This is a genomic window from Cellulomonas sp. P2_B4 (assembly GCF_056404795.1).
The window spans coordinates 219,358-276,809 of sequence record NZ_JBFUDI010000004.1 but is presented as its reverse complement, the minus strand read 5'-3'; the positions used below and the strand labels follow the sequence as shown (position 1 = coordinate 276,809).

Annotated in this window: 49 protein-coding genes and 1 tRNA gene (2 of these 50 only partly in view); 26 read left to right on the top strand and 24 right to left on the bottom strand. The window is 72.4% G+C overall.

The window, feature by feature from the left end; all coding sequences use genetic code 11:
• Window positions 1-1,574, bottom strand: the 5' portion of a protein-coding gene (locus AC1DZC_RS09205) for an MMPL family transporter (protein ID WP_477043038.1). It extends 607 nt beyond the left edge of the window; 1,574 of the gene's 2,181 nt are visible here — the first part of the coding sequence; it begins with the start codon at window positions 1,572-1,574; its stop codon lies off the left edge, out of view.
• A gap of 69 nt (window positions 1,575-1,643) precedes the next feature.
• Window positions 1,644-2,180, bottom strand: coding sequence for a TetR/AcrR family transcriptional regulator (locus tag AC1DZC_RS09200; RefSeq protein ID WP_477043037.1), 537 nt, complete (start codon window positions 2,178-2,180; stop codon window positions 1,644-1,646).
• A gap of 135 nt (window positions 2,181-2,315) precedes the next feature.
• Here AC1DZC_RS09200 and AC1DZC_RS09195 point away from each other — a divergent pair, with 135 nt between their 5' ends.
• Both AC1DZC_RS09195 and AC1DZC_RS09190 read left to right on the top strand, forming a co-directional pair.
• On the top strand, window positions 2,316-2,969 hold the full coding sequence (locus AC1DZC_RS09195; protein WP_477043036.1) for a TMEM175 family protein: 654 nt from the start codon (window positions 2,316-2,318) through the stop codon (window positions 2,967-2,969).
• 49 nt (window positions 2,970-3,018) lie between these two features.
• Complete coding sequence (locus AC1DZC_RS09190; RefSeq protein ID WP_477038279.1) at window positions 3,019-4,074, top strand: DNA glycosylase AlkZ-like family protein; 1,056 nt, start codon at window positions 3,019-3,021, stop codon at window positions 4,072-4,074.
• On the opposite strand, the gene AC1DZC_RS09185 is transcribed toward AC1DZC_RS09190, so the two are convergent.
• A complete protein-coding gene (locus tag AC1DZC_RS09185) occupies window positions 4,062-4,991 on the bottom strand; it encodes an SDR family oxidoreductase (RefSeq protein WP_477043035.1) in 930 nt (309 codons plus the stop codon). The genes AC1DZC_RS09190 and AC1DZC_RS09185 overlap by 13 nt on opposite strands.
• Before the next feature lie 49 nt (window positions 4,992-5,040).
• Between AC1DZC_RS09185 and AC1DZC_RS09180 the strand changes: the two genes are divergently transcribed.
• Window positions 5,041-5,604, top strand: a complete 564-nt coding sequence (locus AC1DZC_RS09180; RefSeq protein ID WP_477043034.1) for a TetR/AcrR family transcriptional regulator — start codon at window positions 5,041-5,043, stop codon at window positions 5,602-5,604.
• Here AC1DZC_RS09180 and AC1DZC_RS09175 read toward each other — a convergent pair.
• A complete protein-coding gene (locus tag AC1DZC_RS09175) occupies window positions 5,558-7,009 on the bottom strand; it encodes a GH1 family beta-glucosidase (RefSeq protein WP_477043033.1) in 1,452 nt (483 codons plus the stop codon). The two genes, AC1DZC_RS09180 and AC1DZC_RS09175, sit on opposite strands and share 47 nt — an antisense overlap.
• A gap of 150 nt (window positions 7,010-7,159) precedes the next feature.
• Here AC1DZC_RS09175 and AC1DZC_RS09170 point away from each other — a divergent pair, with 150 nt between their 5' ends.
• The 4 genes from AC1DZC_RS09170 to AC1DZC_RS09155 all read left to right on the top strand — a co-directional run bounded on the left by AC1DZC_RS09170 (window position 7,160) and on the right by AC1DZC_RS09155 (window position 10,881).
• Window positions 7,160-7,777, top strand: a complete 618-nt coding sequence (locus AC1DZC_RS09170; protein WP_477043032.1) for a DUF2510 domain-containing protein — start codon at window positions 7,160-7,162, stop codon at window positions 7,775-7,777.
• A 157-nt stretch (window positions 7,778-7,934) separates the two neighbouring features.
• Window positions 7,935-9,749, top strand: coding sequence for a ribonucleoside triphosphate reductase (locus AC1DZC_RS09165; RefSeq protein ID WP_477043031.1), 1,815 nt, complete (start codon window positions 7,935-7,937; stop codon window positions 9,747-9,749).
• The gene (locus AC1DZC_RS09160; RefSeq protein ID WP_477043030.1) at window positions 9,746-10,375 is read left to right on the top strand and encodes an anaerobic ribonucleoside-triphosphate reductase activating protein; all 630 of its coding nucleotides are present in this window, start codon (window positions 9,746-9,748) and stop codon (window positions 10,373-10,375) included. Before AC1DZC_RS09165 ends, AC1DZC_RS09160 begins: the two co-directional genes overlap by 4 nt.
• A gap of 17 nt (window positions 10,376-10,392) precedes the next feature.
• Window positions 10,393-10,881 carry a GNAT family N-acetyltransferase gene (locus tag AC1DZC_RS09155; protein WP_477043029.1) on the top strand — a complete coding sequence of 163 codons (489 nt, stop codon included), beginning with the start codon at window positions 10,393-10,395 and terminating at the stop codon, window positions 10,879-10,881.
• Window positions 10,882-10,890: 9 nt separating this feature from the next.
• On the opposite strand, the gene AC1DZC_RS09150 is transcribed toward AC1DZC_RS09155, so the two are convergent.
• The 5 genes from AC1DZC_RS09150 to AC1DZC_RS09130 form a co-directional block, all read right to left on the bottom strand.
• Window positions 10,891-11,583 (bottom strand): ABC transporter ATP-binding protein, encoded by a 693-nt coding sequence (locus AC1DZC_RS09150; RefSeq protein ID WP_477038286.1) that lies wholly within the window; start codon window positions 11,581-11,583, stop codon window positions 10,891-10,893.
• Window positions 11,580-12,536 (bottom strand): ABC transporter ATP-binding protein, encoded by a 957-nt coding sequence (locus AC1DZC_RS09145; protein WP_477038287.1) that lies wholly within the window; start codon window positions 12,534-12,536, stop codon window positions 11,580-11,582. The genes AC1DZC_RS09150 and AC1DZC_RS09145 overlap by 4 nt, the downstream gene beginning before the upstream one ends.
• Before the next feature lie 31 nt (window positions 12,537-12,567).
• Window positions 12,568-15,324 (bottom strand): hypothetical protein, encoded by a 2,757-nt coding sequence (locus tag AC1DZC_RS09140; protein WP_477043028.1) that lies wholly within the window; start codon window positions 15,322-15,324, stop codon window positions 12,568-12,570.
• A complete protein-coding gene (locus tag AC1DZC_RS09135) occupies window positions 15,321-18,569 on the bottom strand; it encodes an FtsX-like permease family protein (protein WP_477043027.1) in 3,249 nt (1,082 codons plus the stop codon). The genes AC1DZC_RS09140 and AC1DZC_RS09135 overlap by 4 nt, the downstream gene beginning before the upstream one ends.
• Window positions 18,570-18,752: 183 nt before the next feature.
• Entirely contained in the window at window positions 18,753-18,989 is a 237-nt protein-coding gene (locus tag AC1DZC_RS09130; protein WP_477043026.1) for a hypothetical protein, read from the bottom strand.
• A gap of 165 nt (window positions 18,990-19,154) precedes the next feature.
• Here AC1DZC_RS09130 and AC1DZC_RS09125 point away from each other — a divergent pair, with 165 nt between their 5' ends.
• Window positions 19,155-19,352: a chemotaxis protein CheW gene (locus AC1DZC_RS09125; protein WP_477038291.1), complete on the top strand. Its 198-nt coding sequence runs from the start codon at window positions 19,155-19,157 to the stop codon at window positions 19,350-19,352.
• Here AC1DZC_RS09125 and AC1DZC_RS09120 read toward each other — a convergent pair.
• From AC1DZC_RS09120 to AC1DZC_RS09100, 5 genes are all read right to left on the bottom strand, one after another.
• Window positions 19,349-20,797 (bottom strand): FAD-dependent monooxygenase, encoded by a 1,449-nt coding sequence (locus AC1DZC_RS09120; protein ID WP_477043025.1) that lies wholly within the window; start codon window positions 20,795-20,797, stop codon window positions 19,349-19,351. The genes AC1DZC_RS09125 and AC1DZC_RS09120 overlap by 4 nt on opposite strands.
• 119 nt (window positions 20,798-20,916) lie before the next feature.
• Window positions 20,917-21,486 (bottom strand): dihydrofolate reductase family protein, encoded by a 570-nt coding sequence (locus AC1DZC_RS09115; RefSeq protein ID WP_477038293.1) that lies wholly within the window; start codon window positions 21,484-21,486, stop codon window positions 20,917-20,919.
• 61 nt (window positions 21,487-21,547) lie between these two features.
• Window positions 21,548-21,880, bottom strand: coding sequence for a YnfA family protein (locus AC1DZC_RS09110; RefSeq protein ID WP_477038294.1), 333 nt, complete (start codon window positions 21,878-21,880; stop codon window positions 21,548-21,550).
• Window positions 21,881-21,935: 55 nt separating this feature from the next.
• Window positions 21,936-22,181 carry a hypothetical protein gene (locus AC1DZC_RS09105; protein ID WP_477038295.1) on the bottom strand — a complete coding sequence of 82 codons (246 nt, stop codon included), beginning with the start codon at window positions 22,179-22,181 and terminating at the stop codon, window positions 21,936-21,938.
• A gap of 104 nt (window positions 22,182-22,285) precedes the next feature.
• Entirely contained in the window at window positions 22,286-23,095 is an 810-nt protein-coding gene (locus AC1DZC_RS09100; protein ID WP_477043024.1) for an IclR family transcriptional regulator domain-containing protein, read from the bottom strand.
• Between the two features lie 182 nt (window positions 23,096-23,277).
• Between AC1DZC_RS09100 and AC1DZC_RS09095 the strand changes: the two genes are divergently transcribed.
• Window positions 23,278-24,123 carry an inositol monophosphatase family protein gene (locus AC1DZC_RS09095; RefSeq protein ID WP_477043023.1) on the top strand — a complete coding sequence of 282 codons (846 nt, stop codon included), beginning with the start codon at window positions 23,278-23,280 and terminating at the stop codon, window positions 24,121-24,123.
• Between the two features lie 36 nt (window positions 24,124-24,159).
• On the opposite strand, the gene AC1DZC_RS09090 is transcribed toward AC1DZC_RS09095, so the two are convergent.
• Window positions 24,160-24,594, bottom strand: coding sequence for a hypothetical protein (locus tag AC1DZC_RS09090; protein ID WP_477043022.1), 435 nt, complete (start codon window positions 24,592-24,594; stop codon window positions 24,160-24,162).
• Between the two features lie 104 nt (window positions 24,595-24,698).
• Here AC1DZC_RS09090 and AC1DZC_RS09085 point away from each other — a divergent pair, with 104 nt between their 5' ends.
• Both AC1DZC_RS09085 and AC1DZC_RS09080 read left to right on the top strand, forming a co-directional pair.
• Window positions 24,699-28,973: an nSTAND1 domain-containing NTPase gene (locus AC1DZC_RS09085; protein ID WP_477043021.1), complete on the top strand. Its 4,275-nt coding sequence runs from the start codon at window positions 24,699-24,701 to the stop codon at window positions 28,971-28,973.
• Window positions 28,974-29,050: 77 nt separating this feature from the next.
• Complete coding sequence (locus AC1DZC_RS09080; protein ID WP_477043057.1) at window positions 29,051-29,617, top strand: NADPH-dependent FMN reductase; 567 nt, start codon at window positions 29,051-29,053, stop codon at window positions 29,615-29,617.
• Window positions 29,618-29,666: 49 nt separating this feature from the next.
• Here AC1DZC_RS09080 and AC1DZC_RS09075 read toward each other — a convergent pair whose 3' ends face one another.
• From AC1DZC_RS09075 to AC1DZC_RS09060, 4 genes are all read right to left on the bottom strand, one after another.
• A complete protein-coding gene (locus AC1DZC_RS09075; RefSeq protein WP_477043020.1) occupies window positions 29,667-31,208 on the bottom strand; it encodes an outer membrane protein assembly factor BamB family protein in 1,542 nt (513 codons plus the stop codon).
• A 169-nt stretch (window positions 31,209-31,377) separates the two neighbouring features.
• Complete coding sequence (locus AC1DZC_RS09070; protein ID WP_477043019.1) at window positions 31,378-32,481, bottom strand: sensor histidine kinase; 1,104 nt, start codon at window positions 32,479-32,481, stop codon at window positions 31,378-31,380.
• A gap of 5 nt (window positions 32,482-32,486) precedes the next feature.
• Window positions 32,487-33,665, bottom strand: a complete 1,179-nt coding sequence (locus AC1DZC_RS09065; RefSeq protein ID WP_477043018.1) for a sensor histidine kinase — start codon at window positions 33,663-33,665, stop codon at window positions 32,487-32,489.
• Window positions 33,666-33,694: 29 nt separating this feature from the next.
• A complete protein-coding gene (locus AC1DZC_RS09060; protein WP_477038303.1) occupies window positions 33,695-34,237 on the bottom strand; it encodes a hypothetical protein in 543 nt (180 codons plus the stop codon).
• A gap of 181 nt (window positions 34,238-34,418) precedes the next feature.
• Between AC1DZC_RS09060 and AC1DZC_RS09055 the strand changes: the two genes are divergently transcribed.
• From AC1DZC_RS09055 to AC1DZC_RS09040, 4 genes are all read left to right on the top strand, one after another.
• Window positions 34,419-35,072 (top strand): response regulator transcription factor, encoded by a 654-nt coding sequence (locus AC1DZC_RS09055; protein WP_477043017.1) that lies wholly within the window; start codon window positions 34,419-34,421, stop codon window positions 35,070-35,072.
• Window positions 35,073-35,375: 303 nt separating this feature from the next.
• On the top strand, window positions 35,376-37,001 hold the full coding sequence (locus AC1DZC_RS09050; protein ID WP_477043016.1) for a DUF5597 domain-containing protein: 1,626 nt from the start codon (window positions 35,376-35,378) through the stop codon (window positions 36,999-37,001).
• 696 nt (window positions 37,002-37,697) lie between these two features.
• Window positions 37,698-38,186, top strand: a complete 489-nt coding sequence (locus tag AC1DZC_RS09045) for a hypothetical protein (RefSeq protein ID WP_477043015.1) — start codon at window positions 37,698-37,700, stop codon at window positions 38,184-38,186.
• A gap of 455 nt (window positions 38,187-38,641) precedes the next feature.
• A complete protein-coding gene (locus tag AC1DZC_RS09040) occupies window positions 38,642-39,724 on the top strand; it encodes a restriction endonuclease (RefSeq protein WP_477043014.1) in 1,083 nt (360 codons plus the stop codon).
• Between the two features lie 350 nt (window positions 39,725-40,074).
• Here the strand turns inward: AC1DZC_RS09040 and AC1DZC_RS09035 are convergent, their stop codons facing one another.
• Window positions 40,075-40,584, bottom strand: coding sequence for a hypothetical protein (locus tag AC1DZC_RS09035; RefSeq protein WP_477043013.1), 510 nt, complete (start codon window positions 40,582-40,584; stop codon window positions 40,075-40,077).
• A gap of 457 nt (window positions 40,585-41,041) precedes the next feature.
• Here AC1DZC_RS09035 and AC1DZC_RS09030 point away from each other — a divergent pair.
• Window positions 41,042-41,114: transfer RNA gene (locus AC1DZC_RS09030), tRNA-Lys, on the top strand.
• A gap of 59 nt (window positions 41,115-41,173) precedes the next feature.
• Here AC1DZC_RS09030 and AC1DZC_RS09025 read toward each other — a convergent pair.
• Both AC1DZC_RS09025 and AC1DZC_RS09020 read right to left on the bottom strand, forming a co-directional pair.
• Window positions 41,174-41,809: a cysteine hydrolase family protein gene (locus AC1DZC_RS09025; protein WP_477043012.1), complete on the bottom strand. Its 636-nt coding sequence runs from the start codon at window positions 41,807-41,809 to the stop codon at window positions 41,174-41,176.
• Between the two features lie 49 nt (window positions 41,810-41,858).
• On the bottom strand, window positions 41,859-44,639 hold the full coding sequence (locus tag AC1DZC_RS09020) for an FAD-binding and (Fe-S)-binding domain-containing protein (protein WP_477043011.1): 2,781 nt from the start codon (window positions 44,637-44,639) through the stop codon (window positions 41,859-41,861).
• Between the two features lie 100 nt (window positions 44,640-44,739).
• Here AC1DZC_RS09020 and AC1DZC_RS09015 point away from each other — a divergent pair, with 100 nt between their 5' ends.
• The 7 genes from AC1DZC_RS09015 (at window position 44,740) to AC1DZC_RS08985 (ending at window position 51,111) form a co-directional block, all read left to right on the top strand.
• Window positions 44,740-45,432, top strand: coding sequence for a GntR family transcriptional regulator (locus AC1DZC_RS09015; RefSeq protein ID WP_477043010.1), 693 nt, complete (start codon window positions 44,740-44,742; stop codon window positions 45,430-45,432).
• Between the two features lie 79 nt (window positions 45,433-45,511).
• Entirely contained in the window at window positions 45,512-47,302 is a 1,791-nt protein-coding gene (locus AC1DZC_RS09010; protein WP_477043009.1) for a bifunctional metallophosphatase/5'-nucleotidase, read from the top strand.
• Between the two features lie 146 nt (window positions 47,303-47,448).
• Window positions 47,449-48,282, top strand: a complete 834-nt coding sequence (locus AC1DZC_RS09005) for a hypothetical protein (protein ID WP_477043008.1) — start codon at window positions 47,449-47,451, stop codon at window positions 48,280-48,282.
• Window positions 48,279-49,727 carry a hypothetical protein gene (locus AC1DZC_RS09000; RefSeq protein WP_477038311.1) on the top strand — a complete coding sequence of 483 codons (1,449 nt, stop codon included), beginning with the start codon at window positions 48,279-48,281 and terminating at the stop codon, window positions 49,725-49,727. Before AC1DZC_RS09005 ends, AC1DZC_RS09000 begins: the two co-directional genes overlap by 4 nt.
• 9 nt (window positions 49,728-49,736) lie before the next feature.
• Window positions 49,737-50,015, top strand: a complete 279-nt coding sequence (locus tag AC1DZC_RS08995) for a hypothetical protein (protein WP_477038312.1) — start codon at window positions 49,737-49,739, stop codon at window positions 50,013-50,015.
• Entirely contained in the window at window positions 50,012-50,641 is a 630-nt protein-coding gene (locus tag AC1DZC_RS08990) for a hypothetical protein (RefSeq protein WP_477043007.1), read from the top strand. Before AC1DZC_RS08995 ends, AC1DZC_RS08990 begins: the two co-directional genes overlap by 4 nt.
• A 23-nt stretch (window positions 50,642-50,664) precedes the next feature.
• On the top strand, window positions 50,665-51,111 hold the full coding sequence (locus tag AC1DZC_RS08985; protein ID WP_477043006.1) for a DUF3093 family protein: 447 nt from the start codon (window positions 50,665-50,667) through the stop codon (window positions 51,109-51,111).
• 21 nt (window positions 51,112-51,132) lie between these two features.
• Here the strand turns inward: AC1DZC_RS08985 and AC1DZC_RS08980 are convergent, their stop codons facing one another.
• Window positions 51,133-55,716, bottom strand: coding sequence for an FtsK/SpoIIIE domain-containing protein (locus AC1DZC_RS08980; protein WP_477043005.1), 4,584 nt, complete (start codon window positions 55,714-55,716; stop codon window positions 51,133-51,135).
• Between the two features lie 71 nt (window positions 55,717-55,787).
• Window positions 55,788-56,060: a WXG100 family type VII secretion target gene (locus tag AC1DZC_RS08975; RefSeq protein ID WP_477038316.1), complete on the bottom strand. Its 273-nt coding sequence runs from the start codon at window positions 56,058-56,060 to the stop codon at window positions 55,788-55,790.
• Between the two features lie 143 nt (window positions 56,061-56,203).
• On the opposite strand from AC1DZC_RS08975, the gene AC1DZC_RS08970 reads away from it, so the two are divergent.
• The 3 genes from AC1DZC_RS08970 to AC1DZC_RS08960 all read left to right on the top strand — a co-directional run.
• Entirely contained in the window at window positions 56,204-56,650 is a 447-nt protein-coding gene (locus tag AC1DZC_RS08970) for a GNAT family N-acetyltransferase (RefSeq protein WP_477043004.1), read from the top strand.
• A complete protein-coding gene (locus tag AC1DZC_RS08965) occupies window positions 56,620-56,772 on the top strand; it encodes a hypothetical protein (protein ID WP_477043003.1) in 153 nt (50 codons plus the stop codon). The genes AC1DZC_RS08970 and AC1DZC_RS08965 overlap by 31 nt, the downstream gene beginning before the upstream one ends.
• A gap of 168 nt (window positions 56,773-56,940) precedes the next feature.
• Window positions 56,941-57,452, top strand: partial view of a hypothetical protein gene (locus AC1DZC_RS08960; RefSeq protein ID WP_477043002.1) — the beginning only. The gene runs 1,063 nt beyond the window's last position; only the first 512 of its 1,575 coding nucleotides appear in the window; it begins with the start codon at window positions 56,941-56,943; its stop codon lies beyond the right edge, outside the window.

The window sequence follows — 57,452 nt, the reverse complement described above, 5'->3', positions numbered from 1 at the left end:
GCGAGGCCGATCACCACGGCGAGGTAGATCGGGAGCGCGGCCGCCAGCTTGGCGGACACGTCGACCCCGATGGCCGTCATGCCCGTGACGGCGACGCTCTCGTCAGAGCCTTCGGTCATCGGCGCGACCGTGTCGCGGATGGTCGTGACCAGCTGCGCGGTCTCCTCGCTGCTCGGCCCGCTCTTCGGGATCACGGTGAGGAGCTGCGTCTGGCCCGACTCGCTGACCTGGCCGGGCTGCACGGCGACGACGTCGTCGAGACCCTGGACGCCGTCCGTGACGCTCTGCGCGAGGGCCGCGGTGGACTCGGCCGAGTCGCCCTTCACGACGACGACCAGCGGGCCGTTCACGCCCGGCCCGAACGCCCCGGCGGTCAGGTCGTACGCGATGCGCTGGTGGCTGTCGGCCGGGGCGGTGCCACCGTCGGGGAGCGCGAGGTGCATGTTCATCATGGGCAGGGCGAGCAGACCCAGGCCGACCACACCGACCGCGACGAACGGCACGCGGAACCGGGTGACGATGCGGGCCCAGCGGAAGCCGGCCCCGTCCTCGTTGTTCGGGGTGATCGTGCCCGTGCGCTGCTTGCGCGGCAGGATCCTGGTGCCCACGAAGCCGAGCAGCGCGGGCAGGAGCGTGAGTGCGACGACCACCGCGGTGAGGACCGTGCCGGCGGCGGCCAGGCCCATGACCGACAGGAACGGGATGCCGGCGATCGACAGGCCCGCGAGCGCGATGACGACCGTCGCGCCGGCGAACGTCACGGCGGAGCCTGCGGTCGCGACGGCGCGGGCGACCGACTCCTCCGGCTCGAGCCCGTCGGCGAGGTTGTTGCGGTGCCGGGCGCTGATGAACAGCGCGTAGTCGATGCCGACCGCCAGGCCGAGCATGAGCGCGAGGATCGGTGCCGTCGAGGTGATGTCGACGACCGACGTGAGGATGAGCAGGCTGGACATGCCCACGCCCAGGCCGACGAGCGCTGTCAGCAGCGTCATGCCGGCGGCGATCAGCGACCCGAACGTGACGACGAGGACGATGGCCGCGACGACGACGCCGATGCCCTCGGTCGCGCCGACCTCGGGCGGTGCCTGCGAGAGCTCACCGCCGGAGACGACGCGCAGGCCTTCGGTCGTGGCCGACTCGCCGAACTCGTCGAACGCGTCCTTGGCCTCCTGCGAGATGCCCTCGAGCGGCGTGCCGTAGACGACGGTCACCAGGCCGGTGCGTCCGTCCTGGCTGATCGCCTGGGACTGCGTCGGGTCGACCACGGCGACGACCTCGGGCAGCGTCGCGGCGTCCGCGAGCACCGGCGCGAGCGCGGCCTCGTCGAGCTGCTCACCCTCGGGGACCTGGACGATCAGGGTCGCGGTGGCGCCGGAGGCCGCCGGGAAGTCCGTCTCGAGGTCGTCGAGCGCCTGCTGAGCCTCGGTGCCGGGGATCGTCAGGCTGCTGGTGGTCGAGCCGGCCAGCGTGGCCACGCCGACGCCGAGCAGGATGAGGATCACGCCCCAGATCGCGACGACGCGACCGCGTCGGCGGTACGAGAACCGTCCCAGTCGGTAGAGGAGCTGTGCCATGGTCTTCCGTTTCGATCGGTGTGGCGGGGGTGTCGGTCTGCGCCACGTCGTCGGGGCACGTGCTGCTGCTCAGAGGAGCAGACGTCTCATGCAGGTCTGCAGGAGGGCCCGGAGGCTCTCGTCGGAGTGCCGGTGGTCGCGGATCTCGGCGATCACGCCGTTGAGCGCGAAGCCGGCGATGCTCACCTGCTCGGGGTCGTTGCCGCCGGCGAGCAGCGCGGGCAGGGCGAGGCAGGAGTCGGCCACAGCCATGAACGACGGCACCTCCGCGAGGAGCTGAGGGCCGTCGAGCACCACCGCGAGGCTGCGGTACTGCAGGACGACCTCGATGAACTCGTCGATCGCGCGCTCCTGCCCGTCCGGGCCGGGGTGGCTCGCGAGCTCCTTGACCAGGCTGTCGAGCTGGAGCGCTGCCGGCTCGAGGACCTCGGAGACGATCGCGGCCTTGTTGGCGAAGTGGTACAGCACGGTCGCCTTCGAGCATCCCACCGCGGCGGCGATGTCGGCCAGGGACGTGTCGTGGTAGCCGTGCTCCACGAACAGCTCCAGCGCGTGGTCGAGGATCTCTCGACGCGTGCGCTCGCGCACCGGGACGGTCGTGGTCATCCTGGGAGCGTACCTGACCGATCGGTCAGTGGCCGACCGGTCGGTCAGGTTCACCCGGGAGGACGCACACGGGCCGTAGTGTCGCGAGGGTGACCGAACGCTTCGTCCGAGACTGCTCCCGCTGAGATGGCCCGCGTGCACAGCGGGCGCGGGGTCGACCGCCTGGTCAATTTCTCGGACGCGACCGTCGCCATCGCCATCACGTTGCTGGTCCTGCCGCTCGTCGATGTGGCCGCACAGTTCGGCGATGGCGAGGAGCCGGCGGCGATCCTGCGCGAGAACTCGGCTGCCTTCCTCGCCTTCGCGATCTCCTTCGCGGTGATCGGCCGGCTCTGGATCAGCCACCACGGGGTGTTCGAGAGGGTCGATGACTACAGCCCCGCGCTGATCCGCGTGAACTTCGTCTGGCTCGCGAGCATCGTGTTCCTTCCGTTCGCCACCAACGCGCTCGCCGCGGTCTCGGGAGAGCACAAGGACGTCGTCTACGGCCTCTACATCGGCACGATCCTCGTGAGCTGCCTCGCCCTCGTCCTGATCGAGCGCACGCTCCAGCGCGATCCGGCGCTCGCGCCCGACCGCGGGGACGACCCCATCGACCTGACCGACGGCCTGGTCACCGCCGCGCTCCTGCTCGCCGCTCTGGTCGTCGCGGTCACGGTGCCCGCGATCGGCATCTGGGCGCTGCTGCTCCTGCTCGCGTCCGCACCGATCACCCGGTTCGTCTCGTCCCGCCGCGCCCGACGCCGCGTGCCCGCGGTCCCCGGCCCCGGTGTCGGTGGGGCGTCCTAGGCTCGCTCGCGTGCACCGGTTGTCACGCGCAGACGCTCGTCGGGTTGCTGTGCGCGCACAGCTGCTCACGGCCGATCGCCCCAAGGACGTCCACGAGACGGTGCGCCGGCTCTCGCTGGTCCAGCTGAACCCGACCGCCCCGATCGCCCCGAGCGCGGACCTGGTGCTGTGGAGCCGGATCGGCCCGGCGTACGACCCGTCGGAGCTGCAGGAGGCGTTGGACCAGCAGACGATCCTCGACTACCGGATGACGCTGCGCGTCGCCGAGGACCTGGCGCTCTACCGCGCGGAGATGGCCGAGTGGCCGGGCACGGGCGACGACGTCAAGGGCTGGAAGAAGGCCAACCGGCAGTGGGTCGACGACAACGAGGGCTGTCGGCAGGACATCCTGGCCCTGCTGCGCACGGACGGGCCGCTGACCGCGAGCGAGCTCCCGGACACGTGCGTGCGGCCGTGGCGGTCGTCCGGCTGGAACAACAACCGCAACATCACCATGATGCTTGACCAGCTCGTGCTCATGGGCGACGTCGCGGCCGCCGGCGGGACCGGCAAGGACCGGCTGTGGGACCTGGCAGAGCGCGTGTACCCGGGCGGTCCCCGGATCCCGCTCGAGGAGGCCCAGGTGCTGCGCGACGGGCGGAGGCTGAGCGCGCTCGGCATCGCCCGGTCCCGCGGGCCCGAGTGCCCGGTCGAGCCGCTGGACGTCGGGACCGCCGGTGAGCCGGCAGTCGTCGAGGGAGTCCGTGGTGAGTGGCGGGTGGACCCGGCCTTGCTCGACGCCCCGTTCGAGGGTCGCGCCGCGCTGCTCTCCCCGTTCGACCGGCTGCTGCACGACCGCAAGCGGATGACCGAGATCTTCGAGTTCGAGTACGCGCTCGAGATGTTCAAGCCGGCCGCAGTCCGCCGCTGGGGGTACTACGCGCTGCCCGTGCTGGTGGGCGACCGGCTGGTCGGCAAGCTGGACGCCACCGCGCAGGCCCGGGTCCTGCAGGTGCACGCGCTGCACCTGGACGTGCCCCTCTCGTCGTCCGAGCAGGACGCCGTCGACCAGGAGATCGAGGACCTGGCGCGGTGGCTGGAGCTCGACCTCGCCTACGACGTGTAGTAGCCCGCGGCGAGGTCGTCCAGCAGGCCCGGGTGGGTCGGCGTCCAGCCGAGGAGCTCGCGGGTGAGCGCGCTCGACGCGGGGGTGTCGAGTGCGAAGAACCGGCCGATCCAGCCGAAGTGCTCGGCGGCCCGCTCGGGGTCGATCGACGCGCTCAGGATGCCGAGGCCGCGGCCGATCGCCTCGGCGATGTCGCGGGTCGCGATCCCCTCCTCGCCGACGGCGTGCACGACGGATCCGGCGGGGGCCGCCTCGAGCGCGAGCCGGACCAGGTGGGCGGCGTCGAGCACGTGCACCGCGGGCCACCGGTTGGCGCCGTCGCCGACGTAGCCGGAGACGCCCTTCGCCCGGGCGATGCCGGCCAGGTGCGCGACGAAGCCGTGGTCGCCCTGGCCGTGCACGGTCGGGGCGAAGCGCAGGCCGACCGACCGCACGCCGCGGTCTGCGTACGAGAGGGCGAGGTGCTCGGCGCCGCCGCGCATCGAGTCCGGCCCTTGATGGGGCGAGGCGTCACGCTCGGTCGAGACGCGGCCCTGCGTGAGGCCTGCGACGCCCGAGGCCAGCAGCAGCGCGCGGTCGGAGTCCGCCAGGGTCTCGACGAACGTCTCGACGGCGGCGCGCTCGGTGCGCCAGGCGCCGGCCATGTCCCCGAAGTCGTGGTTGAAGCCCAGGTGGACGACGGCGTCGGCCTTGTCGGCGCTGGTCCGCAGGACGTCGAGGTCGTCGAGGTCGCCGCTCACGGGCGCCGCGCCCGCGGACTCGATGCGTGCGGCGCTCGCCTCCGAGCGCGCGAGACCGACGACCTCATGGTCGGCGGCGAGAAGCTCGGCGACGACGGCGGAACCGATCCAGCCGGATGCCCCGGTGACGAACACGCGCATGATGCGCTCCTTCAAGGTGATGTCAGCAACTGTCATCACCACTGTACGTCCGATGTCAGCGTCTGTCATCACTACACTCGTCGCCATGGGTCGATGGGAGCCGGACGCGCGCGGACGACTGGCGCGCGTGGCGCTGGAGCTCTACGCCGAGCGCGGGTTCGAGCAGACGACGGTCGGGGACATCGCCGAGCGTGCCGGCGTCACCGAGCGCACCTACTTCCGGCACTTCGCCGACAAGCGCGAGGTGCTGTTCGACGGGTCGGACGCCCTGCGGACCCACATCGTCGACGCGATCCGCGACGCCCCGGCCGGTCAGACGCCGATCGAGGTCGTCGGCGAGGCCTTCGCGAGCGCCGGGACGATCCTCGAGGAGCGGCGCGACCACGCTCAGCGGCGTGCCGGTGTCATCGCGGCGAACCCGAGCCTGCAGGAGCGCGAGCTGTTCAAGATGGCGACGCTCACGGGCGCGGCGACGCAGGCCCTGCGCGCACGCGGCGTGCCGGGTCCGACCGCGGCGCTGGCCGCGTCGGCGGGGGTGACGGCGTTCTCGGTCGGGTTCGAGACGTGGGTCGCGGACCCCGCCCCGGCCGACCTGCCGGCGATCATCCGCCAGACGTTGGACGACCTGCGCGTGGTGACGCAGCCCTGATCTGGTCCGCGTACCAGGAGGCGCTGTCCTTCGGGGTGCGCTCCTGGGTGTCGAAGTCGACGTCCACGAGCCCCCAGCGCTGGCGCAGCCCGCGCGCCCACTCGAAGTTGTCGAGGAACGACCACGCGTAGTAGCCACGCAGGTCGACGCCGTCGCCGATCGCCCGCGCGGCCTGCTCGAGGTGCGTGCGCAGGTACTCGATCCGGGCGTCGTCGTGCGGTCCGGGGTACGTCTCGTCGTCGGGGATGCCGTTCTCGGTGATGTGCATCGGCGGCAGGCTCGGGTAGTCGTCACGGAGCCGGGTGAGCAGGTCGTACAGACCCTCGGCGTGGATCTGCTGCCAGCCCGCGGCCGACGTCGGGTAGACGTTCCGGTAGTTGCCACCCTCGTCGATCATCGCGACGCCGTAGTAGTTCACGCCGAGGACGTCGCACGGCGTGCCGATGAGGTCGAGGTCGCCGGCCTGGACGAGCGCCGCGAACCGGTCGGGGTCCGCGTGCATCTGGCCGCTGCGGTCGCCGATCGCGTCGTCGGGGTAGGCGCCGGCGAGCAGCGGGTCCAGGAACATGCGGTTCTCGACGGCGTCGACGCGCAGGGCGGCCTTGTCCGACGAGCCCACCGAGTACACGGGTAGGAGGTTGAGCGCGATGCCGACCTGGCCGTCGGCCCCGGAGTCCCGGAAGGCCTGGACCGCCAGGCCGTGCGCGAGCAGCTGGTGGTGGACCGCGGCCACGCCGGCGTCCTGGTCGCCGAGGCCCGGCGCGTGCTCGGTGCCCGCGTAGCCGACGTAGGCCGTCGTCTTCGGCTCGTTGATCGTCAGCCACGTCGCGTCGACGTCGCCGAGGGCGTCGAACACGATCGCGGCGTAGTCGGCGAACCGTTGCGCGGTGTCGCGGGACGCCCAGCCGCCGACGTCCTGGAGCGGCTGCGGCAGGTCCCAGTGGTAGAGCGTGATCGCGGGGTGGAGCCCGCGCTCCAGGAGGCCGTCGACGAGCCGTCGGTAGAAGTCGACGCCCTGGGGGTTCGTCGCGCCCGAGCCGGTCGGCTGCACGCGCGGCCACGCGACCGAGAACCGGTACGCCGGGATGCCCAGCTCGACGAGCAGGTCGAGGTCCGACGACCACCGGCGGTAGTGGTCGGCGGCCGGGTCGCCGGTCGCTCCCCCGTCGATGTTCCCCGGCTTCGCGGCGAACGTGTCCCAGATCGACGGGCCCCGGCCGTCGACCGTCGTCGAACCCTCGACCTGGAACGCCGACGTCGCGACGCCCCAGGTGAACGCCTCGGGGAACGTGGGACCCGAGGAGGTCGGGGTGGGGGTCTCTCGACCCGACGGCGTGCAGGCCGCCAGCAGCAGCGCCGCGCTGCCGCCGAGCAGGACGGTCCGGCGGTCGATCGGGTGGGTCATGCGTCGGCTCCTCGTCGAGCGGTCGCGGGTGTGGGATCGCTCCCACAGTCAAGGATACTGGCCCGTCGGCTCCGCGACGAGGACCGCAGCATCCGGGTGAATCGCCCACGATCGCGACCCCGGGTGAGCGACGGCTGGCACCATCGCCCGATGAGTTCGCTGCCGGGGGCCGGTTGGTACGACGACGGAACGACGGTCGGCGCTGTGCGCTGGTTCGACGGCACGGGCTGGACCGAGCACACGAGGCCGCTCGCGGCGCCGGCTGCGGTCCCGGTCCAGGCGCAGTCGCCCATCGCCGCCGTCCCCCAGTCGTTCGGCGCGCAGCCGTCGTCGTTCGGCACGCAGCCCTCGTCGTTCGGCGCGCAGACCTCCGGGTTCGCCAGCACCGTGCCGACGCGGCTCGGGCAGTCGGCCAACCTCGCCGAGAGCGTGTCGCAGGGCGCCGCCTACCAGCAGAACCGTCTCGACGACGCGCTGGGCCTGCGCCGCCGCGGGTTCTGGATGTTCGGCGGAGCCATCGCGATCCTGCTGGTCACGGGCCTGATCGGCCTGGTGACGGGTGCGTCGGGGACGCTCTGGTACCTCAGCGCCGGTGGCGCGGTGTTCCTGCTGGTCAGGGCGTGGCGCGACTACCAGAACGCCACGTTCCGCGATGCGCCGACGCTCCCCGTCCTGGCGTGGGTCGGGGCCGGGGCCGTGCTCGCGGCGGCGGTCGCGTTCTTCGTCGTCGGGCCCGTCGTCGGCGCCATCGGCACGATGGGGACCTAGCCCGTCCGGATCGCGGGCGAGCCCGACTCGCCGAGCGGTCCTGCGCGGGGTCGCACCTGCACCGGGTCTACGGTCGTGACCACGAATCGAGCTCCACCCCCGCACGGGCGGCGCCGGTCCCAGTCACCCCACGGTTTCGACCCGACGAGGACCAGCCATGAGCACCACTCCCGTGCGCCCATCTCCTGCCCGCCCCCACACCATCGACGTCGCCTCGACGATCGACGAGTACCTGGACCGCTCCGACTGGCGGGTGAACGCCAACGCCAACCAGGGCTACTCGCTCGGCGGTCTGATCCTGCAGACCGCGGGCAAGGTGACCGCCAACTACTGGCTCTCGCAGGTGTACCCCGCCGCCGTCGGCAACGCGCACCGCGAGGGCGACCTGCACATCCACGACCTCGACCTGCTGAGCGGCTACTGCGCCGGCTGGTCGCTGCGCATGCTGCTGAGCGAGGGGTTCAACGGGGTCCCCGGGACCATCGAGTCGCGGCCGGCGCGGCACTTCTCCTCGGCCGTCGGCCAGATCGTGAACTTCTTGGGCACCCTGCAGAACGAGTGGGCGGGTGCGCAGGCGTTCAGCTCGTTCGACACGTACATGGCGCCGTTCGTGCGGACGGACGCGCTCTCGTACGACGAGGTCCGTCAGCTCGTGCAGGAGCTCGTGCACAACCTCAACGTGCCGTCGCGCTGGGGCACGCAGACCCCGTTCACCAACCTGACCTTCGACTGGACCTGCCCGGACGACCTGCGCGACGAGGTCCCGCTCGTCGGCGGCGAGCCCGTCGACTTCACGTACGGCGACCTCACCGACGAGATGGCGATGATCAACCGCGCGTACATCGAGGTGATGACCGAGGGCGACGCGTCGGGCCGCGTGTTCACGTTCCCGATCCCCACCTACAACATCACCTCCGACTTCGACTGGGACTCCCCCAACGCCGACCGGCTCTTCGCGATGACCGCCAAGTACGGCCTGCCGTACTTCCAGAACTTCCTGAACTCCGACCTGGAGCCCGGGCAGATCCGGTCGATGTGCTGCCGGCTGCAGCTGGACCTGCGCGAGCTGCTCAAGCGCGGCAACGGGCTGTTCGGCTCGGCCGAGCAGACGGGGTCGCTGGGCGTCGTCACCGTGAACTGCGCGCGCCTCGGCTACCTGCACCGCGACAACTGGCCGGGCCTGCTGCGGGCCCTCGACCACCTGCTCGACCTCGCGCGCGACTCCCTCGAGCTCAAGCGCGAGGTGATCGACGGCTACATCGAGGACGGCCTGTTCCCGTACACGAAGCGCTACCTCGCCGGCGGCCTGGCCAACCACTTCTCGACCATCGGCGTCAACGGCGTGAACGAGATGGTGCGCAACTTCACCGGCGACGCGCACGACATCACGTCGCAGGAGGGCCACGCCTACGCCGTCGCGCTCCTCGACCACGTGCGGGCGCGGATGGTCGAGTTCCAGGAGGCGACCGGGCACCTGTACAACCTCGAGGCCACGCCGGCGGAGGGCACGACCTACCGGTTCGCCAAGGAGGACCGCCTGCGGTTCCCGTCGATCCTGCAGGCCGGCACCGTCGCCCACCCGTACTACACCAACTCCTCGCAGCTGCCCGTGGGCTTCACCGACGACCCGTTCGAGGCCCTGGACCGCCAGGACGAGCTGCAGACCAAGTACACGGGTGGCACGGTGCTGCACCTCTACATGTCCGAGCGCCTCTCGACGCCTGAGGCCTGCCGCAAGCTGGTGCAGCGCGCGCTCGAGAACCACCGGCTGCCGTACATCACGGTGACGCCGACGTTCTCCATCTGCGCGTCGCACGGGTACCTGGCGGGCGAGGTCCTCCAGTGCCCGACGTGCGGCGGCGGGACCGAGGTGTGGACGCGGGTCATGGGGTACCACCGGCCGGTGTCGTCGTTCAACGTGGGCAAGAAGGGCGAGCACGCCGAGCGCGTGCACTTCGTGGAGCAGCGATGACCAGCCTGGCCGTCGCAGGTCTGACTCCCCTGTCGACCTGCGACTGGCCGGGCCGGCTCGTTGCGACGGTGTTCCTGCAGGGCTGCCCGCTGGCCTGCACGTACTGCCACAACCCGTTGCTGATCGACCCGCGGACGCCGGGCTCGGTGCCGTGGGCGTCCGTCGTGGACCTCCTGTCCCGGAGGCGCGGCCTGCTCGACGGGGTCGTGTTCTCCGGCGGGGAGCCCACCCGGCAGCACGGTCTGCGCGACGCGATGACCGAGGTCCGCGGGCTCGGGTTCGGGGTCGGGCTGCACACCGCAGGGACCTTTCCGACGAGGCTCGCGCAGGTGCTCGACCTCGTCGACTGGGTGGGCCTCGACATCAAGTCGGTGCCGCGCCTGTACGCCGCCCAGACCGGGGTCGACGCGTGGGCGAAGGCCCTCGCGTCCCTCCGGCTGGTCCAGCGCGCAGGCGTCGAGGTCCAGGTCCGCACGACCGTCGACCCGACGGTCCAGTCGCCCGACGACGTCGCCGAGCTCACCGCGCTGCTCTCGTCGCTCGGCGTCGACGAGCACGTGCTGCAGGAGGTCCGGCCGGACGGGACGACCGCCCAGTACCGGGAGGCGCTCACGTCGGCGCGGTGAGAGGTACGGTCGCCGACATGCTCTCTCCGGTCCCCGCGACGCCTGACGACATCGACGCGATCCACGCCCTGCGCCGGTCGCTCGAGGACTGGATGGCCGCCAACGGGACCGTGCAGTGGCCGCAGGGATCGCTCCCGCACGAGCGCATCGCCCGCCAGGTCGCGGCCGGCGAGTGGTACGTCGTCCGGGATGCCGCGGGGCTCGTCGGGACGCTGCGTCTGCTCTGGACCGACCCGGACTTCTGGGGGGCCGACCAGACGCCCGCGGTCTACGTCCACGGCCTCATGGTCGACCGCCGGCACACCGGCGAGGGCGTCGGCACGGCGCTGCTCGACTGGGCGCGGCAGCGCGGGGTCGACGCGGGCGTGGACATGCTCCGGCTCGACTGCCGCACGACGAACCCCGTGCTCTACGACTACTACGGCGCGTACGGGCTCACGGTGGTCGGCCAGAAGGACTTCGCCGACTTCTCGTGCGCGCTGCTCGAGGTCTCGCTCGACGGCTGACCGACGCGGCTACTGCTCGACCAGGCGACCGTCCGCGAGCCGCAGCACCCGGTCGGCGAGGGAGATCATCAGGGGGTCGTGCGTCGAGACGATGGCCGTCATGCCCTCGGCCTCGACGATGGCCCGCAGCAGCGCCATGACCGCCGTGCCGGTCTCGGTGTCGAGCTGTCCGGTGGGCTCGTCGGCCACGAGCAGGCGGGGCGAGTTGGCCAGTGCACGTGCGATCGCCACCCGCTGCTGCTGACCGCCGGACATCTCGGCGGGGCGCTGCTGGGCGTGCGCACCGAGGCCGACGAGATCGAGCAGCAGCTCCACGCGCGCCTCACGGTCCGCAACCGGCACCTTGCGCAGCCGCAGCGGCACGCCGACGTTCTCGGCCGCGGTCAGCACGGGCACCAGCCCGAAGGTCTGGAAGACGAACGACACGACGTCGCGGCGCAGCTCGACCAGGCCGGACTCGTCGAGCGAGGAGACCTCGCGGCCGTCGACGAGCACGCGCCCCTCGTCGGGACGGTCCAGCCCACCGACGCAGTTCAGCAGCGTCGTCTTGCCGGACCCGGAGCGCCCGACGAGCGCGACGAGCTCGCCCGGCGCCACCGTGAAGGACACGTCGTCGACCGCCCGGACCGCGGTCGGGCCCGTCCCGTACGTCCGGCTGACGCCCTCGACGAGGACGACCGGCCTGGTCGTCGTGATGCTCATCGCTGCTCCTCGTCGGGGGTCGCGGGCCGTGACCCGCCCGGCCAGACGGACACGTGAGACTCCTCGAGCAGGAGCCGCACCCGGCCGACGAGGTCGAGCGCGTCCCGGTACTCGCGCGGCAGCTGCAGGCGACCGGCGCGGTCCAGCACGGCGAACTCCTCGGCGACCACGTGCTCGCTGCCGTCCTCGTGGGTGTCCGTGCGGCGCACGACCTCCGACGACGTGCGCCCGTCCCGGATCGACACCGTCCGACGGACGTGCTCCGAGACCGCCAGGTCGTGCGTCACGACGACGACGGTGGTTCCCAGCTCGCGGTTCGACGTGCGCAGGCACTCGAGCACCTCGTGCGACGTCGCACTGTCGAGCTCGCCGGTCGGCTCGTCGGCGAACAGGACCTGCGGGTCGTTGGCGAGCCCGACCGCGATCGCGACGCGCTGCTGCTCGCCTCCGGACATCTCGCCCGGACGCCGGTCGGCGCAGTACCCGACGCCGAGCATGTCGAGCAGCTCGTCCGCCCGGCGGGCCCGCTCCTTGCGCGGGCGGCCGGCCAGCGCGAGCGGCAGCGCGGCGTTCTCGGCCGACGTCAGGTACGGGACCAGGTTGCGGGCGGTCTGCTGCCAGACGAAGCCGACCATCGATCGCCGGTACTCGATCCGCTGCCGCGCGGACATGGCCATCAGGTCCCACGGCCCGACGCGCACGCGTCCCGCCGTCGGGACGTCCAGCCCGGAGAGCACGGACAGCAGGGTCGACTTGCCGGACCCGGACGCGCCGACGACCGCCACGAGCTCCCCCGGCTCGATGAGCAGATCGAGGCCTTGCAGGGCCTGCACCTCGACGCCTTCCGACTGGTAGATGCGCACGAGCGAGTCGCAGACGATCAGCGCGTCCGCACCGAAGTCCCTGGGGCGCGTTCGTGCCCGCTCCTCGAGCGAGTCGAGCGTTGTCGTCATCGTGCGTCCTCCTCGTCGGTCCCTGACCTCGTCATCGCTCTCCCACCCGCAGCACGTCACCGAGCCGGTCGCGTCGCCGCATCGCACCCTCAGCGACCACCGCCGCGACGAGAGCGCCACCCACCGTCACGCACGCCGCCACGACCGGCCACCAGCCGACGACGAGCGGCGGTGCGTGCGACCCGCCGGTGGCGACGTCGAGCCCCAGCGCCCCGCCGAGCAACCACGGCACGACCAGCCCGATCGCGACCCCGGCGAGGAGCGCGGCGCCGACCAAGGGGGACAGCTCGGCAAGCGTCAGTGCACGGCCGGTGCGGACGTCGAGCCCGAGGGTGCGCAGCGCCGACAGCGTCCGGCCGCGCTCGCGCGAGGTCGCCACCACGAGAAGGACCAGGGCGAGCGCGGCGTACAGCGCCAGCACCCCTGCCGCCGCCGACAGCAGCACGACGAGCCCGCGGTTGAGGGGAACCGCCGCCCACGCGCTCAGCCAGCCGGCACGGCTGGTGACGCTCACCGCCGGGCGGTCGCCCAGGTGGACCGCGGCGACGGCTGCGGCGGCGCCGGGGCCGTCCACCAGCACGGTCGTCAGCGGTGTCGTCTCGTTCTGCGCCGCGTCGAACGTCGCGCGGTCCACCACGACGCGGGGACGGGCGGGAGACCCCGAGACGGGTACGCCGACGCGCGATCCGGCGCGAACCGTCCCCACGACGTCCAGGGCCACCTTCTCGGACGCGCCCAGCACCTGCGGGGGTACCAGCCGGACGACCTGGACGAGCCCCGGGTCGACCAGCGCGGGCACCGCACCCGCGGACGAGCCGACCAGCGCACGGCCGTCCTCGCCCCCGGTGACCGCGCCGAGCGCCTCGGCGTCGACCAGGACGAGGTCGACCCTCGTCCCCGATCCTGATCCGAGGTCACGCGCGGGCAGCACCGCGACGCCGGCGACGGCCGTGACCCCGGGAGCCTCCCGCAGCGCCTCGATGTCGGCCGGGGTGACCGGCCCGTCCACGCGCACGTCCGCGCCGACGCGTTCACCCGCCGCGGTCGCCTGCCCCGCGCGGACCATCACGGTCGTCGTGCCGCAGAAGACCACCATCGCGATGGCCATGGTCAACGCCGTCATCGGGACGACGGCCCCGTGCACAGCGCCCGCACGGGCCGTCGCGACGAGCGGGACGAGTCCTCGGCTCCGGCGGGCGATGCGCGCCACGGCGCGCAGCAGAGGCGGCATCGCGTGCACCACGACGATCGTCACGGCGGCCGCGGCCAGCAACGGTGCGGCCGCGAGCAGGAGATCGACGTCCCGGCCTCCCGGTGGGAGCAGGCCGCGGCGGCGGACGGAGACGAACGCGCCCAGGGCGAGCACGCCCACCGCGACCTCAGCGACGATCCGGCGAGACCTGCGCCGCCGCTCCAGGCGGTCCCGGTCGGCACGGTTTGCCGGCTGCCGGCGCCCGGACCACGCGGCGCGCGACCGGCCGACCGCGATCGCGGGCGGCGCGAGCGCGGCGACCGCGACGAGGCACACGGCAACTCCCGGAGACCGGACCGGACCCCGCGCGGCGAGCATCGCGACGAGGGCACCGACCGCTCCGGCGACGACGGCCACCGGGACGGACTCCACCAGCGCCCGGGACGCGATCGCGGCGAGCGACGCACCCCGCGCCCGCTCCCCGAGCAGGAAGGTCTCGCGGCGACCCACGAGGAGCCGCGCGGCGAGGACCAGGACGAGGGCGCCGACCCCGGCCAGGCCGACGACCACCAGCGACTGCTGGGCTCGGGCGGCGGCGAGCCGGGCCGCGATCGCCGTGAGCACGGACCCGAGGTCCGTCGACACCGTCGGGACGCGGCCGTCGCTCTGGTGCAGGATGTCCGGGTCCCCCTGCACGCGCGTGAGCTCGGCGAGGACCCCCGGCGCCATGGCCGCGTCCACGGCGCTCGCCTCGGTCGGGTACCGGTACGAGGTCGTGGCCGCACGCCGCAGGACGACCAGCTCCAGGTCCGGCAGGGACTCGTCGGTGACGAGGAGACCCACCCGAGCGCGCTGCTCCTCCCCCGGGGGCGCGTCCTGCACCGCCAGCAGGTCGCGCGAGTCCGCCCAGGCGTGGTCGCCGGGGTCGATCGCGGTGTACAGGCCGGTGATGACGATGTCGGCCTTCCCCCGCGTCGGCAGGGAGCCGCGCACGTGGTCGCCGGCGCGCACCCCGAGCGCCGTTGCGACGTCGGCCTGCATCCCGACCTGGATCTGGTGCACCGACGTCGGGTTGTCGCTGCCCGCCCCGGGCAGGACCGAGAGCGCGGGCGCCGTACCGTCCACCCACCGCACGAGCGCCTCGTCGTCGGGCGAACCGACGTAGACCAGCCGCGTGGCGAGCGAGACGTCGCCCGCGACCGCGAGCCGGACGCCGGTCGCGACCGTGACCGTGCCCGGGCCGGTGACCGAGCGCAGTCCGACCGGCAGCGCCTGCCGGACGCTCACCGCCGAGTCCCGCAGCTCGGCGGCGATGTTGGGATCGCGGTCCGTGCTCGTCGTCGGCGCCTGCGGCCTGCCGATGCCGGCGACGAGGTCGGCGGACGGGCCGGCGTCGCGGACCGCCTCCTGCACGGCGTCGTCGGCGGCGATCGCGACGAGACGCGGGACGACGAGCGCGAGCGCGACGCTGATCGCCAGGACCACCGCCGTGAAGGTCACGAGGGCGATGTCGGCCCGCGCGCGACGGCGCCCCACGAGCACCACGTCTGCGGTCGCCGCGCGGACGCCGGTCCGGACCGCCGCGAACGCGCTCACTGGTCGTCCCCCAGCCGCAGCAGCTCGCCCGACGCACGCTTGAGCAGCACGTTCGTCACGACGGCCACGACGGCCACCGTCGAGGCCAGCAGCATCCCCAGCAGGACGAGCTGAGCGGACCAGCCGGCGTGCACCACCACGCCAGGCACCGGCGTGCCGCCTGTCGAGGAGACCGTGACCAACGGTGCGACGGCCCGGGCCAGGAACGCCCCGATCGCGACACCGGCTGCCAGCCCGAGGGTGGCGACGACGACATGCTCGAGGAGCAGCGACCGCACCAGGGACGTCCGGGCCACACCCAGCGCCTGGAGCCGGGCGAGCTCGAGCCGCCGGGCCCGCACGGAGACCGTCGCGCTCATCGCGATGCCGGCGACGGCGAGCACCACGGCGGCGGCCACGACGACCCAGAGGGCCGCCTGGACGCCGACCCGCAGAGGCCCGTCGGTCGCGTCGGTCCGCGCCGCCACCCGGGTGTGCGCGACGCCGCCGCCTGTCGTCTCGATCGTCGAGGCCACCGCCGCGGCGCGCGCGTCCTGCACGGAGAGCCACCACTCGTCGGTCGGCGGCGGCTCGCCGGCCGCCACCATCGCGGCTCGGCCCAGGAGGTCGGAGTCGACGAGGACACCGCTGCCCGCCGGATGTCCCGGCAGGTACGGCACGGTCCCGACGATCTGGAGGTCCACGGGAGCACCCGTGACCGTGAGCCGCAGCGAGCGCCCGACGTCCGTCGACAGCGCGTCGAGCAGGTCGGGCGTCACCAGCGCCGGGATCCGGAGGCCGTCGGCGCCTGGGTCGGCAAAGGTCGTCCCCGCGAGCGCGACGGGCGCGCCGTAGTCGATCCCCGAGAGCACGGTCGACTCGAGGTGCAGGACGTCTGCGTCGACGGTCGTCCGGTGGGCCGTGTCCCATCGTCCGTCGGTCAGCGAGACGGCACTGACACCAGCGAGCTCGGCCACCGGCGGCACCTGCCCGTCGGCGGGGAGCGGGGGACCGGTGGCGACCCGCAGGTGCGCCACCTCGAGCGTCATCGCCACGTCTGCGGCGGGCGGGGCGTCCGTCGTCGACGGCGTCCCGCGCGCGACGACGCCGACCAGGCTCGTCCCGGCGACCGCCGACACAGGCACGACGACGTCCGTCCACGAGTCCTCGAGCTCCAGGGTCCGGAGCGCGACCGTCGAGCGCTCACCGGTCGGGTCCTGCAGGACGGCCCAGACACGCACGGACCCGACGACGGGTGCGGACAGCGTCGTGCGCAGGTCGACGACGAGATACCGCGGCACGCCCGGCAACGGCACGCCCTCGACCGGCGTCGTCGGTCGCAGGTGGCGGRTCCGCGACTCCCACCCGCCGGCGACCCGGCCACGCAGGAGGGCTCCGGCCTGCGTGGTGTCCACGGCCAGGACGGTGGTCGTCAGGGTCGTGTCACCCGACGAGCTCGCGATACCGACGGATGCGTCGCGCAGCGTCACAGGCGCGACGTGCTCGACGCCGGGCAGGCCGGCGGCTGACGCCGCTGCCGCCAGCTCGTCGGCTGGGACCACGCGAACGTCGGTGCCGGTCGCGAGGTCGGCCTGGTCCTGCTGCGACGACCGCCACGTCGACAGGAACGAGAGCGAGAACGTGCCGACACCGATCGCGAGCGTCAGCAGGAGGACCGAGGCAGACGCCCGGCCCGGGCGACGCCCGAGCTCCCAGGCGGCCAAGGGAGAGGCAAGGCCTCGGCTGCGGGAGGCGAGCCGCTCCCCCGCGCGCGTCAGCACGGGCAGCAGGCGAAGGGTCAGTACGGCACCCGCGAGCAGCACCAGCGCGGGCGCCAGGACGAGCACCGGGTCGGCGGAACCCGCCGACCCGATCGGGTTCTGGTACGTGCTCAGCTGGCGGAACGCCACGACCGCGAGGACGACGAGCGCGATGTCGGCCCCGGAGCGCGCGAGCGCCCCGGTGCGGTCCGCCCGGCCCGCGCCGGTCGCGGTGCGCAGCCGGACCGCGGGAGCGAGCAGGACCCCCGCGAGCACGAGCGCGCACACAGAGCACACCAGCCACAGCTCAGCCGGTCGGCCGGGATCGACGTGCAGGCCGCCGTCCCGGACAGGGCCTGAGGCGGTGAGCACGTGGTACAGACCGCCCGCGAGCCAGGGCGCGAGCGCGGCAGTGACCACGGCGACGCCGAGCGCCTCGAGCCCGGCGACGCCGGTGAGCTGGCCCGCCGACGCACCGCGCGACGAGAGCAGCCGCTGCTCGGGTGCCCGCCGCTCGGCAAGCAGACGAGCGGCACCCAGCAGCACGGTGATCGCGAGCACGACCAGGAGGAGGGCGACCACCACGACGGTGACCTGGGTGACCCGCAGGCTGGCCGCGGCCGCGTCGATCGTGTCGGCGAGGTAGGACTCGATCCGCGCGTCCCCGCCGTCGACGGTCAGCGCGGCGAGCCGACGCTCCGCGTCGTCCAGCCGGGACCGCAGGGCTGCCACCTCGTCGCCGCCGGCCTGCCCCAGGTCGGGGTGGGCGACCAGGTGCGCGGTGCCCAGCTGCACCGTCCCGTCCGTCAGGACGTCCGGACCTGCGGTGACGAGCGGTCCCCACGCTCTCGTCGTCAGGAACCCGGCCGATCCAAGCACCGGGTACGCCGCATCCTCCTCCGCCCCGGCCAGCGGGTCCCGGTGCCACGAGGAAGCCGGTCCGGTCAGCCGGAACGTCCCGGTGACGACGAGCGTCGCCCGATCGCTCCGCCCTCCGACGGCGACGTCCACCACGGTCCCGACCTGCCAGCCGTACGCCTCGGCCGCCACCTGGGGAACCGCGACGAGAACGCGCCCGGACTCGTCGACGGCTGCAGTCGGAAAGGCGCCGCTGAGGAGCACGCTGCTTCGGGCGATCTCCGGCTCGGAGCCGAGGTACACATAGGGCTGGACCGCGTCAGCGGTGCCGCGCACGGTGTACATCGCCGAGGCCAGCCACGTCTCCCGCGTGGCGGGGACCGTGCCAAGGGTGTCCGTCACGAGCTGGTCGGCGCCGTCCAGCAATGTGCGGTCCCCGGCCCGTGGCCTGACGACAACGTCGAGCTCTCGGTCCTCCGCGCGCGTGCGGTCGAGAGCGACCCCGACCATGCGGTCCTGGCTCGCGGTCAGCAGGAGAGTGAAGGTGCCGAGCAGCGACGTGGCCAGCAACGCCACGCCCGCCACGACGGCGAGCAGGGCCGACTGAGCGCGCGCGCGGCGCATCAGCAACCGCGCGTACCAGCCCACGCGTTCCCCCTGTCGTCGTCGACGGTGCGCACTCACGAGGCCGCGCGAGCCGATCATAGAAATCGGTGGCCCACTTGTGGGAGCGATTCCACGTATCGATACGGTCTCGACTTCTCGGGGTCCGTCAGAGGACCTGGCCCGCGCTGGCCTGCGCCCGCGGATCCTGGTGGAGCGGCGGGTGCGTCAGCGCCGCCGGATCGCGGGCGGCGCGGCGCTGAGCCCGGACTCGACCCAGGTGGCCGACGCCCAGACCGCCGAGAGGTCGATCGTCAGCTCGACCCGCTGGCCATTGAGGACGACGAGCTGGTGCTCCGTGCCCTGCGCGGCGCGCAACCGCATCGCGAGCTGGTTGAGCGCCTTCGCGTCCTTCTGCGGTCCGAGGTCGTACGTGACGCCGTTGATGTGCATGAAGCCGTTCATGGGCGACAGGGTGCCACGGCGCTCGGCTCCCGATGTGACGGGCGTCGCCCGCCGTTCGTCGCGAAGAGGGCCGAAGGGCCCGGGTCCGGGGGGTGCACGGGTGGGACCATGGAGGGGTCGGCAATCCCGGCACCCCTTCTGCACGCACCCACAAGGAGCACTCCCATGGCCAGCCCGACCGCCCCGCTGACGACCCGCCTCTCCGAGGTCGCCGACACCGTCCGTTGGGCGCCCGCGCCGCGGTGGGGCAGCTCCGCGGCCGAGCACGGCAAGTACGTCGGCTACCTCGGCGGCAGCATGCTCGCGTGGACGCTCATCGGCGTGCTGTCCGCCGCCGCGTTCGGCTGGGTCCTCTCGCTCTAGGCGCCGAACCACGTGGCGAGCGCCCGTGGCAGCTCCGCGTCCGTGAGGTCTCCCGCCCAGGCCACGTAGCCGTCGGGACGGATCAGCACCGCCGCGGGTGCGTCCACCTCACCCACGACCGGCAGTTCCCACGCGCCGTCGTACCCCGCGTCGACGACGCGCACCCGACCCTCGTCGTCGATCCCGCCGGGCTGACCGAGCCGGAGCAGCACGGGACGCGCGGGGTGCAGGAGCTCGAAGACGCGTGTCGGGCCGTCGGCGGTCTGCAGGTCGAGGTCCGGCATGCGCCGGCCGAGAAGCGGGTGGCCCTCGCCGAGGTCGTAGCGGACGTCGAGCCCGGAGAGCATCCCGGCGATCCGACGACGCGGCTCGTCCATGCCGAGCAGCTCCCTCATCGTGTCGCGCAGCGCGTCGTGCCGGTCGTCGGGGGTGCTGAGGGCGACCTGCGCCATGGTGTTCTGCAGGACCTGCGCGCCGACCGGGTGGCGCTCGGCGTGGTAGCTGTCGAGCAGCGTGTCGGGCGAGTCCCCGTGCACCACCTGGGCCAGCTTCCAGCCGAGGTTGACGGCGTCCTGCACGCCGATGTTGAGGCCCTGTCCGCCCTGCGGCGGGTGCACGTGGGCCGAGTCCCCAGCGAGCAGCACCCGGCCCGCTCGGTAGGCGACCGCCTGCCGGGTGGCGTCGGTGAAGCGGGAGACCCACGTCGGGCTGTGCACGCCGTAGTCGGTGCCGTAGGCGGCGGTCAGCGCCTCCCGGACGTCCTGCAGCGTCGGGTCGTCACGGTTCTCGACGACGTCCCGCTCCATCAGCACGACGCGGTAGCGCGACTCGCCCTCGTCCCGGCTCGCCGGACCGATCCCCCCGCCCTCGCGACGCATCCCGACCTGCGGCGGCTCGGTCGTCTCGACCTCGGCGATCAGGTAGCTCGTCGTCGGCTCCCAGCCGACGAAGTCGATCCCGGCGGCCTTGCGGACCACGCTGCGGCCGCCGTCGCAGCCGACGAGGTACTGCGCGCGCAGCACGGTGCCGTTGGACAGCTCGACGTCGACGCCGGTCTCGTCCTGGGTCAGCCCGGAGACGGACCGCTCGCGCAGGAATGGCACGCCCAGCTCGTCGACCCACTCGGCCAGCAGCCGCTCGATGTGGCTCTGCCAGAGCGCGAGCCCGTAGGGATGGCGGGTCGGGAAGTCGCTGATGTCCATGGAGATGCCGACGAAGCCGGTGATCTGCATCGTCTTGCCCTCGGTCAGGAACCGGTCGACGATGCCCCGCTGGTCGAGCACCTCGATCGTGCGCGCGTGCAGGCCGCCGGCGCGCGACCCGTCGACGTCCTGGGTGGCCCGTCGTTCGACGACGGCGACGTCGACGCCCGCGAGCGCGAGCTCGGCCGCGAGCATCAGCCCGGTCGGGCCCGCGCCCGCGATCACCACGGCGTGGTCGGTCATGTCGCTGCTCCTCGCGTCGGCTCCAGCCTGTCCCGGGTGGCCCCGACGCACCAGTGCCGCCAGACGTCCGTCGTCGGCTCGTCGGCGATCCGACGGGCGGCCGCGTACGTGCCGCAGGGTCAGCCGGCGGCGCCCGGCGGTCCGGTCAGGACGGTCGGCACGTACTCGAGCAGCTGCAGCCGGCCGTCGAACGTCCGGGACGCGGTCATCTCGAGGCGGACGTCCGGGTACTCGTCGTAGATCCGCTCCTGCCCGGTGGCACCGGTGATCACGGGGAACACGACCACGCGGAACCGGTCGACGAGGCCCGCCTCCAGCAGCGACCGGCACAGGGTGAGGCTGCCGAGCGTGCGCAGGTTCGCGCCGTCCGCCTTCATCGCGCGGACGGCCTCGACCGGGTCGTCGCGGACCAGGTGCGTGTTGGCCCACTCGAGCGGCTTTGTCAGGGTCGAGGAGAACACCACCTTGGGCAGGTCGGCGAGCGACTCCGTGCCCTCCTCCCCGGCGGCCGAGAACTGCGACATCAGGCGGTACGTCGTCGCTCCCATGAGGATCGTGTGGTCGCGCTCGGGCGACGCCTCGAGCCAGGCCAGGTACTCCGGCCCCTCCAGACCCCAGAACCCGGGCCACCCCTCCGCGGACGCGTAGCCGTCGAGCGACGTGATGAAGTCCACCAGCAGCTCTGCCATGGATCCACCGTGCTCGGGAGCCGGACGGCCCGCAACTCAGGCGGAGCCGGGCCACTCGAGGTCAGGTCCTGGGTGCGTACATGATGACGGCCACGCCGAGCAGGCAGATCGCCGCGCCGATGATGTCCCAGCGGTCGGGCGCGAACTTGTCGACGACCACGCCCCACGCCAACGACCCCGCCACGAAGATGCCGCCGTACGCGGCCAGGATCCGCCCGAAGCTGGCGTCGGGCTGCAGGGTCGCGACGAACCCGTAGGCACCGAGGGCGACGACGCCCGCCCCGATCCAGAGGGCACCGCGATGCTCCCGCACGCCCTGCCAGATCAGCCACGCACCGCCGATCTCCGCGAGCGCGGCGAGGGCGAACAGCGAGATCGAGCGCAGGACCGTCATGGGCAGCGAGTCTGCCGTCTCGGGCCTGCGGTCCACCCCCTAGGCGCCCGTGCGGCTAAGGCGATCCCATGCGCTGTACCTCGAAGACCGGATCACCGGCGGGAGGCTCGGACGAGGTCGAGATTCCCGCGCCGAGGGTGGCGAGCACGGCCAGGGCCAGGGCTCCGCCGACGGCAGCGGCGACAGCGCGCACACGTGCGGCACGGGCAGTCAGCGGTCGTGGGGTCGTCGGGTCCAGGTCCATCTCGAACTCGATGACCGTCTGGAGGTGAGCCGTGCGGCTCACGGTCGTGTCCGGCATGGCACGGTCCTCGGTGCGCAGGGGCGAGCGCTCACCGTGAGGGTGGCAGCGCGCGGCGACGAGCTCGCTGGTGGTGGGCCGCTCAGTGACCCGAACCGCGAGGTTCAGGAGGTCTGGTGCCGCTCGATCGCGCGTTGCGCTTCCGGGAGCGCCAAGGGGATCGCGGAGGACAGCGCGTCCGTGGCCCGGGTGATCGGGCGGTGCAGACGCTGGGGTTCCCACGTCCCGGAGCGCCCGATGACACCGACCACGCCGACGACATGGTCGTCGTGGTCACGGATCCCCGAGGCGATGCACGACCATCCGGGCGTGTGCTCCTCGCGTTCGACGGCGGTGCCGTCCTCGAGGGTCGCGCTGATGGCGGCGAGCAGGACACGGCGGGTCGGCGGCGAGTACCGGGTGCGGCGGCGGATGCCGGCGGCGAGGAGCGCGTCGACGCGGTCGGGGTGCTCGGCGTAGGCGATGCGGCCGGCCGCCTTGAACAGGATGGCGGGCTCCGCAGGTTCGACGGTGGGCCAGCCGTCGAGGGTGACGTCGACGGCGGCGGCACGGCTGTGGCCGTAGGCGACGTGGAGGGTGACCATCGTCAGGTCCGGCTCGACCGTCTGGACGAACGCGACCTCCCCGGTTCGGGCGAGAAGGTCCTGCACGTGGGGTGCGGTCGCAGCGCGGAACGGGTGCCTGGCGAGTGCGGCGGCGCCGAGGGAGACCAGTCGCGGGCCGAGCTCGTACCCGTCGGGGCACCGGGCCAGCAGACCGCGCGCGATGAGGTCCGCGGCGATCCGTCGGACGGTCGGCTTCGGCAGGCCGGCGTCGCGGGCGAGGTCGGCCTGCTTGATGCAGCCGGCCGCTTCGACGATCTCGAGCAGGAGCGTCGCGCGCCCCACCACGGTTCCGTCGTCCACGGTCCCCACGTGTCCAGCGTCCTCCGTCGGTGCTGATCAGGGAATCAGCGGCACCACTCGAGTTCCGGGTGAACCTGAGGTGGTTCCTCCGTTCTAGGTCCGGCACCCGAGCGGCCGCTGCGAGCCGCGGACGACGACCGCCCGCTCCCCGCGTTCATGTGCCGGTCACCCCGAGCGGTGATGCTGGCGGCATGACGACGACCACCGACCTGCCTCTCGTCCCCGCCGACCTCGCCCAGGACGTCGACCTCGCCATGCGCGCTGTGACGGTCGGGCTGGCCGTCGCCCGAGGTGACGGCGACCGTGGCGTGCTTCGGCTCAAGGGCCCGAACGACCTCGTCACCGCGGTCGACCTCGCCACCGAGGCGGCGATCGTCGGTGCGCTGGCCGCGGGCTCGTCGCTGCCCGTACAGGGCGAGGAGGGCAGCCCCGGCGAGTCGGCTCCCGATCGCTGGGTCGTCGACCCGATCGACGGCACCGCGAACTTCGTCGCCGGACTGCCACTGGTCGCGTGCACGCTCGCCCGGCTCGCGGGCGGCGACCCGGTCGTCGGGGTGACCGCGGATGTCACGACCGGCGAGACCGTGTGGGCCGCGCGCGGTGCCGGCACCTGGCTCCGTGCGACGGGCGCAACGAATGACGTCCGCGTCACCACACGCTCCGCCTCGATCGACTCCCTGACGGTGACCGTCGGCGATCTGTCCTGGACCTCGGTGGCGCCGTGGCCGCTCGACGTCCGGGCCGCGGTCCTGCGCGAAGCCGCGGGGACGTTCGGCAGGCTGCGGGTGGTCGGCACGTCCGCCACCGAGCTCTCCTGGGTGGCGACCGGTCGCACGTCGGCGTCGCTGGCGTTCGGCAACGCGGCCTGGGACGTCGTCGCCGGGGTGGTGCTCGTCCGCGAGGCCGGCGGAGTCGTGCTCGACGGTCGTGGGGAGCCGTGGTCGCTCGCGTCGGACTCGATCCTGGCGGCGGCGACGCCCGAGATCGCCGAGGCGATGGTGGCCGCGGTCAGGCGAGCCGGGGTCGGATCACGCTGACGAAGCCATCAGCGTTGTCGTCCCGCGGGCTGCCGGTCATGGGTGGCCCCCGTGCGGCGTGTAAGGGGGATTTCTCGCCGCATCGTCGCGGCAGACGGCCTCGGCGCTCGGGGCCGCGACGATCTCGCACGGATCTACCTTCACGGGGGCGGAAGCAGGTCCGCACAGGGCAGGCATCACCGCCGTGAACCCCTGCCACTGGCAGACGCCGCGGCGCTCTGCTGAGCCGTGCTCGACCTCGCAGACGGGGGAGGCCGGACACCCGGTCGTCGCGTCGCCCTGCCTCCCGTCGAACGTGCCGACGCTGGTCCCGACCGCCGCTGCGACCAGCGCGACGACGAGCAGCAGACCGCCGGGCACCTGGATCGGACTCCGGTCGACGGTCTCGCGTGGTTGCCCGTCGTCCTCGACGAGCTCGACCTCCACGAGGCGGGGTCGACGTCGGGCTGCTCGGGTAGTGGTGAGAGGCATGCCACGGACCGTGCCCCGGGTGGGTATCGGGGCGGCCCGGACCCGGTATCCATCCGGTATTCGGCATCTTGACCGGGATCTGCGCAGACCGGATCATCCCGGTCATGGGCAGCATCCAGGTGCTCGGACCTGCTCGGGTCGACGGCAACGGCGACCTGGGCCCCCGTGAGCGGACGGTCCTCGCAGCCCTGGTGCTGCTCCAGGGCCACCCTGTGAGCCCTGACCAGCTTGCGGACGCCGTCTGGGGAGACGCCCTGCCGGCGACGTGGAACAAGCAGGTGCAGGCGGCGGTCGGTCGGGTTCGGCGGTCACTCGGGCCGTCCGCGATCGAGACGACGCCGACGGGGTACCGGCTCGTCGTCGAGCCGCGCACGGTCGACGTCACGCAGTTCGAGTCCGAGGTCACGCGTGCAAGGACGTACGCCGCAACCGGTGAGCCCGCCCGAGCCGCTGTGGTCTTCGACCGGGCGCTGAGCCTGTGGGACGGTCCGGCCTTCGCGGACCTCGCCTCCTGGGAGCTCGGCCGCTCGCAGGCTCAGCGTCTCGAAGAGGTGCGTCGCACCGTCCAGGAGGACCTGCTCGAGGCCCGTCTGGCCATCGGAGACAGTCGCGGCGTCGCCGCCGACGCCGAGTCTGCGGTACGCGCCGAGCCGTTGCGGGAACGCCGGTGGGCGGTGCTCGCTCTCGCCCAGTACCGGGACAGCAGGCAGGCGGACGCGCTTGCGACGCTGCGACGCGCGCGCCGCGTGCTCGCCGACGAGCTGGGGATCGACCCGGGCGCCGCGCTGGTCGAGCTCGAGCGGCAGGTGCTGCGGCAGGATCCGCGCGCGGCGGGCCTGGGCCAGCGATCGAACGCTCGGGCGACCTGCCCGTGGAAAGGCCTCGCTGCCTACGACGCGGCGGACCAGGACGACTACTTCGGTCGCGAGGACGAGGTCACGGCCTGCCTGTCCCGGCTCGACGCCATGCCCGTGCTGGTCCTCACCGGCGAGTCGGGCTGCGGCAAGAGCTCGCTGATGCGGGCGGGCCTCGTCGCCGCGCTCAGAGATGCCGGCAGACGCGTCTCGGTCACGGTGCCGGGGCCGTCGCCCGTCGCGGGCCTGCAGGCGGCGCTCGCGGGCATCGACGCCGGCGACGTGCTGGCCGTCGACCAGCTCGAGAGCCTGTTCCTGCTCGATCAGGACCGTGCGCAGATCGTGGAGTACTGCGGGTTGCTGCGCCGCCATGTCCAGGACGGCGGGGTGCTCCTGCTCGCGGTCCGCGCCGACAAGATGGGCGGACTCGCCGCCGACGCGACGCTCGGCGCCCTGGCAGAACGCGGGCTGCACCTGGTGCCGCCGCTCGCCGGTGACGATCTGCGGCACGCGATCGAGGAGCCGGCGCGGCTGTCCGGCCTGACGCTCGAGCATGGACTCGTCGACCTCCTCCTGCGAGACGTCGAGGCCGACCCTGGCGCCCTGCCGCTGCTCTCGCACGCGCTGGTCGAGACCTGGCACAGTCGCGAGGGGAACGTGCTGACGGTCGAGTCGTACCTCAGCTCCGGCGGTATCAGCGGGGCCGTCGCACGCTCGGCCGACCGCCTCTACGAGCGCCTGCCCGAAGCGCAGCGGTCGCTGTGCCGGTCGATCCTCCTGCGCCTGGTCGCACCGTCGACCGACGGCCCGCCCGTCCCGCGGCGGGTGCCCGTCTCGTCGATGAGCGGCGACGCCGCGCGCGAGCAGGTGGTCGCCGACCTGGTCGGGGCCCGCCTGCTGACGGCACGCGAGGACAGCATCGAGATGGCGCACGAGTCGTTGGCCAGAGCGTGGCCGCGCCTGCGCTCGTGGATCGACGACGATGCCGTCGGCACGCGCCTGCTCCGGCACCTGGTCACCGCGACCGAGGCGTGGGAGGCGCTCGGCCGGCCCGACTCGGACCTGTACCGCGGCGGCCGTCTGGACGCGGCGATCGAGTGGCGCGACACCGCCGCGCCGAACCTCACGACCGCCGAGGAGGAGTTCCTGGCGGCATCGGTCGCGCTGCGCTCGTCGGCACTCGATGCCGAACGGGCGCGCGCAGCAGCGGAGCGGCGCCAGAACCGCAGGCTGCGCGTGGCCCTGGCGGCGACCGCCGTCGTCCTCGTGCTCGCGCTGGTCGCAGCCGGGGCCGCGGGCGCGCTCGGGCGGCGCGCCCGCACCGCTCAGGAGAGCGCCGAGATCGAGGCCGTCACGAGCGGGTCACAGGCCGCCCACGACACCAACCGCGCCGTGGCCGCGCTGCTCGCTGTCGAGGCGTACCGACGCTGGCCCGACGATCCCCGGACCAGGTCCGCGCTGCTGGGAGTGTTCACGGCGTCGCCGGGCTTTCAGGGATATGTGCAGGTCCCCGAGGCGAAGGCCGTCGTCTCCGGGGCGCTCCTCGGTGACGACTCGCACGCCATCGTCGCGCTCGACGACTCGCGCTTGACGGTGATGGACCTCGAGACCGGAGCGCTCGACTACCGGTTCCCCGACGACCACGTCCCCGCGATGGAGAACTCCCAGGTCGTCGTGAGTGCCGACGGGACGACCGTGGCGCACCTGGCCTTGGCCCCGTCGCCGCAGGACGACTGCATCGACGCCATGGAGGACGACCCCATCGACCGGACGATCCCGTTCGACGCCGGCGGTTCGGCGCCGGTGTGTGCGTCGGTCGCGACGTTCGACGTCGCCACGGGCGCAGCGCTTCTCAGACGCACGGTGGTGCCGGCCGTGTCCGGGGCGATCGCGCTGAGCCCCGACGGCACCACCCTGGCCGTCCTGCGGCGTGAGGACGGCGCCGTGCTGCTGCTCGACGCGCGCGACGGGCACGAGCTCGGCGCCCTGCCGGCGTCCCGCGAACCCCCGCCCTACAGTCAGGGGCTCCTGGACGTCGACTCAGGCGCCGTGGTGTTCGACTCGGCGGGACGGCTCTACGTCGGGGCGCACGACGGGCCCGTGCGGGTCCTCGCGCCGCGCACGACCTCCGTCGTGCGGACGCTCGCAGTCCCGTCCGGCGCCGCCAGCGTCTCCCTGGCCGTCTCTGAGGACACAGTCATCGCCGTCGGAGCGGCGACCGCCACGGACGTCGCCCTCGAGGATGGCTCGGTGCGATGGACGGCCGTCCTGCCTCCGACCGGCATCTGGAGTCTCAGCTGCGTCTCAGCGGCGGTCTCCTGGACGCAGGGGCGTCTCCTGTGCAGCAGCTGGGACGGGGTCGTCACGGAGCGTGACCTCGCGACCGGCCAGCCGACGGGTGTCGAGCGTGATACCCAGACCGGGCACTTCGGACCGATCTCCGTGTCGAGCGACGGTTCGACGATCGCCACGTTCGGCCAGGTCACGCCGCAGATCACGCGGTGGAGGCTCGACGGGACGGGACCGGTCACACGGCTCGTCGCCGCAGGGCAGGCGCCGATCGGCGGTTTCGGGCCTGACGGCTCGACCCTGCTGGTCGGCGCGGTTGCCGACGTCCCCGGGGGTGTGCCGACGGGCCAAGCCGTCTGGGACGTGGCGGAGGACCGCGCCGCTGCCACGCCCGACCGGCCGGTCTCCGAGCTCTTGTGGGGCTCCCGCGAGACGCCCGTCGCGCTCATCGACGGGGACGAGGAAGTCTTCCGCCTCGAGGTCCCGTCGGGCCGACTCCGGCCACTGAGATCCGTCCGGGGCGTGGAGACCAGCCTGGTGCCGGCCGGGAACGATCTGATGGCCGTCTACCTGCAGGGCCCCCGTTGGGTCGAGCTGATCGACCCCGTGGCCGACAAGGTGGTCGGCCGCCCGATCCCGACTCCTCAGTACGTCTTCGGGATGTCCGCAGCACCGGACGGCAGCGTGCTCGCGACCGAACAGGTCGACGACACCGGCCTGTTCTCCAACTCGCACACCCGCTTCTACGACCTCGCGACAGGGGCCGAACGGCCGCAGGCACTCGCCGGCTCGTGGTGGACCGTCGTCGGCGACGACGACCTCATCGTGACGACGATGGGCTCGGACGTCTCGGTGCTCCGGCCGGACACGCTCGCCCCGGTCCGTGAGATGGCGAGCATGCCCGGGTCGATCAAGGACGTCGCCCTCAGCGATGACGGCCACACCCTCGTCGCGACCTCGACGAACCAGCTCGCCGCCCTGTACGACCCGACGACCGGGATCCGCCTGGGCAGCCTCATCCACCTGCCGGTGCGGTTCAGCACCCGCGCCTACCTCAGCCACGACGGGACGACCCTGGCCGTCGCGGGCCGCGACGGCGTGCTGCTGTGGGACCTGTCCCCAGCCGACCTCGCTGCCGCCGCATGTCACGTCGCCGGTCGCAACCTGACGGCGTCCGAGTGGGCGACCTACCTGCCGTCCCTGGGCTCACCCCGCGCTACCTGCCCGACCGACTGACTGACCGCCATGGCCGATGGCTACGCTCACGCGTAGTGTCGAAGGACAGCATCTGCTCGTCGTGGGGTCGGTGGGTCATGACTACCTACAAGGTCGGATACTTCGTCGGAAGCTTGTCCTCGACGTCGATCAACCGCACGCTCTCGAAGGCCCTGATCCGGCTCGCTCCGGACGACCTGACGTTCACCGAGATCCCGATCCGGGGCCTGCCGTTGTACAGCCAGGACTACGACGAGGACTTCCCGCCGGAGGCACGAGCGCTGAAGGACGCGATCGCCGCAGTCCAGGCCGTCCTGTTCGTGACGCCGGAGTTCAACCGATCCATCCCCGGTGCCCTGAAGAACGCCATCGACTGGGCATCCCGACCGTGGGGGCAGAACTCGTTCGACCACATCCCCGCAGGGGTCATCGGGATGTCCGTCGGCCAGATCGGCACCGCGCTCGCCCAGCAGAGCCTGCGCGCGGTGCTCAGCTTCGTCAACGCCCGGCAGATGACGGCCCCCGAGGCCTATCTCACCTGGAAGCCGGACTTGTTCACCGACGACGGACAGGTCCTGGTGCCGTCGACCGAGAAGTTCCTGCGCGACTACATGACCGCGTTCCGCGAGCACGTGGTCCGCGTCCTGACCGTCCTGCCCCGATAGCGGACAGGCTTCCGGTTCGTCAGATCGTCATCACCACGCGGGCGGCGCGTCAGCCGAGCCGCGCGACCCGCACGACGTCGCGGGAGTACAGCGAATCGGCGTAGGCGACGCCGACCAGCATGGGGCCGACCCCACGAACCTCGACCAGACCCGCAGGGATCGGTGCGCTCCAGACCTGGTCGGGCCCGGTCAGCGAGTACGCGTCGATCCGGTCGCCGCCCGCCTGGCCCGGGTTCCGCACGGCGAGCAGGGCACGCCCGTCGGTCATGATGCTGCCGTAGGTGACGCCGTCGGACGGCTCGATGGTCCAGAGCAGCTTGCCCGAGCGCCCGTCGAGAACATCGATCCCCTGACCTGCGAGCACGTAGACACGGCCGAGCAGGACGAGTGCGCCGTACCCGCTCTTCGAGATGTCGGCCGTCCAGAGGGTCCGGCCGGTCGTCGCGTCGGAGCCGCGCAGCGAGCCGACCCGGACCGCCTCCTCGCCACCGTCCGTGGCTGCCGAGGGCAAGGGCGCCGTGAGGATCAGGCCGGGCACGCTGCCGTCGTCGACAGCCGTGTAGACCAGGTCGCCCGAGAGCTCGTGCTCCACCGTGCCGTCGGCGCCGAGCAGCTGCGTGCTCGTCCCGCTGCTGGTGGAGGAGACCGCGAGGAAGCGGTCGGCGGTGGGAGCCTCGACGATCGAGCTGCCCCCCGTGGACCCGTCCCGCTCGGGCTGCACCGCCAGCGGCACACCGTCCTCGTCGAGCCGCATCGCCCAGGTGCTCGAGCTGACCTCGATGAGACCGTCGACGCTCTGGACGGACGGCACGTAGTCGGGGCGGATCGCCGTGGGCGGGACGTCGAGATGCCGGGACCAGGCGGTGTCGCCCGACGCCGGGTCGTACGCGGTGACGTCGACGCCGCCGTCGGTCCACCGGGCCAGCACGACCCGGTCGCCCGAGACGGCGATCCCCGCCTGGCCCGTCGGCAGCTGCGCCAGCTCGTGCCCGTCGTGCGTGTCGAGGACGCGCACCAGCGTCTCGGTCGCGGCGACCCTCTCGTACAGGCCGTTCGTCTCGAACCCGTCGCTGACGATGCACGCGAGCGAGGTCGGCTCGGGCGTACTGACCGGCAGGCAGAATCCCGACGCCGTGCCACCCCCGCCCTCGAGCGCCTTCGCCAGAGCCGCGTTCGGGCCGTACACGACGGTCGACCAGCGCTCTGCACCCGTCGCGAGGTCGATGGCGACGACCCGCTGCGTGCCGTCCGGGTCGACCACGATGTTCATCGCCGCCCCGTCGGCCACGATCCCGTTCGCGGCCGCATTCGACGTCGTGCCGGCGATGTCCCAGCGGATCGGCAGGTCGGGATCGATCGGCGCGAGCACCCCGGGGACGTCGGCCAGGCCGGCGAGCAGCGAGCGCTGACGCGCGTCGGTGATGCCCTGGTAGGCGACGAGCGCGAGCACGACGGCCGCCGCTGCGACGGGTACCAGCCACCATCGTCGTCGACGAGGCGGTCGCGGGACGGCTGCGTCGTCGTCCACCGCGACACCACCGGTCCCGGGGTCGGTGAGGTCGATGTCCTGCATCCCGCCCCCGCGTGCCATCGGGTGATGATATGGCGTCGCACGGGGTTGCCGGGCAGGGTCGGTCGGGCCACGAGCTGGAGGCCGGGCGGCCCTTGCCGGATCGACCCTGGTGGTGGCCCGCGCCTTGGTCGCGCACCCTTGGGCCACCTGGTCTCTCTCGGTCCGTGGCTCTCCGGCGACACCGTGCTCAGTGACCAACACGGGCTACGACGACCCACCCCCCGCCGGGCGTCACCCCCGCGCGCATCACGCCCCCTACCTCGGCGATCCGTTCCCCCAGGCCCAGCAGCCCCCGGCCGGTACCGAGCACCCCGTCGACGGCTGACGAGCGCGCCGGGTCGTTCTCGACTCGTACGTCGACGACGCACCCGTCGGCCCGGACGGAGATCCGTACCTCGGCGCCGGGGGCGTAGCGCAGCGCGTTGGTCAAGCTCTCTTGAACGACACGGAATGCGAGATGCGCCACCGGCGCAGGCAGGGCGTCGCTGTCGCCCTCGAGCCGATAGGTGACGTCGAGCCCGCTGCGGCCCGCACGTTCCACAACCTCGTCGACGAGCGCCAGATCCTGCGTGACGACGTCGTGGCCGCCGAGCAGCTCGATGAGCCGCTCCAGGTCGTCACGCCCCTGTGACGCGGACTCGGCGATCGCCGCGAGCGCCTCGCGCGCCCGGGCAGGGGACGCGTCGACGAGCCGCTGGCCCGCGGCGGCCTGGATCACCATGACGCTGATGGCGTGCCCGACGATGTCGTGCAGCTCGGATGCGATCCGTGCCCGCTCGCGCCGCAAGGTCAGCTCGGTGAGCAGCTCGCGCTCCTCCTCCACCTCGCGGGCCCGCTCCTCCAGCTCCTCCGCGGTCTCCCGGCGCAGGCGCAGGACCGTCCCGGCGACGAACGGCGGGACCGTGAACATCAGCGTGGCGACGGCGTCGTCGGAGCCCATGACCGCCACGCAGATGGCGACGTACGCCGCGGCGCCCGCCGCGACCCCGAGTGCCGCGCGGCCCGACCAGGCGAGCGCCAGCAGCGCGAAGCTCGCGCTGAACGGGATGAGCAGGGCGTCCGGCACCCATCCGTCGGGCGCCGTCACGAGAGCGAGCAGGAACCCGGTCAGTGCGACCACGGCCGCGGCCCGGGGTCGGGACCGCCACCACACGAGCGCCACGCCGGCGGCGAGGGACAACGCCGTGGCGACGTTCCCCGCGACACTCGTCGGCCATCCGTGCGCGATCGTCGGAACGACGACGACGCCCACGGTGCCGACGACGATCGCGACCGTCTCCCGCGTGCGCATCGGACCTACCCGGCGACCGGCAGCAGCGCGATCGCTCGCGCCTGACCGCGCCCCACCCGCAGGTCGACGGACCCACCCAGCAACCGCGCCCGCTCGCGCGCCCGGGCCAGTGCGGTCCGCACGTCGGCGCCGCGCTCGACCGGACCGTGCACCCGCAGCTCGAGTGCGCCGCGGGCGAACCGCACCTCGACGTCCACCCGACAGTCCGGGGCGTCGTCGAGCACCGTGAGCAGGTGCTCGACGATCCGGTACGCCGAGAGCTCGACCGCGGGCGAGAGCGTGCGCGCGTCGCCCGTGACGGTCAGGCGGCTCTCGGGCTGCGAACGGCGGGCCAGCAGCGCATCGAGGTGGGCCACGGCGGGGACGGGCGCGAGCGTGACCGCGGCGCCCCCGACACCCCGGAGCTGTCCGACGACGCGGCGCATCTCCTCGAGGGTGCTGCGACTGTCCGCCTCGAGCTGCGCGAGCAGCGCGCGTGTCTGCTCGGGATCAAGATCGTCGCCTGAGCGAGCGGCACGACCGAGCAGGTCGAGCCGTTCGCGCAGCAGCGTGTCGAGCTCGCGAGAGAGGGCCGCGCGGTCCTCGTCGACCTCCAGCGCGAGGCGTGCGTCGCGGACGGTGCGCAGCTCGTCGTTGCGCGCGGCCAGCTCACGGGTGAGTGCCGTCCGGTACCGCACGGCGCGGGCGATGACGAAGACGACGACCGCGACCGGCAGGGCGAGCGTCACGGCTCCGAGCCCGGCCGTCGCATCGCGGACGAGCACTGCCACGACGGTCAGGAGGGCAAGCACGTGCGTGGCCCAAGCACGGGTCCGCTCGTACGCGATGCCCCCGAGGAACGCGATCACGAACGCCAGCGGAAGCCCGGACCCGCACCGCCCCTGCCAGCCGAACACGAGATCGTGCAGCGCGACGACGCCCAGCATGATGCCGCCGACCTGCAGCACCCCGCGCCGCCACCACAGCGGCGCGGCGCACGCGACGAGCCACAGCGGAAGCATCCACCAGGAGTGCGGGTCGACCGCGTGGGCGGCTTCGCCTGTCGCGACCGCTCGAGCCACCTCGGTGTCGCCGGTCAGCATGTCAGCGACCATCTGCACGGCGCCGAGCGCGGTGAGGGCTCCCGCCAGCACCCAGTCGACCGGGCGCACCCCTCCCAGGATGCCGCGGAAGCCCTCACTCATCGTCGCCACCTCGCTCGTGGGCAGGACGCTCAGACGCGGACGCGCTCAGCGGCCAGCGTAGGGGCGCCGCCCGCGCGAGCGACACGGCTCTGGACCAGAAGTCCGGCGCCGTAGGCCAGCGCGGCCAGCGGCAGACCCAGGCCCAGGGCGCCCAGTCCCCCGGTCGAGGAGTCCTGGATGAGGACGACGACCTGCAGGACGACGACTCCGGCGAGCCCGAGCGCGTGCCGTGCCGGTCCGCCGGCGAAGCGCGCCACGGCGTACGCGTAGGCGATCGCGAGCGGCAGCCCCACCCCGCAGCGGGTGATCCAGCCGAACATCGGCAGGCTCGCGGTGATGACGAGGATCGAGACGAGCAGCGCGGGAAGGACGGCCGTCCGGCGCAGAAGGATCGGGACCGTCGCCAGCACGAGCACGAGCACGATCGCCCACGAGTGCGAGTCCATCGCGTGCGCGAGGTCGGCGTCGGGGCCGGACAGCACGTTCTCCACGCCGATCAGCACGGCGAGGACGACGAGCGCGGTCGTCAGGACGTAGTCGGACGGCCGCACCCCCTTGAGGAGCGTGTTCATGGTGATGTCCTTCGGTCAGGCCCGAGGAGGGCGGTCTTGGTGACAGCCCTACCGTCACGGACCGCAGGCGTCGTCCGCGTCGGCGGTACGGACGATCCTGGGTGGCCGGCGTCCTCCTCACGGTCGGCGCGTCATCCTCAAGGACGACCCGCGCGGCGCGGACAGCGCCCACAATGTCCACGTGATCAGGGTGCTCGTCGCCGACGACCAGGCATTGGTGCGGACCGGCTTCCGCGTGATCCTCGAGTCCGAAGGGGACATCGAGGTGGTCGCCGAGGCCGAGAACGGCGTGGAGGCGGTCCGGCTCGCGGCGCTCGAGAAGCCTGCCGTCGTGCTCATGGACATCCGGATGCCCGAGCTCGACGGGCTCGCGGCCACCGAGCAGATCCTGCGCATGCCCCAGCCGCCGACCGTCGTCGTCCTGACCACGTTCGACCAGAACGAGTACGTCTACCGCGCCCTGCGCGCCGGCGCCGCGGGCTTCCTGCTCAAGGACGCGCCCGCCTCGCGACTCGTCGCCGCGGTCCGCGCAGCGGCCACCGGCGACTCCCTCATCGAGCCGTCCATCACCGCGCGCCTCGTCGAGCGGTTTGCCGAGCAGGCGCCCTCGTCGAGAGTGCCCGACGCGCTCGCGGGGTTGACGGAACGTGAGCTCGACGTCCTGCGGCTCGTGGCCCGGGGGTTGTCGAACGCGGAGGTCGCGCGGGAGATGGTGGTCGCGGAGACGACGGTCAAGACCCACGTGGCGCGGATCCTCGCCAAGCTCGGGGTGCGGGACCGCGTCCAGGCGGTCGTCGTCGCGTACGAAACCGGCTTCGTGACCCGGACTCGCTGACGACGCAGCGGAGAGGAGGGGAACGTATCCGGCGGATTCGCACTCACATGGCCCGCGAGGACGACGTCAGGTTTCCGCGTCCCTGTCCACGGGACACGCGTCCAGTAGGGGGCTCATCCTCGCCACCACGACCCGGTAGGAAAGGACTCGACCGCAGGGTGGCTGCGATCGGCTCGTCGGTACAGATGTTGTCAGCCCCTTGACCGACAGGAGCGCCCTCGGTTCGGGCGACGTCAGCCCCACCAGAAGTTCGAGGAAACTTCGATGGGACGCAACCCATCGAGCGTGCCCGAAGGAGACCTCATGACCGAACTTCCCCGCGTGGAGCGAGCGGGCACCCACACGCGGCTGATCGTGGACGGCTCACCGTTCTTCTGCCTCGGCGGCGAGCTGCGTAACTCCAGCGCCTCTGATCCCGTGCACATGGCACCCATCTGGGACGTGATCGGGAGGTCCGGAGTGAACTCCGTCATCGCTCCCGTCGGGTGGGACCAGGTGGAGCCGTCCGAGGGTGAGTTCGACTTCAGCGTCGTCGACGAGCTGCTCTCAGGTGCGCGCTCGGCGGGCGTCCGCCTCGTCCTCATCTGGTTCGGTGCGTACAAGAACGCCTTGTCCACATATGCACCCACGTGGGTTCGCCAGGACTCCGCCCGATTCGAGCGAGCCGACCGCGGACCGTCCCCCGTGCGGGCTCCTTTCAGCTATGTGGGATCCATGCCTCGCCCCACGCTGTCGGTGTTCTCCGGGCCCCTGCGAGAGGCGGACGAGGCAGCCTATGGAGCCTTGATGAAGCACGTCGCCCGGGTGGACGAGGACCACACCGTCATCATGATGCAGGTGGAGAACGAGGTCGGGCTCTTGGGGTCGAGCCGCGACCGTTCGTCCGCCGCCCTGGTCGCCTGGCTGTCGCCCGTTCCCGAGGCCCTCGTCGAGGCGGTGGCGACCGAACCCGCCGCCTTCGACGACGACGTCGTCGAGCTGTTCGGGCGCTCACGCGCGGGCGGGGCATCGTGGCAGCAGCGATTCGGCGACGACGACCCAGTGGCCGACGAGGTCTTCATGGCGTGGGGGTTTGCCAGCTATGTCGGCGCCCTGGCGGCGACGGGCAAGCGGATCAAGGCCTTGCCGGCGTACGCGAACGCCTGGCTGGGCCCCCAGCCAGGTCAGGACATGCCGGGCCAGTATCCCAGCGGCGGTCCGACCGCACGGATGAGCGGGGTGTGGCGCGTCGCCGGACCGGCGCTGGATTTCGTGTCCCCCGACATCTACATCTCCGACAGCGAGTCGGTCATGCGCGACTACACGTCGGGCATCAACCCGCTCTTCATCCCTGAGGCGCGTGTCCTGACCGGTGACGCATTCCGCGCGCTAGGTGCTTTCCACGCCATGGGTTACCACGTCTTCGGAATCGACGACGTCCGTGAAGACAGCCAGCTCTACGACGCCTTCCGGAAACTTCTCGCACTCGCGCCGCAGATCCTCGAAGCCCAGCGGGACGGTCGCGTGATGGGGTTCGCACTGGATCCGGGGACGGATGCTGCCACCGCCCGCCTCGGGTCGACGACCGTCACGGTGCGAAGTGCGCCGAAGCTCCTCTCCGACATGCTGCTGGATGCGGGTGTCCGGCTGCCGGAGCCGGCCCCGCTTCCCGACGAGACTCTGCCGACCGCCCACGCGCCCTCCCCCGCAGACTCGCGTCCGTTCGGAATCGTCCTGCAGACCGGAGATCTCGAATACGTCGCACTGGGACGGCAGGCGATGATCGACTTCAGTCGGGAGGGATCCTTGCTCGAGATCGACAGCCTGCGGGAGCTTCGACTTCACGACGGCGCCTGGGTCGAGGGCCGCATCCTCAACGGAGACGAACGACTGATGATCCTCGGCCCGCACGGGGTGTCGGCCGCCAGGATCACGCTGATCGAGCGGTGAGTGGGCGTCGACACGACGTGATGAACGCCGAGGCACTGACCACGTAAGCGTGGCGCTCGGGGTGCCTCGCTCGGTGATCGACTCCCGTAGAGTCGTGGCGGGTCGCGCCAAAGCACCGGCGAGACTCGCATCCGGACGGGCTCAGCACGGTGCGTACTACACGGGAGCTGTCCCGAGGGTTCTCCCGGTTGTTCTCCCCCTGCACCGGGCCTCTGGTGGATGGGGACAACAACCTAAACCAGGAATCTTGCCCCTGACCTGCAGGATGACTCACTGCCGGGCCGGAATGCGTTTCGACGGGATCGAGAACGCGACGTGCCAAGAATACCCGGCGACACCACCGGTGGCCAAACCGGCTCACGGCCATGGCCGCGATCGCCCGGAGCCTTACACCCCTATTGGTTGGCCCCGTCGTCGAAGGTGTAAGCCAGGAAGGTCACAGAACGTTGCAACGATCGCGGCTGACGGATGGACGCGGGCTGGTTCGAGGGCGCGCGCATGATGGTGACCGTTTCAACGGGTGCGCTATCCGGGTCCCTTGGGCTGTGCGCGGCTCGAGCTCCACACCGGGCCGCGGTGGTGCCAGGCGCGATTGCGTGTTTGGTCCTGACACGCAACGTAGTTCACCCTCGAGAGAACGGTGACGTGCGGGACGATCGAGCGCCCGCCTGCCCGTGACCATGTAGAAGGTGCCCGATGCTCGAGCAGATCCCTCCGTCGCCCGCTCCGAGCCCGGACCCTGTGCGCAGGCGCGGCACCGGTCGCATCGTGCTGCTGACCGCGCTCGCGCTCGTGACGCTGCTCGCAGTCGGCTCTGCGGTCGGTGTAGTTGTACTCACCGGACAGAACGCGGACTTGCAGGCACAGGTCGACCAGCTCGCCGCCGACGCGGACAAGACGGCTGGGGATGTCGCAACGGTTGACGCACGCGTCGATGAGCTCGATGTGCCGCCGGTCGACCCGGGGATGACCGATGCGCAGATCATGGCCGGGTTCAACGGTTTCAACGACTCCCTGTCAGGAGTCTCCGACCGGGTCGACGCGCTCGAAGCATCTGCTGACGCACCGGCCCCGATCGACCCGCAGGTCCTGATGCTGCAAGGGCAGGTCAACACGATGAAGAACAACCTGTCGAGCCTGTGTTCCACGTTGAGATACGACTACGACGTCAGCGTGTATTGCTGAATCGTCGCGCGACGAGGGCGCGGGCGGCAGTGCTACGCCCTGGCGTAGCACTCATACGCGGGTACGGCGCGCCCGATCGTTCGAGAGGCGTCGCGGACCGATCCGGGCATCGGGCGCAGGTGTGCTTTCAGCGTCGACACCCGCGCCTGGGCACGGTGACGCATTTGCTCCTTCGGCCACGGGCGACGCACCGCTTGGCGGGAGTCACCCACGGTTCGGCTCTGGCCAAGCAACGCTGCCATTTCGCCCATTCCGTCGACCTGGCTCCTGGCACCATGTGCGTCATGGGCGAACTGCGTTGGGCTTGGCAGCCGCCGCCGGGGTGGCCGCGCACTGCGCCCGGCTGGTACCCGAGAGGCACCTGGACACCGAGGCCGGAGTGGGAGCTGCCCGAGCCCGGCTGGCATTGGTGGAGGCCGACCCAGCCGTTCCGTGATGACGAGGAGCTGCGAAGCGTGCCCCTGCTCGACCCGGAGCCGGACCTCGACGGCATCGAGTACGTCTGGGTTCCTGCGCCGGGATGGCCTCCTGTTCCCTACGGGTGGCATCCGCCGGCAGGGTGGTCCAAGCCGCGGGTTTGGCCTAAGGCGCCCACCGACTGGGCGTTCTGGCAGCCGGACCCCCAAGTCGTGGCTGCCCGCCGCAACGCCTGGTGGACCTCACTCGTCGACGAGTCACGCACAGTGGTCATGTCTCGGCCGCTCGTGCTCGTCAACCTAGAGTTCATCGAACTTCAGGCACTTTTCGCGGCAGTCGTCACCCGATACGTACAGCAAGTTGCCCCTGTGCAAGCCACGACCGGGTTCGTGTTGCCGTCAGACGACCCCGCTCGTGGCGCGCTGCTCGACGCCCGAGACCACCTCCTTCGCGAGCTCACCAACTGCCGCGACCTGCTCCTTGCTCCGGGTGTGGCATCGGTGGCGGGAGGTGACAGGTACGCGCTGCTCGTCGTACGTCGCTACGAGGCGGTCCGGGCCTTTGCCGATGCTCGCTTCGCATGGTTCAGCGCTCAAAGCAGCTACTTCGTCACAAGTCTTCTGAAGCGCGTCGGGCCGCACGGCGTGACAGCTGAAATCGCGAGGGCGGGTGAGCAGGACCTAGATTCGCTGGCCGAGTGGGACACCTATCAGACGCGTCGGGCGCGGTACGCCGCATACGGCACCGGTACCGGGTCCGGAGTGCCACCATGGCAGGAGGCCGAAGAGGTCGCGGCCGAGTTCCTACGCGGCCAGGGCTTCACAGATGCGCGCGCGACGCCGGTCGGCGCAGACAGCGGGATCGATGTCTATGGCCGCGGTGTCGTCGCCCAGGTCAAGTACCTGACGACGTCCGTAGGACGTCCCGACTTGCAGCGGCTCGTGGGCGCGAATCAGCACGGTGCGGCCATGGCGTTCTTCTCGAGATCTGGCTACGCGTCGACAGCTACGCAGTACGCACTTCAGACCGGCATCGCGCTCTACACGATCGAGCTTCCTGACGACGTAGTGCCGGTGAACGCGTACGCAGCACACCTCAGAAACGCCGGCGCGCGCTGGTAGGTCGCTCACTGCTCGCGGTCGAGCCTCCACTGAACCCGGGGCGAGACACACGTCAACTTCGGCGACGGCACTATCACCAAGCCGTCCTCGGCCGTTCAGGCGTTCACCCACCCGGTAACCGACAAGTACTTCCAGTTCGAAGGCGACCCGTGCGAGCGCCCGCGTCCAGATCGCTGGGTCATGAGGTCGGCGCCGAACTGGCCGTTGACGGCGCAGTACCGCTCGCAAGAGTTCTCTACCAGCTCGCAGCGTTGCCCCGTCGGAGCGTTGATCTAATAGCGTGACCGACAGATCCAGTGCGCACATGCGCACCAGATCTTTCGCCGTCCCCGGGCGAGCAGGTTCCCGCCCTACTGGTCGCTGGGCAGAAGCCCCACTCGTTCGCAATGATCCAGAAGCAGCCACGTCATCATCGACGTCCGAAGCATCTGCTCAGCAGTGCCGGACGAACCTGCCACCTGGTACTTGGCAGTCCACGCCTTTACCCAGTCGCTGAATAGCGCCGAGAAAAGAGTGGTGGCACTCAGGTCCGCGTGCCGCTCGGCGCGTGTCCGGTGAGGCTTCTCGTGGCCCGACGCCACGCGATGGGCGCCGACGACCATGGACGCGGCCTCCAGCAGGATCGGGCCGCTCGTGCTTGTCACACTGTTCGCGAAGTCGCGCGACAAGCTCTCGACCGTCCAGTGCGGGCCGCTAACGTCGTACGGGCCGTCGTCGGCGAGCTCCAAGCACGTCTCGTAGGCCAGCTCCCGCGACGCGGCACCGCCGTCGCACCGCCCTACCGCGTCTACTGCTGCCTGAATCGCCCTGCCGTTGGCGCTGTCGCGCAGGGTTTGCTCCATGCGGCCGAAGAGCTTCAAGAGCGGTCCCGTCCAGCAGTCGGCGCGTCGAACATGTTCCCCACCTCTCGAGGATGCGCTACGCGGCCGATCGGCGTCTTTGCCGTCGCCTCGTCGTGGCTCGAAAGTAGCAGCGCCCCTGGCACGCAGGTGGGCTAACGACCTGCGGTCTTCAGTCGCCGTCAAGCGATGAGCTCGCGCGCGAGAGACACCACATCGGTGCTGGCTCGCGCCGCTGACGCTTGCGTCGACCACGTGACCTCGACGGTCGAAGCCAGGACGGGCGCGGCCACGTCGATGCGGTCGTGCGTCGAACCCATCCGGGCCTCGGTTGGGCACTCGCAGTCGGTCCACGGGCACCGCTGTGGAACGAACTGCGTGTCGTAGGGTCTCAGGCGAAGGTGACGGGGCATCCAGGAGGGCACGAACTACGCGGGAGCTGTCCCGAGGGTTCTCCCGGTTGTTCTCCCCGTCCACCGGGCCTCTAGCTCAATTGGCAGAGCAGCGGACTTTTAATCCGCGGGTTGTGGGTTCGATCCCCACGGGGCCCACCCAGAAGGTCCGACCGGGCGACGGCTCGGTGCCGTGACCGAACCGCCGCCCGGCAGGCTCAGTACCCCCGCGAGCTGTCGGCGGTGACCGGTGCCCCGCGCAGCGTCGAGACGTACTCGTCGGTCGTCATCGGCTTGGAGAACATCGGGTAGTCGTACTGGATGGCGTTGTCGTGCTCGGCCTGGGAGGTCGCGCCGACGGCGTCGGTCAGGGTGATGACCTCGAAGCCCTTCTCGTAGGCGGAGCGCATGGTCGACTCGACGCAGCAGTTGGTGAGGAAGCCCGCCAGCGCCACGGTCGTGATGCCCTTGGACCGCAGGATGAAGTCGAGGTTGGTCGACCCGAAGGCGTCCAGGCCGCGCTTGCCCTCGACGACGATGTCGCCGTCGACGGGCGCGACGTCCGGGACGAAGTCCGCGCCCCACGAGCCCTTGACGAAGGCGTTGGAGTCGACGACGCCCTTGAGGATGCCGTAGGGGTGCGCGGTGATCTCGCCGTAGCCGGCCTGGAACGAGATCGGGCTGTGGATCACGGTGGCGCCTGCGGCGCGGGTGGCCTCGAGCGCTGTCGCGGCGTGCGCGAGCATGTCGGTGCTCGCCATCACGGCCTCGACCGCGCCGTGCAGGACGCCGCCCTCGGTCGTGAAGTCGTTCTGGAACTCGATCAGGACGAGTGCCGTCGTCTCCGGGTTCATCTCTGCTCCTTTGCTGGAAATGTGAAACGGGCGGAACGGGTGGTGCAGATCAGGGGAGGGCCTGCTCGGCCAGCAGCTCGACGACGTGCCGGTAGGTGGCGCCCGTGGCCCGGCTCATCCCGAGCTCGCAGGTGCGGTTACAGCTAGCGTGCGCCTGAGCGTCGAGCCGGACAACCTCGGCGGCCTCGCGCCGGGTCGCGGCGGCGGTCAGCTCCGGGTGCAGCATCCCGCGGTCGCCGGCGAAGGCGCAGCAGCCCCAGTCGAGCGGAACGGTGACGGTCTCGGCGACGGCCTGCGCGACGTCGAGGAGCGCCCCGTCGAGGCCCAGCTGGGTGGACGAGCAGGTCGGGTGCAGCGCCAACGAGGGCAGCCGCTCGTAGGGCCCGAGCACGGGCAGGACGCGGTCGGCGACGAAGGCCACGACGTCGACGACGTGGAGCTCGTCGCCCAGCAGGTGACGGAATCCCTCGGTGCACGACGAGGCGTCGCTGACGATCGGCAGACGCCCGCCGTCGGTGGCCTCGCGGACGACCGGCAGCACCTGCTCCCTCATCGCGTCGTGGCCGGCGACGATCCCCTTGGACGACCACGGCGTGCCGCAGCAGAGGGAGTCGATCTCGTCGGGAACGAGCAGCGTCAGACCCGCGGCGGCGCACAGGTCCTCGAACGCGACCTGAACCCCGGGGCCCTCGGCGGGGCCGAACATCACGTTCACGCACGCGGGCAGGTAGACGGCGTCGGGTGGCGACGAGGGCCGAGGCCGGCGGCGCGGACGCCCGCCGCGCGGGAGGTCGGGCGTCCACCGGGGCACGGTGTCGGCACCGAGCAGGACGCGACCGGCCGCCGTGACCGTGCCGACGAAGGGCAGGACGTCGGCCGCCGTGAGCGCCGCGGAGGCGAGCTTTGTGGTGCTCCCCCAGTGCTTCGCCGCGGCGGTCCAGACGGCCGCGGTCGGGGCGGGCAGGTTCTCGCGGCGGAGCGTCTTGACCAGCAGACCCGTGTTGATGCCGACGGGGCAGGCGGTGCCGCACATCCCGTCGACGGCGCACGTGTCCACCGCCGGGTACTCGTACGCGCGCTCGAGCCGCTGCGCCAGAGGCGTGTCCCCGGCCAGCTCGGCGCTGCGGATGTCGCGCCGCAGCACGATGCGCTGACGCGGGGTGAGGGTGAGGTCGCGCGACGGGCACACGGGTTCGCAGTAGCCGCACTCGACGCAGCGGTCGACCTCCGCCTCGACCTGGGGCGCGAGCTTGATGTGGCGCAGGTGCGCCTGCGGGTCGTCGGACAGCAGGACGCCGGGGTTGAGCAGGCCCCGCGGGTCGAACAGCCGCTTCACCTCCCGCATCACGTCGTAGAGCTCGTCGCCGTACTGCCGCCGGACGAACGGCGCCATGACCCGGCCGGTGCCGTGCTCGGCCTTGAGCGAGCCCCCGTTGTCGAGCACGAGCGACACCAGGTCCTCGGTGAACCCCGAGTACCGGGCCAGCTGTTCGCTCGTCTCGAAGCGGTCGGTCAGCATGAAGTGGATGTTGCCGTCCTTGGCGTGCCCGAAGATCACCGCGTCCTCGTAGGCGTACTTGTCGAACAGCGTGGTCAGCGACGTGCACGTGTCCGCCAGCCGCTCGACCGGGACGACGACGTCCTCGAGCAGGGCGGTCGTGCCGCTGCGCCGGGCGCCGGCGACCGAGGTGTACAGCCCCTTGCGCAGCTTCCACAGGTCGCGACGGACGACGGCGTCGGTGGTCGGCTCCGCCGGCCCGAGGGCCGGGCGGGCCTCGCCGACCAGGTGCGCGAGCTCCTCGGCCGATGTTGCCTGGTACTCGACGAGCAGCGCGGCGTGCCGGTCCACGGTCAGCGCGGCGACGGCGGGCGGGCAGTCCGCGAGCCCCTGCCCCACGCGCAGGGAGGTCGCGTCCATGAGCTCGAGGGTCGCGGCACCGGTGGCGACGAGGGACGGCAGGGCGCGGTTGGCCGACGACAGGTCGTCGAAGACGAGCAGCGCGGCGGCGGCGTGCGTGCGCAGCGGGACCGTGCGGAACGTGGCGGAGGCGACGAAGGCCAGGGTGCCCTCGGAGCCGACCACGAGGTGCGCGAGCATCTGCGGCGCGGTCTCGAAGTCGAGCAGGGCGTTGACGCCGTAGCCCATGGTGTTCTTCATCGCGAACTGGCGCGTGATCGTCGCGACCGAGGCCGGGTCGTCGAGGATCCGTCGGCGCAGCGTGTGCAGCCCCGCGTACAGGGCGGGCTCGAGGGCCGCCAGCCGCTCGTCGGCATCGGGCGCCCCGGTGTCGATCACCGTGCCCGACGGCAGCACCACGACCAGCGACTCCAGGGTGCGGTAGCTGTTCTCCTGGGTCCCGCACGCCATGCCCGAGGAGTTGTTCGCGACGACCCCGCCGATCGTGCAGGCGACCTCGCTGGCCGGGTCGGGCCCGAGCTTGCGGCCGTACCGGGCCAGCCGGGCGTTGAGGTGCCGCACGGTGACCCCCGGCTCCACACGGACCCGTGCGCCGTCGTCGAGCACCTCGATGCGCTGGAAGTGGCGACGCACGTCGACCAGCACACCGTCGCCGCCGGCCTGCCCGGACAGGCTCGTCCCGCCCGCGCGGAAGGTCAACGGCACGCCCGCGGCCGCCGTCCGCCGGAGCAGCCGGGCCACCTCGTCGGCGTCCCGCGGGGCGACGACGGCCTGCGGGACGAGCAGCATGTGGGACGCGTCGTGCGCGACGGCCCGGCGGACGAGGTCGTCGGTCCGGACCTGCGCGGGGTCGGCGACGCATCCCGCCAGCAGGGCGGCGAGCGTGTCCGGCGTCGATGCCGTCGAGGTCATGGGGCTCCATCTGACGTGTCGTCAGATTGTCGGACAAGTAGACTCACCTGACAAGAGCACAGCACCCTCTACGCTTCAGGGACGCAGCGGAAGGACGGCGATGGCGCGAGGGATCGTGGTGACGAGCCTGGTCGACGCGGTCGTCGACGACCTGCGCACCCTCGTCGTGACCGGCACCCTGGCCCCCGGCACCCCGCTGACCGAGCTGGACGTGGCCACCCGGTACGACGTCGCGCGGGCCAGCGCCCGCGCGGCGATCGAGCGCCTCACCGCCGAGAAGGTGCTCGTCCGGAACAACCACAAGACCGCGAGGGTCGTCGAGCTCGGTCCGGACGACGTGCGGGACATCTACCGGACGCGCACCTACCTGGAGTCCGAGGTGCTGCGCCGGCTCGCCGACGAACGCCGGGTGCCGGAGTCCGCACGCGAGGCCAACGCCGAGATCGCCGCGCTCTGGGCGCAGGGGTCGTACGCGATCGTCGAGCCCGACATGCGGTTCCACACCAGCCTCATCGACGCGCTCGGCAGCACCCGGACGAGCGCGATGTACCACTCGCTCGCGTTCGAGGTGAAGCTCTGCATGGCGCAGCTGCAGGGCCGGCAGCGGCTGAGCCCAGAGATCATCGTCGCCGAGCACGCGCGCCTGCTGGAGCTCATCGACGCCGGCGACGCCGATGGTGCGGCCCGCATGCTCGACGAGCACCTGGCCCGCGCCCGCGAGCTGCTCGCGGCGTCCCTGGGCGGCGAGGCCGGCCCGGAGGCGTTCGTCCGCTCGTCGGCTCTGCCCGTATAGGCCGGCAGGACGCTCTTCCCAAAACGCCTCGAGATGGGCAGGGTGACGGGTACCCAAAGCCTGACCGAGGAGAGCCACCATGCCGATCCTTCGCCCCGGTCAGGGCGCCGCCGCCGTCGTCGCCGCCCTGACCCTCGTCCTGACCAGCGCCGCAGGCGCGCAAGCCCACGGAAAGCCACCGAAGCCGCCCAAGCCGGCGAAGACCGTGACCGTCAACCTCATCGCCTTCAACGACTTCCACGGCGCGATCGACCCGCCCACGGGCAGCGGCGGGCTGGTCAACGGGACCCCGGCCGGAGGCGTCGAGTACCTCGCCACCGCGGTCAAGAAGCTGCGGGCCGAGCAGGAGACCGAGTCGCCGTACAGCTTCACCGTCGCCGCCGGCGACCTCGTCGGCGCGAGCCCGCTGGTCAGCGCGGCGTTCCACGACGAGCCCACGGTCGACGAGATGAACAGCCTCGGGCTCGACGTGACGAGCGTCGGCAACCACGAGTTCGACGAGGGCGTCCCCGAGCTCCTGCGGCTGCAGAAGGGCGGCTGCCACCCGGTCGACGGCTGCCAGGACGGCGACGGGTTCGCCGGGGCGAAGTACCCGATGCTAGCCGCGAACGTCGTCTACAAGAAGTCCGGCCTGCCGATCCTGCAGCCGTTCACGATCGAGAACGTGGGCGGCGTGAAGGTGGCCTTCGTCGGGATGACGCTCGAGGGCACGCCCGGGATCGTCAACCCGGCCGGGATCACGAACGTCAGCTTCCTCGACGAGGCGGACACGGCCAACAAGTACGCCCGCGCGCTCAAGTGGCTCGGCGTGAAGTCGATCGTCCTGCTCCTGCACGAGGGCGGCCAGCAGAACGGGCCGGCACCGCTGGACCCGAGCGGCTGCGTCGGGTTCTCGGGCGCCGTGACGGAGATCGTCTCGAAGCTGGACCCGGCGTACGGCGTGGTCGTCAGCGGCCACACCCACCGGTCCTACAGCTGCGCGCTGCCGAACTCTTCGGGCGCGAACACCATCGTGACCAGCGCGGGGACGAACGGCACGGTCCTGACCGACATCAGCATGACGCTCGACAAGAAGACCGACAAGATCGTCGCGGCCGACGCGCACAACCTCATCGTCGAGAACGGCGTGAAGAACCCGGACGGCACCTGGCAGCAGTCCGCGCCCGGCGTCTACGTCCGCAACCCCGCGACGGTCGACCCGAACGCCAAGGTCATCGCCGACAAGTACCGCACCGCGGTCGCACCGCTGGCCAACCGGGTCGTCGGCTCGATCACGGCCGACATCACCCGGGCGACGTCGGCGGCCGGTGAGAGCGCCCTCGGCGACGTCATCGCGGACGGCATGGTGGCCTACACCCCGTCGGCCGGCGTGCAGCTCGCGCTGATGAACCCCGGCGGCATCCGAGCCGACCTGGCCTTCGCCAGCTCTCCGGGCGGCGAGGCACCGGGTCAGGTGACCTACGGCGAGGTGTTCACGGTGCAGCCGTTCAACAACCTCGTGGTCACGGTGACGGTCACCGGCGCCCAGCTCAAGGAGGTCCTCGAGCAGCAGTTCGTGGGCTACGCGGGCCAGACCACGACCAAGATCCTGCAGGTGTCGGACGGGTTCACCTACACGTACTCCGCCTCCGGGGCGCTCGGGAGCAAGGTCAGCAACCTTGCCCTGAACGGTGTCCCGATCGACCCGGCTGCGACATATCGGGTGAGCACCAACGACTTCCTCGCGAACGGGGGCGACGGGTTCACCAACCTCACCGCCGCCACCGACCGCGTCACGGCACCCGGCTTCGACGTCGACTCGCTCGCCGCGTACCTCGGCGCCGGACCGAAGGGACCGGGCCCGCAGAACCGGATCACGCTCGTCCCGTGACGAGGCGCTGACCACCGACGAGACCCCCGGCGACCACGGCTGTCGGGGGTCTCGTCGTCGGCGCCGGAGCCCGTGCCGTCGCTGCGCGTCCGGGGGCGCCCCTGTAGGGTTTCGACCGGATTCGACCATTTCGGAGGGGGCCCACGATGGCGCGGCTGGACGCGGTACGACGACGGATCTCGCTGAGCGACGACGAGTTCGAGACCCTGCGGCTCGTGCACAACGGCGACCCAGTGGCCGACGAGGCCCGCCGGGCACTCCTCGACGCGGGGATCGTGAGCGCCGACGGCGACCTGGCACCGCTCGTGCTCGACCTGGTGCGCACCGTGTCGGGCCCGATGATCGAGTGCGCGATCGAGACGGCCGGCCCGCAGGGTCCCGCCAGCGCGCTGCTCGCGGTGCGCGAGGAGACCGTCTGGTACACCGACCCGTGGCCGCAGGACGACGCCACGTCGGTCACGTACTGCCAGGACGAGCTCCCGCAGGTGCTCTGGATCCTCGCGCGGCTCATCGGCCTGCGTCGACGTGAGGTGCCGCGCGTGGCGACGCCCTTCACGGTGCCCCTGCGGGCGATCGACGCGGTCGTGCAGACCATGGCTCTGTCCGACGACGCGTGGGAGCCCGCGCGGGTTGTCGCGACGGCGCAGCTCGAGCGGTTCTTCGGCGACGAGATCGCCGACGAGGACCGGACGATGCTCATGGCGACGCTCTCGTTCCTGGAGTCGACGGCCCGCGTGACGATGGTGTGGGGTCCGCAGATCGACACCGACGCCCGCGGCCTGGCCCTGTGGGACTGCGGGCCGGGCGGGTACTGGGTGCGCGAGCAGCCGGCCGAGCCGCTGCGATCCGAGGACATCACACCGGACACTCCCGCAGTGTTCCGGCCCGTCTCCGGCGGTGAGGTGTGGCGGCTCCTCGGCAGCCTGCTCCCGTCGTCGGCGGATCTACGGGCGGTGCTCGACCGGATCCCCGCGCCGTGACGGTCAAGATCGACAAGGAGGTCCTGGCGGCCACGGTCATCGCGCTGGACGACCTCGCCAGCGACCTGCCCGGCCTGTTCGCCCGCGCGAGCGGGCTCGGCGCCCGGGTGGACATGGCCGGCCTCAACGGAGCCGACCAGTGGGCGCTCGACACGACACGCGACCTCCAGGCCCGCATCGGGGTGCTCGAGCAGATGGCGCAGGCCGACCCGACCTTCGCGGGCGTGCACATGACGCCGCAGCAGGCCCTCGAGGTCGCGGGCCAGTCCATGCGGGTCGAGGACGCGGCGCTGGCCCTCGAGGTCTCCGGGACGCCGGCCGACGCCTGGGAGGGTGACCCCGCCAACCTCAGCGAGTGGTTCGAGGACCTCGAGGCGAAGGCGCTGCAGAAGCTCACCGGCATGAGCGACGCGGAGCAGGCCGAGCGGCTCGTCGCCGCGTACAACGACGTCCAGAACCTCGTCACCGCGAGCGCCGCCGTGACGGCGACCGTCTCCCAGATCGTCCTGAAGGGCGGCGCCGGCCTCAGCCGGTGGCTCGCTCAGCGCGGCATCGTCGAGCCCGCGCTCAACTCCCTGGTCGCCTCCGGMCGGGTGGACCTCGCCAACTGGCTGAGCGGCGCGCTGAACGTCGTCGACTCCAACTACATCAACGGCAAGATCCAGTTCACGCGGCCCGGCTCGTTCGTCCCGAACACGACGCAGAAGGTGCTCCTGCGTGCGGCGTCGACGATCGAGGACTTCGACGCGTGGGTGCTGCGGACCTCGTCGGCGGTCAAGCCCTACACGCTCCCGGGCGGTACGCCCGAGCCCACGCTCGTCGCGGCCATGCTCAAGAGCCGCCCGGGCGTCTCGGCGACGACCTGGATCTCGTCGATGCTGGAGAACGAGAAGGTCGGTCAGCTCGTGCAGCGGGCCGCGACGTGGGGCAACAACATCTTCGGGCGGCCGTGGACCAACACGGTCACCGGCGTCACCTACGGGCGCGGCGCCGGCAACCTGTTCACGATCGCCAACCAGTCCGGCCTGCGGACCATGGCGTCCAGCGCCGGCGCGCTGCGGATCCTCGGGGTGGCCGGCAGCGCGTTCGCGACGGCCGACGGCGTCGTCGGGCTGGTGAACAACTTCGACGAGAACAACAAGCTCTGGGAGGAGGGCGGGACCCAGGGCAAGGCCCACGTGATCGGCGAGTACGCCGAGACCGCGTTCAACGCCTCGATGACGGCCGCCCTCATCGCGCCCAACCCCGTGACCCTCGGGCTCGTCGCCGTCACCGGCCTGGTGTGGGCCGGGGCGGAGGTCGTCGAGCACTGGGACGACATCACCGGAGCCGTCTCCGACGCCGCGGACTGGGTCGGTGACACCGCCGACAAGGCCGCCGACTGGGCGGGCGACCGCCTGGACGACGTCAAGGACTCGGACCTCAACCCCATGAACTGGTTCTGAGGGGGACCCATGACCTCTGCCGAGCTGTACGCCAAGGCACGCGACCTCGAGGCGCTCGCCGACGACGTCGAGGTGAGCGTGGACGCGGCGTGGGTCGTGGCCAGGTCGCCCGAGTGGGAGTGCGCGAACGCGACGGACGTCCGCGGCGCCCTGGACCAGTGGCGCTCGGCGGCTCGGTCGTCGGCCCGCAACCTTCGCGACGAGGCGTCGCGGGTGCGCGGCGAGGCGCGCAAGGCCGAGGACAAGGAGCAGGAGGCGCTCGACGCCCAGACGAAGCAGCCGCAGTGACCGACGTCTGGGCCCCGCTCGGCGTCGCCGGCTCGGTCGAGGTCGTCGACGAGATCACGCACCAGCAGTTCGCGACCCTGCCGGCCACGTCGCCGCACCAGCACCGGTGCGACCTCGTGATCGCGGGGATCGCGGTGGACGTGAGCTGGCGGCTCGGACGGGTCCTGACCTCGTCGATCGCGGAGCCCGACGGCTCGCGCGAGATCGTCTCGGGGAAGGCCGACTTCGACGACAGCGGGCCGGACACGTTCCTGTGGCACCACTCGACGATGCCGCTGGCCGTCCTGGGCGACGCGGTCGCGGTCGAGCGCGAGCGCAGCGGCCGGGACCGGTGGGCGTTCCGGGTGGACGGACCCGGTGGCCGCACCTGGACCTGGCGACCCGGCGGCACGCTCCTCGCGGACCGCATGGAGCTGACCCGCGCCGGCGACAAGGACCCGGTCGTCACGCACACCCTGCGCCCGGTGCCCGCGCACCCGCGCTCCCCCGCCGGGCCGCCGACCGTCTCGTGGCGGGACGGCGCAAGCCTCGTCGAGGTCCTCATGCCCGTGATGTGGGTCCTCGAACGCGCCCACAAGGGGCTGCTCCCCAAGGCGCAGCGGATCGCCCGGATGGAGTTCCTGTGAGGGGTTCGTCCTAGAATGCCGCGGTGATCCGGTACCAGGAACGCTCCCCCAGCCCACGCGCGTGGCTCGTCTTCGCCGTCATCGTCGTCGTCGCGTGGGTGGCCCTGTTCCTCGTCGACACGAGCACGATCTGGCTGGCGACGAGCATCGTCGGCATGCTCGCCGTGATCGCGGCGATCACGATGTGGAGCACCGGCCGCTACGGGAACATCACGCTGACCGATTCGCTGCTGCGGGTCGGTCGGGCGCGGGTCGAGCTGTCCGACCTGCACCCCTACGGCGTCTCGGAGCCGGGCGAGACGCTGGGCGGCAAGATCATCGGCGGCGCCTACGCGCAGGCCATGGGGACGGGCGTGATCGGCCTGACCATGCGCGACGGCACGAGGTCGCTGGTGCAGACCAAGGACCCCGACGCCTTTCGCGCGGCCCTCAACGAGGCCCTCGTCCCGTTCCGCGCCGAGGTGTCCTGACCGCTCCGGTGTCCTGAGGGGTCAGGGCAGGGGGACCTGCACGAGCTGCCAGGAGCCGGCGGTCACGAGCAGCCCGCGGCCCGGCGTCGACGCACCCAGCGCGGAGCGCGGCACGCGCAGCCCGAAGACGTCGCCGTCGTTGGGAGACGCCGGCGCGAGCAGGATGCCGTTGCGGGACTTCTTCATCGTCGCCGCCGGACCGCGGTAGCCGCTCGACAGGTCGTCGGCCGAGCCGGCGCCGACGACGAGGCCGGGCCGGTCCCGCAGGGCGCCGAGGTGCGCGACGATCGCGTCGGCGATGGGTCCGTCGGTGCCGACGAGCTCCAGGTCGTCGACGAGCAGCAGGGCCGGGGTGTCGTCGACGGGGACGAGAGCCCCGAGCAGCTCGGCGATCTGGTCGCGCGTCGCGTCGAGGTCGAGGGCGCCCACGGCTCGGGGTGCGAGGTCCCGCAGCGGGCTGCGGCGCGGGGTCAGGATGCCGACCGTCCAGCTGCGGTCGAGCGCGGACGCGCCCATCGTCAGCAGCGCGGTGCTGCGCCCGGACCGCCGCGGCCCGACGACGAGCACCCCGGGCCCGTGCTCCTCGGCGTCGAGGCCGAACAGCGCGAGCGAGTCGCCGCCGACACCGGCCGGCACCGCGGTGCGGCCGAGCGCCGGGCCGCCGAGGGCCGAGGCCTCGGCGAGCGTCACGCGGGTCGGAAGCGGGTCGACGCGGAACGGCGGGAGCGAGTCGTCGCGCACGGCCTCACGGGCCAGGCGCTGCAGCTCGGCCACCTGCGCCGGCCCGGACGGGTCCTCCACGAGCAGGCTGACCTGCAGCTCCTGGGCACCGCCCTGCGACCGGAACGCGCGGCCGTCGGGCAGGTTCTTCGGGACGTCGCGCGGCTTCATGCCGATCGCGCCGTAGTCGCCGACGTCCGACATCGGGAGCATCACGCGGTCCTCGGTCAGCGTCGAGACCCGGCCGGACAGCAGCGACCGGTCGCCGCTGACGACGACCTTCACGCCGGCCCCCGGGCCCTCCTGCAGGATCTGCGTCCACAGGTCCACGAGCGCCCCGGCGTCGTAGTCCTCGAACGCCTGGATGAACCCTTCCCACCGGTCGAGCAGGACCAGGAGGTAGGGCAGCCGCTCGGCGGGCGCGGACCGGGCCCGCTGCTCGGCGACGTCGGCGAACGACTGCTCCGCGAGCAGCTGCTGCCGGCGCGAGATCTCGGTCCGCAGCCGCCGCGTCAGCCGCGCGATCCGGTCCGGCTGGTCGCGCGTGACCACCGCGCCCGTGTGCGGAAGGGCGACGAGCGGCAGGAGCGCGTTGTTGCCGAAGTCGAGGCCGTAGACGTGCACGTCGCGCGGCGAGACGCGCGTGGCGACGGCGGCCGCGAGCGCACGCAGCACGGTCGAGCGGCCCGAGCGGGGCGCGCCGACGACGGCCAGGTTGCCGGCCGTCTCGAGGTCGTGCGTCGCGACCGAGCGCCGCTGCTCGGCCGGCAGGTCGACCAGCCCGTAGGGCAGACGGAACGGCGTCGCCGCGAGCTCGGGGCCACCCTGCGCGACGAGGTCGGCGGTGGTGACGACGGTGGCCAGCGCTGGCAGCCAGGGCGGCGGCGGGGCCGTGATGCCGGTCTGCTCCGCCGCGGCCCGCACGGCCGTGACCAGCGACGCGAGGTCGGTCTGCGCGTCGCTGTCGTCCTGCGCCGACCGCTCAGGCACAGCGGGCGGGCGGCCGATCGCGGACCACCCCAGCGGAGCGACGTCGACAGCTCCCCCGCCGTCCGACGCCGTCGGCGGGCGCCCGCCCACCCGGGAGGACTGGAACGCGACGAGGCTCGAGTGCCCGAGACGGGCGTACGCGCGACCGGGCAGGTTCGACGGGATCTCGGCGGCGTCGCCCGACTCGATGACGTCCTGGCTGTCGTGGCGGTCGGTGACGCGCAGCGCGATGCGCAGGTTGGTGTTCGACTTGATCTCGGCGCTGACCACACCGGCCGGCCGCTGCGTCGCGAGCACCAGGTGCACGCCGAGCGAGCGCCCGCGGCGGGCGATGTCGACGAGCCCGGTGACGAAGTCGGGCAGCTCCGCGACGAGCGCCGCGAACTCGTCGATGACGATCATCAGGCGGGGCATCGGCTCGTCGTCGGCGGACCGCCCGGCCAGGTAGTCCTCGATGTCCTTGGCGTCGGCGCCCGCCAGCTGGTGCTCCCGGCGGCGCAGCTCGGCGGCGAGGCTGTCGAGCGCGCGGCGGGTCAGGTGCTCGTCGAGGTCGGTGACCATGCCGACGGTGTGCGGCAGGCGGCTGCAGTCCTTGAACGCGGCGCCGCCCTTGTAGTCGACGAGCACGAACGTCATCTCGTCGGGCCGGTTGCCCACCGCGAGCGACGCGATGAGCGTCTGCAGCAGCTCCGACTTGCCGGAGCCCGTGGTCCCGGCGACCAGCCCGTGCGGCCCGTCGGCACGGACGTCGACCGTGAACAGCCCGTCCGTCGTCTCCCCGATCACCGCGCGGGTGGTCCGGCCGCCGCGGGCCCAGCCCGCCGCCACGGCCCCCGCCCCGGGCGGGTCCAGCGAGAGCACGTCGAGCAGGCGGGAGGTGGTGACCAGGGACGTCGAGAGGTCCTCGGAGCTGATGTCGCGGACGGGCGCCAGCGACCGACCCAGCCGCTCGAGCCAGACGACCGGCACGACGTCGGGCCGCACCCCGTCGACCGGCTGCTCTCCCGCCACCGACACGGTCGCATCGAGGCCGTTCACCACGACGACGGCCTGGCACTCCTCGGGCAGCTGGCGCTCCTGCTCGTCGATGCAGAGGAAGTACACGCCGACCGACGGCCCCTCGCGCAGCAGCGTCACGAGGCCGGGCAGCATCCGGATCCGGCGCGCCCCGTCCAGGACGACCAGCACGGGCGGTCCGGCGACCACGTCGCGCGCCCCGGTGCCGCGGGCGGCCTCGCGACGGCGGTCGACGAGGTCCAGCAGCTCGGCGACGCGTCGGGCGGTCGTCTCGTCGTCGTTGCCCACGGAGGCGACCGGGCCGGCGTCCCGACGCGCGTGCGGGAGCCAGCGCACCCACCCCCAGACGTCGTCGCCCTCGCCGTCCGCGAGCAGCACCACCGACACGTCCGCCGGCGAGTGGGCCGTGACGACCTGCGCGAGCATCCACGCGGCGACGCGGCGACGCTCGCGCTCGGAGCCGGCCACCCCCGTGACCCCGGCGCGCGCGAGCGGCACGGCGACCGGGACGTCCGAGGCGGTCCAGTGCAGGACCCGCTCGTGGTCCGCTCGCTCGGGGTCGTGGAGCGACACCTCGCTCGGCACGTCAGCGGTGCCCACCCGGGCCAGCATCCAGTCCGGGTCGGTCCGCCGGCGCTCCCACAGGCGGGCACGCGGACCGGTCGCGAACAGCAGGACCGAGGCCGGGTCGGGCAGCTCGCGTCGTCGCGCGGAGCTCTCCTCGCCGAGGGCGTCGTACGCCTGCTGCTCGATGCGTGCGGTGCGCTGCGCGTAGGTGCGGACCGCCTCGACGTGCTGCGTCTGGCGGCTGCCGCGCGAGGAGATGTAGTTCGACAGAGCCATGAGCGGCGAGAGCACCATGATCACGAGCCCGTACGGCGACCTGGTGAGCACGTAGGTCGCGGCACCCATGAGCAGCGGCAGCGCCATCATCGCCAGGGGGAACCGCTGGCGCTCCGGCGAGCGCGGCTCGGTGGGGAGCCGGAACTCGGTCGGGCGGGCCGGCGGCAGCAGCCGCGGGGGGCGGTTGTAGTCCAGGGTCGCGCCGGCCGGCGAGAGCGACAGCGACGCGTCCGGCCGGCCGACGTCGGCGGTCTCGAGCACCACGTCGCCGACGACGAGCGACTGCCCCGGCAGCCACGCGCGGGGCGTCTCGAGGGCGATCCGGTCGACGTGCACGAGCGGGCGGTCGGCCTCGGGGTCGATCTCCAAAATGCCGTCGAGCCCGCGCCGGGCCTCGGCCAGCCGACGGGAGTACTTGCGGCTCCCTCGGCGGTCGGGCGCCTCGTCGCCGCCCTCCCGGCGCACGACGATCGGTCCCTCGAGCGGGCGGCGACGGTGCGGGGCCGGGCGCGTGGACCCGATCACGGCCGGCGCGGGCAGCAGCGTCCGTGACCCGTCGGGACCGACCTCGAGGACGACGGTGCACGCGGGGTCGTCGCCGTCGACCCGCACGGACGCCGAGGCGCCGGTGCCGATCTCGTGCCGCCCGACCGCCAGCCGGTGCACCCGCCCCGCGCCCGGCCCGGACACGATCCGCACCTCGCAGGAACCGGTGGGCTCCTCCCACGGGTCTCCGGGATCGGCGCCGATCCCCACGACGGCACCGTGGCGCAGGGGGCAGCGCTCGACCGGCTCGTCGGGGTCCAGCTCGCGGCCGCGCCACCACAGGGGTGGCGCCTCGTCGGATCCCGCGGGACCCACCTCGACCACACCGAGGTGACCCGAACCGCGCGGGACGACCCGCGCCTGGGTGCTCGGCACGTGCGCCGCCACGGCGCGCGCCACGTCGCGGACGCGTGCGCCCGGCGCGCACTCGAGCACGACGTCGACCGGCTCGTGCGCCCCGTCGACCGCGACGCTGAGGATCAGTCGCACGTCCTGCCTCTCGTGCTCGTGGACAGACGTGSGGCCCGCCCCCTACGAGGGCGGGCCGCACATCGACCCGCTCAGATCCGGTCGCCCTCGCCGGTGGCTGCAGCGATGTTGTTGTGGTTGGTCCGGACGTCCGCAGCGGCGCCGTCGAGCGCCTCCTGCAGCTTGTCCAGGTTCGCGCGATAGTCCTGCCACAGGGCCCGGAAGTCGTCAGCGTACTTGCCTGTCCACTCGGCGGCGTTGACCCCCTGGTCGACATGCGACTTGATGTCGGCGGCCTGCTGAGCGTTCTGCTGGAAGGTCTTGAACAGCGCCTGGAGAGTGCTGAGCTCGGCACCAACTGCCACGGTGGTCCTCCTCGTAGTCCGGCTGCGCCCGGTCGGGCGTCGCGACACGTCGACATTACCGACATACCGCTGGATGCGTGACTCGTAGCGCATCTGCGCGGGCCTACCGGGCGGGTGTCAGAACCGCTCCGTAGCCTGAACCCATGTCGCTGCAGGTGGTCCCGGCCCTCGGGCGCTACGACGACTTCTTCGAGGTCGTCGGTGTCAAGAAGCCGGGTGGCGGCGGGTGCTGGTGCATGTCGTACCGGGACAGCCGGGTGCCCAACGAGGAACGCGCGCAGTACATGCGCGACGAGTGCGCGACGGAGCCGGGCCCGGGGGTCCTCGCGTACGTGGACGGCGAGGTCGCGGGCTGGTGCTCGGTCGCACCGCGCAGCAGCTACCGGCGGCTCATGCACTCGCGGACCATCCCGTTCGTCGACGACCGCGACGCGTGGAGCGTCGTCTGCTTCGTGGTGCGGCCGCGCTTCCGGCGCCAGGGGCTCATGCACGAGCTGCTCGCCGGGGCGGTCGCGCACGCGCGGGCGAGCGGCGCCGAGGTGGTCGAGGGGACCCGGTCGTGCTCACCGACGACGACCGGGTGGACGTGATCTCGGGGTACGTGGGCACCAGCCGCCTGTTCGAGTCGGCAGGGTTCACGCAGGCGGCCCCGACCACCGGCCACAGCGGGGGCAGGGACCGGGTCGTCATGCGGCTCGAGCTCGGGCGCTGACGACGACCGCTCGTCGCGACCCCTGTACGGACCGCGGATCGGCATGCATGATCGTCGGACGCACCACGGCACCAGACCGGACCCGTCGAGGTCCGTCCGCGACCCGCCGGCACCGCCCGCGCAGGAGTCGCCCACCCGCATCGTCGCCCCCACCCTCGGGAGACCTCTGTGCTGCCTGCCGCCGTCCGCACCGTCCCCGTCACGCTCGGTCCCTTCGTCGACGACGTCGGCGAGCCGTGGACCGGCCGGTTGACCGTCACCTCGTCGACGGTGCGCGTCTGGCGCGCCACCGGGGCGGTCGTCGCGCCCCGACCGGTCGTGGTCGAGCTGGCGGACGACGGGACGGCCCGCGTGACCCTGACCGCGACCGACCAGCCCGGGTTCACCGACACCTCGGGGCGCGCGCTGGACGCCTGGACCTACACGGCCGTGCTCGAGCAGGACGGCGCCGAGGTCTCGCGCCACGAGTTCGCGGTCCCCACACCCCCCGCGCCCACGGGCATCACCCGCCGTGCGGCATTCCGCGCCGGCGCCGTGACGGTCGCGGCGGCCGCCGTCGCCGCGTCCTCGGCGCAGTCGGCCGCCGCGATCCCGCACGCGGTCGCACGCCAGGCGTCGGTCCTGCCGGCCGCCATGACCTTCGACGACGACGTCACCATCGGCAGCTCCGCCAACCCGAG

Bases quoted from the DNA above. Each gene is read 5' to 3' on its own strand.
- AC1DZC_RS09025 (WP_477043012.1), bottom strand. From the start codon at position 41,809: ATGAACCCGGAGACGACGGCACTCGTCCTGATCGAGTTCCAGAACGAC.
- AC1DZC_RS09160 (WP_477043030.1), top strand. From the start codon at position 9,746: ATGACCAGCCTGGCCGTCGCAGGTCTGACTCCCCTGTCGACCTGCGAC.
- AC1DZC_RS09120 (WP_477043025.1), bottom strand. From the start codon at position 20,797: ATGACCGACCACGCCGTGGTGATCGCGGGCGCGGGCCCGACCGGGCTG.
- AC1DZC_RS09090 (WP_477043022.1), bottom strand. From the start codon at position 24,594: ATGCCTCTCACCACTACCCGAGCAGCCCGACGTCGACCCCGCCTCGTG.
- AC1DZC_RS09020 (WP_477043011.1), bottom strand. From the start codon at position 44,639: ATGACCTCGACGGCATCGACGCCGGACACGCTCGCCGCCCTGCTGGCG.
- AC1DZC_RS09125 (WP_477038291.1), top strand. From the start codon at position 19,155: ATGGCCAGCCCGACCGCCCCGCTGACGACCCGCCTCTCCGAGGTCGCC.
- AC1DZC_RS09005 (WP_477043008.1), top strand. From the start codon at position 47,449: ATGGCGCGGCTGGACGCGGTACGACGACGGATCTCGCTGAGCGACGAC.
- AC1DZC_RS08995 (WP_477038312.1), top strand. From the start codon at position 49,737: ATGACCTCTGCCGAGCTGTACGCCAAGGCACGCGACCTCGAGGCGCTC.
- AC1DZC_RS09080 (WP_477043057.1), top strand. From the start codon at position 29,051: ATGACTACCTACAAGGTCGGATACTTCGTCGGAAGCTTGTCCTCGACG.
- AC1DZC_RS09010 (WP_477043009.1), top strand. From the start codon at position 45,512: ATGCCGATCCTTCGCCCCGGTCAGGGCGCCGCCGCCGTCGTCGCCGCC.
- AC1DZC_RS09180 (WP_477043034.1), top strand. From the start codon at position 5,041: ATGGGTCGATGGGAGCCGGACGCGCGCGGACGACTGGCGCGCGTGGCG.
- AC1DZC_RS09065 (WP_477043018.1), bottom strand. From the start codon at position 33,665: ATGAGTGAGGGCTTCCGCGGCATCCTGGGAGGGGTGCGCCCGGTCGAC.
- AC1DZC_RS09070 (WP_477043019.1), bottom strand. From the start codon at position 32,481: ATGCGCACGCGGGAGACGGTCGCGATCGTCGTCGGCACCGTGGGCGTC.
- AC1DZC_RS09045 (WP_477043015.1), top strand. From the start codon at position 37,698: ATGCTCGAGCAGATCCCTCCGTCGCCCGCTCCGAGCCCGGACCCTGTG.
- AC1DZC_RS09165 (WP_477043031.1), top strand. From the start codon at position 7,935: ATGAGCACCACTCCCGTGCGCCCATCTCCTGCCCGCCCCCACACCATC.
- AC1DZC_RS09185 (WP_477043035.1), bottom strand. From the start codon at position 4,991: ATGACAGTTGCTGACATCACCTTGAAGGAGCGCATCATGCGCGTGTTC.
- AC1DZC_RS09130 (WP_477043026.1), bottom strand. From the start codon at position 18,989: ATGAACGGCTTCATGCACATCAACGGCGTCACGTACGACCTCGGACCG.
- AC1DZC_RS09200 (WP_477043037.1), bottom strand. From the start codon at position 2,180: ATGACCACGACCGTCCCGGTGCGCGAGCGCACGCGTCGAGAGATCCTC.
- AC1DZC_RS09175 (WP_477043033.1), bottom strand. From the start codon at position 7,009: ATGACCCACCCGATCGACCGCCGGACCGTCCTGCTCGGCGGCAGCGCG.
- AC1DZC_RS09115 (WP_477038293.1), bottom strand. From the start codon at position 21,486: ATGGCAGAGCTGCTGGTGGACTTCATCACGTCGCTCGACGGCTACGCG.
- AC1DZC_RS08970 (WP_477043004.1), top strand. From the start codon at position 56,204: ATGTCGCTGCAGGTGGTCCCGGCCCTCGGGCGCTACGACGACTTCTTC.
- AC1DZC_RS09105 (WP_477038295.1), bottom strand. From the start codon at position 22,181: ATGCCGGACACGACCGTGAGCCGCACGGCTCACCTCCAGACGGTCATC.
- AC1DZC_RS09050 (WP_477043016.1), top strand. From the start codon at position 35,376: ATGACCGAACTTCCCCGCGTGGAGCGAGCGGGCACCCACACGCGGCTG.
- AC1DZC_RS09015 (WP_477043010.1), top strand. From the start codon at position 44,740: ATGGCGCGAGGGATCGTGGTGACGAGCCTGGTCGACGCGGTCGTCGAC.
- AC1DZC_RS09075 (WP_477043020.1), bottom strand. From the start codon at position 31,208: ATGGCACGCGGGGGCGGGATGCAGGACATCGACCTCACCGACCCCGGG.
- AC1DZC_RS09155 (WP_477043029.1), top strand. From the start codon at position 10,393: ATGCTCTCTCCGGTCCCCGCGACGCCTGACGACATCGACGCGATCCAC.
- AC1DZC_RS09095 (WP_477043023.1), top strand. From the start codon at position 23,278: ATGACGACGACCACCGACCTGCCTCTCGTCCCCGCCGACCTCGCCCAG.
- AC1DZC_RS09170 (WP_477043032.1), top strand. From the start codon at position 7,160: ATGAGTTCGCTGCCGGGGGCCGGTTGGTACGACGACGGAACGACGGTC.
- AC1DZC_RS09085 (WP_477043021.1), top strand. From the start codon at position 24,699: ATGGGCAGCATCCAGGTGCTCGGACCTGCTCGGGTCGACGGCAACGGC.
- AC1DZC_RS09060 (WP_477038303.1), bottom strand. From the start codon at position 34,237: ATGAACACGCTCCTCAAGGGGGTGCGGCCGTCCGACTACGTCCTGACG.
- AC1DZC_RS09150 (WP_477038286.1), bottom strand. From the start codon at position 11,583: ATGAGCATCACGACGACCAGGCCGGTCGTCCTCGTCGAGGGCGTCAGC.
- AC1DZC_RS09145 (WP_477038287.1), bottom strand. From the start codon at position 12,536: ATGACGACAACGCTCGACTCGCTCGAGGAGCGGGCACGAACGCGCCCC.
- AC1DZC_RS09110 (WP_477038294.1), bottom strand. From the start codon at position 21,880: ATGACGGTCCTGCGCTCGATCTCGCTGTTCGCCCTCGCCGCGCTCGCG.